At 42.5% G+C, this 48758-nt stretch carries 43 protein-coding genes; 13 read left to right on the top strand and 30 right to left on the bottom strand.

What is annotated here, in order from left to right; all coding sequences use genetic code 11:
- Positions 1-628: 628 nt before the first annotated feature.
- The 3 genes from ACO1R6_RS12010 to ACO1R6_RS12000 form a co-directional block, all read right to left on the bottom strand.
- Complete coding sequence (locus ACO1R6_RS12010) at positions 629-1960, bottom strand: PQQ-dependent sugar dehydrogenase (protein WP_486265044.1); 1332 nt, start codon at positions 1958-1960, stop codon at positions 629-631.
- Positions 1961-2099: 139 nt separating this feature from the next.
- On the bottom strand, positions 2100-2978 hold the full coding sequence (gene cysM / locus ACO1R6_RS12005) for a cysteine synthase CysM (protein ID WP_486265042.1): 879 nt from the start codon (positions 2976-2978) through the stop codon (positions 2100-2102).
- A 332-nt stretch (positions 2979-3310) separates the two neighbouring features.
- Complete coding sequence (locus ACO1R6_RS12000; RefSeq protein ID WP_486265040.1) at positions 3311-4285, bottom strand: YheT family hydrolase; 975 nt, start codon at positions 4283-4285, stop codon at positions 3311-3313.
- 421 nt (positions 4286-4706) lie between these two features.
- Here ACO1R6_RS12000 and rpsT point away from each other — a divergent pair, with 421 nt between their 5' ends.
- Positions 4707-4973, top strand: coding sequence for a 30S ribosomal protein S20 (gene rpsT / locus ACO1R6_RS11995; protein ID WP_486265038.1), 267 nt, complete (start codon positions 4707-4709; stop codon positions 4971-4973).
- 489 nt (positions 4974-5462) lie between these two features.
- Here the strand turns inward: rpsT and pyk are convergent, their stop codons facing one another.
- Both pyk and ACO1R6_RS11985 read right to left on the bottom strand, forming a co-directional pair.
- Positions 5463-6893: a pyruvate kinase gene (gene pyk / locus ACO1R6_RS11990; RefSeq protein ID WP_486265037.1), complete on the bottom strand. Its 1431-nt coding sequence runs from the start codon at positions 6891-6893 to the stop codon at positions 5463-5465.
- Between the two features lie 6 nt (positions 6894-6899).
- Positions 6900-7328 carry an IPExxxVDY family protein gene (locus tag ACO1R6_RS11985; RefSeq protein ID WP_486265036.1) on the bottom strand — a complete coding sequence of 143 codons (429 nt, stop codon included), beginning with the start codon at positions 7326-7328 and terminating at the stop codon, positions 6900-6902.
- A gap of 186 nt (positions 7329-7514) precedes the next feature.
- Here ACO1R6_RS11985 and ACO1R6_RS11980 point away from each other — a divergent pair, with 186 nt between their 5' ends.
- The 6 genes from ACO1R6_RS11980 to ACO1R6_RS11955 all read left to right on the top strand — a co-directional run bounded on the left by ACO1R6_RS11980 (position 7515) and on the right by ACO1R6_RS11955 (position 14045).
- The gene (locus ACO1R6_RS11980; protein WP_026462992.1) at positions 7515-7751 is read left to right on the top strand and encodes an acyl carrier protein; all 237 of its coding nucleotides are present in this window, start codon (positions 7515-7517) and stop codon (positions 7749-7751) included.
- 63 nt (positions 7752-7814) lie between these two features.
- Positions 7815-9068, top strand: coding sequence for a beta-ketoacyl-ACP synthase II (gene fabF, locus ACO1R6_RS11975; RefSeq protein ID WP_486265035.1), 1254 nt, complete (start codon positions 7815-7817; stop codon positions 9066-9068).
- Between the two features lie 18 nt (positions 9069-9086).
- On the top strand, positions 9087-9806 hold the full coding sequence (gene rnc, locus ACO1R6_RS11970; RefSeq protein ID WP_486265046.1) for a ribonuclease III: 720 nt from the start codon (positions 9087-9089) through the stop codon (positions 9804-9806).
- A gap of 352 nt (positions 9807-10158) precedes the next feature.
- Positions 10159-12030, top strand: a complete 1872-nt coding sequence (nadE, locus tag ACO1R6_RS11965; protein WP_486265033.1) for an NAD(+) synthase — start codon at positions 10159-10161, stop codon at positions 12028-12030.
- 202 nt (positions 12031-12232) lie between these two features.
- Entirely contained in the window at positions 12233-13147 is a 915-nt protein-coding gene (gene lgt, locus ACO1R6_RS11960) for a prolipoprotein diacylglyceryl transferase (protein WP_486265031.1), read from the top strand.
- Between the two features lie 94 nt (positions 13148-13241).
- Positions 13242-14045, top strand: a complete 804-nt coding sequence (locus tag ACO1R6_RS11955; RefSeq protein WP_486265029.1) for a membrane or secreted protein — start codon at positions 13242-13244, stop codon at positions 14043-14045.
- A 164-nt stretch (positions 14046-14209) separates the two neighbouring features.
- On the opposite strand, the gene ACO1R6_RS11950 is transcribed toward ACO1R6_RS11955, so the two are convergent.
- Together ACO1R6_RS11950 and yidD are read right to left on the bottom strand one after the other, a co-directional pair.
- Complete coding sequence (locus tag ACO1R6_RS11950) at positions 14210-15067, bottom strand: SdiA-regulated/phytase-like domain-containing protein (protein ID WP_486265027.1); 858 nt, start codon at positions 15065-15067, stop codon at positions 14210-14212.
- Between the two features lie 118 nt (positions 15068-15185).
- The gene (gene yidD / locus ACO1R6_RS11945) at positions 15186-15407 is read right to left on the bottom strand and encodes a membrane protein insertion efficiency factor YidD (protein WP_486265026.1); all 222 of its coding nucleotides are present in this window, start codon (positions 15405-15407) and stop codon (positions 15186-15188) included.
- Positions 15408-15491: 84 nt separating this feature from the next.
- Between yidD and ACO1R6_RS11940 the strand changes: the two genes are divergently transcribed.
- Entirely contained in the window at positions 15492-16301 is an 810-nt protein-coding gene (locus ACO1R6_RS11940) for a PorV/PorQ family protein (RefSeq protein WP_486265024.1), read from the top strand.
- Between the two features lie 5 nt (positions 16302-16306).
- On the top strand, positions 16307-18400 hold the full coding sequence (locus ACO1R6_RS11935) for a hypothetical protein (protein WP_486265023.1): 2094 nt from the start codon (positions 16307-16309) through the stop codon (positions 18398-18400).
- An 82-nt stretch (positions 18401-18482) separates the two neighbouring features.
- Here ACO1R6_RS11935 and ACO1R6_RS11930 read toward each other — a convergent pair whose 3' ends face one another.
- From ACO1R6_RS11930 to murI, 4 genes are all read right to left on the bottom strand, one after another.
- Complete coding sequence (locus ACO1R6_RS11930) at positions 18483-19136, bottom strand: ankyrin repeat domain-containing protein (RefSeq protein ID WP_486265021.1); 654 nt, start codon at positions 19134-19136, stop codon at positions 18483-18485.
- A gap of 132 nt (positions 19137-19268) precedes the next feature.
- Entirely contained in the window at positions 19269-20498 is a 1230-nt protein-coding gene (locus tag ACO1R6_RS11925; protein WP_486265020.1) for a glutathionylspermidine synthase family protein, read from the bottom strand.
- Positions 20499-20633: 135 nt separating this feature from the next.
- Positions 20634-21218: a Cj0371 family chemotaxis-regulating polar lipoprotein gene (locus ACO1R6_RS11920; protein ID WP_486265018.1), complete on the bottom strand. Its 585-nt coding sequence runs from the start codon at positions 21216-21218 to the stop codon at positions 20634-20636.
- Between the two features lie 179 nt (positions 21219-21397).
- Complete coding sequence (gene murI, locus ACO1R6_RS11915; protein ID WP_486265017.1) at positions 21398-22216, bottom strand: glutamate racemase; 819 nt, start codon at positions 22214-22216, stop codon at positions 21398-21400.
- 263 nt (positions 22217-22479) lie between these two features.
- On the opposite strand from murI, the gene ACO1R6_RS11910 reads away from it, so the two are divergent.
- Complete coding sequence (locus ACO1R6_RS11910; RefSeq protein WP_486265016.1) at positions 22480-22893, top strand: SPW repeat protein; 414 nt, start codon at positions 22480-22482, stop codon at positions 22891-22893.
- An 84-nt stretch (positions 22894-22977) separates the two neighbouring features.
- Here the strand turns inward: ACO1R6_RS11910 and ACO1R6_RS11905 are convergent, their stop codons facing one another.
- The 15 genes from ACO1R6_RS11905 to ACO1R6_RS11835 all read right to left on the bottom strand — a co-directional run bounded on the left by ACO1R6_RS11905 (position 22978) and on the right by ACO1R6_RS11835 (position 39076).
- A complete protein-coding gene (locus ACO1R6_RS11905) occupies positions 22978-23502 on the bottom strand; it encodes a GNAT family N-acetyltransferase (protein ID WP_486265014.1) in 525 nt (174 codons plus the stop codon).
- Between the two features lie 82 nt (positions 23503-23584).
- A complete protein-coding gene (locus tag ACO1R6_RS11900; protein WP_486265012.1) occupies positions 23585-24160 on the bottom strand; it encodes a hypothetical protein in 576 nt (191 codons plus the stop codon).
- A 452-nt stretch (positions 24161-24612) separates the two neighbouring features.
- Positions 24613-25407, bottom strand: coding sequence for a glycoside hydrolase family 16 protein (locus tag ACO1R6_RS11895; RefSeq protein WP_486265010.1), 795 nt, complete (start codon positions 25405-25407; stop codon positions 24613-24615).
- 324 nt (positions 25408-25731) lie between these two features.
- Positions 25732-26817 (bottom strand): winged helix DNA-binding domain-containing protein, encoded by a 1086-nt coding sequence (locus tag ACO1R6_RS11890; RefSeq protein WP_486265009.1) that lies wholly within the window; start codon positions 26815-26817, stop codon positions 25732-25734.
- 110 nt (positions 26818-26927) lie between these two features.
- Entirely contained in the window at positions 26928-27263 is a 336-nt protein-coding gene (locus ACO1R6_RS11885) for an L-rhamnose mutarotase (protein ID WP_486265008.1), read from the bottom strand.
- A 74-nt stretch (positions 27264-27337) separates the two neighbouring features.
- On the bottom strand, positions 27338-28249 hold the full coding sequence (locus ACO1R6_RS11880) for an ABC transporter ATP-binding protein (protein WP_486265006.1): 912 nt from the start codon (positions 28247-28249) through the stop codon (positions 27338-27340).
- 218 nt (positions 28250-28467) lie between these two features.
- Complete coding sequence (gene dnaJ / locus ACO1R6_RS11875) at positions 28468-29616, bottom strand: molecular chaperone DnaJ (RefSeq protein ID WP_486265004.1); 1149 nt, start codon at positions 29614-29616, stop codon at positions 28468-28470.
- Positions 29617-29619: 3 nt separating this feature from the next.
- The gene (locus tag ACO1R6_RS11870) at positions 29620-30186 is read right to left on the bottom strand and encodes a nucleotide exchange factor GrpE (protein WP_486265002.1); all 567 of its coding nucleotides are present in this window, start codon (positions 30184-30186) and stop codon (positions 29620-29622) included.
- Positions 30187-30420: 234 nt separating this feature from the next.
- Complete coding sequence (gene obgE / locus ACO1R6_RS11865) at positions 30421-31416, bottom strand: GTPase ObgE (protein WP_486265000.1); 996 nt, start codon at positions 31414-31416, stop codon at positions 30421-30423.
- Between the two features lie 104 nt (positions 31417-31520).
- On the bottom strand, positions 31521-32114 hold the full coding sequence (locus ACO1R6_RS11860; protein ID WP_486264998.1) for an adenylate kinase: 594 nt from the start codon (positions 32112-32114) through the stop codon (positions 31521-31523).
- Between the two features lie 58 nt (positions 32115-32172).
- Positions 32173-33135, bottom strand: a complete 963-nt coding sequence (locus tag ACO1R6_RS11855; protein WP_486264996.1) for a hypothetical protein — start codon at positions 33133-33135, stop codon at positions 32173-32175.
- A gap of 1 nt (position 33136) precedes the next feature.
- The gene (locus tag ACO1R6_RS11850; RefSeq protein WP_486264994.1) at positions 33137-34363 is read right to left on the bottom strand and encodes an MBOAT family O-acyltransferase; all 1227 of its coding nucleotides are present in this window, start codon (positions 34361-34363) and stop codon (positions 33137-33139) included.
- Between the two features lie 285 nt (positions 34364-34648).
- Entirely contained in the window at positions 34649-35197 is a 549-nt protein-coding gene (hpt, locus tag ACO1R6_RS11845) for a hypoxanthine phosphoribosyltransferase (protein WP_486264993.1), read from the bottom strand.
- A gap of 570 nt (positions 35198-35767) precedes the next feature.
- A complete protein-coding gene (locus ACO1R6_RS11840) occupies positions 35768-37975 on the bottom strand; it encodes a sodium-translocating pyrophosphatase (RefSeq protein ID WP_486264991.1) in 2208 nt (735 codons plus the stop codon).
- 186 nt (positions 37976-38161) lie between these two features.
- Positions 38162-39076, bottom strand: coding sequence for a M20/M25/M40 family metallo-hydrolase (locus ACO1R6_RS11835; RefSeq protein ID WP_486264989.1), 915 nt, complete (start codon positions 39074-39076; stop codon positions 38162-38164).
- Between the two features lie 690 nt (positions 39077-39766).
- On the opposite strand from ACO1R6_RS11835, the gene ACO1R6_RS11830 reads away from it, so the two are divergent.
- A complete protein-coding gene (locus tag ACO1R6_RS11830; RefSeq protein ID WP_486264987.1) occupies positions 39767-41023 on the top strand; it encodes a tetratricopeptide repeat protein in 1257 nt (418 codons plus the stop codon).
- A gap of 537 nt (positions 41024-41560) precedes the next feature.
- A complete protein-coding gene (locus ACO1R6_RS11825) occupies positions 41561-42454 on the top strand; it encodes a hypothetical protein (protein WP_486264985.1) in 894 nt (297 codons plus the stop codon).
- A gap of 3 nt (positions 42455-42457) precedes the next feature.
- Here ACO1R6_RS11825 and ACO1R6_RS11820 read toward each other — a convergent pair whose 3' ends face one another.
- From ACO1R6_RS11820 to prmC, 4 genes are all read right to left on the bottom strand, one after another.
- Entirely contained in the window at positions 42458-43432 is a 975-nt protein-coding gene (locus tag ACO1R6_RS11820; protein WP_486264983.1) for a GDP-mannose 4,6-dehydratase, read from the bottom strand.
- Positions 43433-44253: 821 nt separating this feature from the next.
- Positions 44254-45318, bottom strand: coding sequence for a glycosyltransferase (locus ACO1R6_RS11815; RefSeq protein WP_486264981.1), 1065 nt, complete (start codon positions 45316-45318; stop codon positions 44254-44256).
- 499 nt (positions 45319-45817) lie between these two features.
- Positions 45818-47107 carry a nucleotide sugar dehydrogenase gene (locus tag ACO1R6_RS11810; protein WP_486264980.1) on the bottom strand — a complete coding sequence of 430 codons (1290 nt, stop codon included), beginning with the start codon at positions 47105-47107 and terminating at the stop codon, positions 45818-45820.
- Positions 47108-47377: 270 nt separating this feature from the next.
- Entirely contained in the window at positions 47378-48136 is a 759-nt protein-coding gene (gene prmC / locus ACO1R6_RS11805) for a peptide chain release factor N(5)-glutamine methyltransferase (protein WP_486264978.1), read from the bottom strand.
- 185 nt (positions 48137-48321) lie between these two features.
- Here prmC and ribD point away from each other — a divergent pair.
- Positions 48322-48758 (top strand): bifunctional diaminohydroxyphosphoribosylaminopyrimidine deaminase/5-amino-6-(5-phosphoribosylamino)uracil reductase RibD (ribD, locus tag ACO1R6_RS11800; RefSeq protein ID WP_486265045.1); only part of this gene is annotated, 437 nt, incomplete at its 3' end.

Raw genomic sequence — 48758 nt, 5'->3', positions numbered from 1 at the left:
GCCGGTATGGCGGTTGTTCACCAACTCGAAGTCGGAGATATTATCCAGTCGGTTAAACTAATTAATTAAGAAAAATAAAGTTAGATAAACCTGGCTAAATAATGTGTACACTTCTAATAAGAAGGCAAAAATTTGCGCAATTAGCTTATGCTTTGCTGCCTTACCATTAGCAACCAGACACCCAAGCTGATTATTTTTACCAAATCGTATAAACGTCCTTTCATAGGAATAAAATAAGTCATTCTGGAAGGAACTATTGAGTAGAAAAGAAAGTAGGTAACTCCCACTTTACTGGTTGCTACCTGTAAGACAGGCTAAACAATAGTTCTTTTCAATAGGACCGATAGGGCGTGATAGGTATGGTATTTATTTGTTACTAGTTGGTATAGGGCGAACCAATTCAAAATATTAACCGCCGCTATTAACGAATATTCCGGCACGCTCTGGTAGTATCGCACGACGAATATTTTTTTAGAAAGTATTGATGTGGAGCGTGCGATTTATGTTAGCTAGTCATCGCTATCAACAAAATCACCCCACCCGTTAAAACGAGTGGAGTGTTTAGCCTGATTTTTTAAAATATTGGAGGTGGCAATTGTTTTCACTTTTACAATCGCATAACTTTAAATTATCTGGTACTTATCCGCCAAATGGTATTACTGGCATCATCGGCTACCAGCATAGCACCGTCGGGCAAAACCGTTACGCCAACCGGACGGCCATATACTTCGTTTTTACCATTATCCGCAACAAATCCGGTTAAAAAATCTTCGTAAGAACCGGCGGGTTTGCCGTTCCGGAAAGGCACAAACACAACTTTGTAACCCACCAACTCCGAGCGGTTCCAGGAGCCGTGCTGCCCAATAAAAGCCCCGTTCCGGTATTTTTCGGGGAAGGCTTGCTTATCGTAAAAAGCTAAACCCAAAGAGGCCGTGTGGGCACCCAACGACACATCGGGCACAATGGTCTTTTTAACTAAATCGGGTTGTTGCCCTTGCATCCGGGGATCTTCGTTAGGGCCGAAGTAAGCATAAGGCCAACCGTAAAAACCGCCGGGCTGCACACTGGTTACATAATCCGGTACCAGGTCGTCGCCGAGTTTATCGCGCTCGTTTACGGCTGTCCAGAGGGTTTTAGTGCCGGGAGCCCACCCCATACCTACCGGATTGCGCAAGCCACTGGCATAAATGCGTTCCCCGGAACCATCGGGGTTAATTTCTAAAATATTGGCCCTTCTTTTTTCGTGTTCCATGCCGTTCTCGCCCACGTTACTGCCGGAGCCCACCGAAATGTAAATTTTAGACCCATCGGCGCTGGAGATTAAATTGCGGGTCCAGTGGTTGTTGTAGCCGCCAGCCGGCAATTCTAATATTTTTTCGCCGGCGGCGGTTATCTTGGTTTGGCCGGCTTTATAGGGGTAGCGCCACAAGCCATCGGTGTTGGCTACGTAAAACATATCGTTTAACACCAGCATACCAAAAGGCTGATGGAGATTGCTTAAAAACACCTCCTGCATTTCGGGTTGGCCATCTTTGTTTGCATCGCGGAACAAAGTAATGCGGTTCGCGCTGTTGCCCAGATTTTGCGAACCGGCTTTACCAGTTACCTGGGCAGCCACTTTTTCTTTTATTTTTGGTTCGGTACTCGATTCGGCTACCAGTATATCGCCGTTGGGCGCTACGTAAATCCAGCGCGGATTCCGCAAATTATCGGCAAATTTGGTCACTTTAAAACCGGCAGGAGCTACCGGTGTTTTTCCGTCGGGCCAACCAATTACCTTGCTAAATACCTGGGCATCGTGGGTTGTATCGGGCGGTGGTAAAGAGCGGGTGTTATTTCCGGAGGTAGCCTCGGTAGTAGTGGCGGTAGTATTAGTTTGTTTTTTGCTTTCGGAATTACAGCCCATGATCAGGCTGGCGCCCAGTACGCCGGCTATAAACGTAGCATTCAGTTTGTTCATAATTAGTTAGGTAAATAAGCTTGTGCAATAAGTTATTTAACCTATTCTGGCTTTAATTGTTTCACCAGCCTATTTACCTAACTTTTACAAAATTATTCGGTTTACGCCCAATTAGCGTACCCATGCGGGTAATATTTTACTAAAATAAGTTAGACGACAAATACCGGTCGCCGCGGTCGCAAATAATACAAACCACAACCCCCGAGTCAATTTTCTGGCTCAATTTTAAAGCTGCGGCTACGGCGCCTCCGCTGCTCATACCGGCAAATACGCCTTCTTCGCTGGCCAGGCGGCGGGTCATGGCGGTAGCTTCCTGCTGCGTAACATCAATTATTTGGTCTACCCGCTCCCGCTCAAATATTTTAGGCAAATACGCTTCGGGCCACCGCCGGATGCCTGGTATCTGCGATCCTTCTACGGGTTGCACACCTACAATTTGCACCGCCGGATTTTGTTCTTTTAAATACCGCGAAACGCCCATAATGGTACCGGTAGTTCCCATAGATGATACAAAGTGCGTTACTTGGCCAGAAGTATCGCGCCAAATTTCGGGACCGGTGCTGGTATAATGGGCCTGGTGGTTATCGGGGTTGCCAAACTGGTTCAGCATCAGGTAGCCGCCGTTGGCCACTTGCGCCAGGGTGTAATCAATGGCTTCTTCCATCGAACCTTTTTCTGAGGTTAATATTACCTTGGCACCAAACGCTTCCATGGTTTTTACCCGTTCTATCGTAGAATTCTCGGGCATAACCAGTTCAATCTCTACGTTAAACAAGCGGGCAATCATGGCCAAAGCAATACCGGTGTTGCCGCTGGTTGCTTCAATTAATTTCATACCCGGTTTTAGTTCGCCGCGGTCCAAGGCACCCTTTATCATACCGTAGGCAGCGCGGTCTTTTACACTGCCGCCGGGATTATTTCCTTCTAACTTGGCGAGTAATTTTACGCCTGGTTTTGTTGCTATGTGGTTTAGCTCCACCAACGGGGTGTTGCCGATAAAATCTAATAATGTTGCCACGTTTATTTCTATTTACAATCTATTTAATGGTACTTACCTTATCAACGAAACACTTTTAAACTATTAAAGGTTAAATAATTAACCAATAGGCAAATTAAGTTTCCGTTGGAGCTCCTTTTCTTTATACCTACTTCATAACAAAAAACATATAAAGCTTTTAATCTAAACCGTTTTCTGTCTCCTTTGATTGGCAGACCTGAGCATTTACGTTTATTGGCAAAATACCGCGCAAATGAACAAACTTTTATTTTATTTAAAAAGATTTGTTACGGTAGTTCTTCGTTCGCTGCGCTACACGCCGTAAATTATACAGTTCCGTTTTTACAAGTGATTTATTTTGGGAGGAAATCCGAGATGAATTCGGTTGCTCTTTTTTCGGAATAATACGTGTTTTGCCAGAAATTTTCGGTGAAGCCAACGTGGCCACCCTTGCGCGGCATTTCTAAATATAAGTTAGGATTTTGTCGGGCCTCGGGTACCGGAAAACACTCCGGCGATAAAAAAGGATCGTTTAGGGCATTTACAAGTAAAGTAGGAATTTGTATGGCTGTTAAATATTGCCGCGAACTGCAGCGCTCGTAATACTCGTCGGCATCTTTAAACCCATGAATAGGCGCTGTAAACCGGTTGTCGAACTGCGGAAACGTACGCAGCTTTTCGTAGCCAGTAAGCGTTATGCCTTCAGGGAAAAGTGGCAGCTTATCGGTCATTTTCTGACGCAGAGTCTTTAAAAACCGGCGCATGTACACGCGGTTTTCTAATTTTGCCATTTGCCGCGAAGCCGTTTTAATGTGGCATGGCACCGAAAATACAGCCGCTGCTTTTACAGCGCTGGGTACCTGCTCAGGTTGCTGACCCAAATAATTAAGAGTAATATTGCCGCCCATGCTAAAACCCACCAAATAAATGGCCGCATAATGGTATTTAGCTAAAGCATAATTTACCACGGTATGTAAATCGTCGGTAGCCCCCATGTGGTAAGAACGTAACAACTTATTCGGTTCGCCGCTGCAACTCCGGAAGTTCCAGGCCAGGGCATCTAAACCAATCTGGTGCATCGCTTTTACCATGCCGCGTACATAAGGGCGGTCGGCACTACCTTCTAACCCATGCGATATAATAACTAAACCATTGCGGCCCTGGCGTGCCCAATCCAAATCTAAAAAGTCCTGATCGGGGGTGGTAATCCGTTCTCGGGTATAGGTTACTTCTTTCAGCTCCCGGAATAAACTGGGCACAATGGTTTGGATGTGGCGATTAAAAAAATAAAAAGGTCCGCCCCGGTAAGCAGAAGAAACAACAGGCATAAAGCAAGTAAGATTGTGAGCAGATTTACAACTGTTTACAAATTTACTATTTAAACTCCCGTTTTACCACTATATTTTATTTGCGTACAGCAACTCTAAAAAATTACACAGAGCCAAATAAATAAATTTATTTAACAGTAAACAGCTAAACCAGCAAGTAAGCAGCTACTTATACAATGGCTTTAAATAAATTTTTATTAATACATCCGGAATAAAATGTTAGTTTTACGGCTGATATTCTGAACCAAATAATTTTAAATAATTGTTGCAGAGAAAATTAGCATTTAACACCTTTTAACCATTAGTTTAGGAATAAATAAAATATACTATTTAAATTCAGAAATTTTATTTGGAACAGAAAACAAAAAGGTATAAATTTGCACTCTCATTCAGAAAAAAAGTATTTAGATAATAAAAATTTATGGCTAATCATAAATCGGCATTAAAAAGAATTAGAGCCAACGATAAGAAGCGGGAATTAAACAGATACCAAGCTAAAACCACCCGTACATTTATCAAGAGATTAAAAGGTACTACCGATAAAGCGGAAGCACAAGAACTGTTTAAAACAGTATCTTCTATGTTGGATCGTTTAGCCAAGCGCAATATTATTCATAAAAACAAAGCGGCTAATAACAAATCTAAATTAGCAAAGCATATTAATACGCTGGCTGCTGCTGCCGCTTAATTGCCGGTAAAAGTTTAGCTTTGGTTTTTATTCCTTAAAAGAATTATCCTGTTTTTTTTAATATTACTAGCCTTACCTCGGTAAGGCTTTTTTATGTTTTACGGGCAAGAAATTCTTTATACCTGCTGCGGACCGGTATAACTTAGTACGAAGAAAAAAGTTAAACTGCGGCCCTTATCCTTTCTTTCAGTTTTTAATACACTATCTGCTTCCCGTTTAAGCGTAACGGAAGCTTGGTGCTTTAATGAGCCAGGTTTAGATTACCCGGATTGTTTTTATAGCTTCCAGAATATTCCTTACCATTAATAATGCTTCCAGTTACAAGCATGTAAATAGTGGGCGGAGATAACACCAGCTATGGCCCTTTAGCTGCTTTTTAACTATAGCTCCTAAACATATTTGGTGTTAATCTTATACCAATACCAAAGAGAAAGCCTGTAAAATTTACAGGCTTTCTCTTTGTACAAAATAAATATCTGTTTTGCCAGCTTATTTGCGGCTTAATTTAATGGTATTGGCACTGGTGCGGTCGGTGGCCGGCATACTGGTAATATTTACCACCACATTTCCTTCCAGTAAATGGCCATCCTGGGTTAATATCGACCGGAATTCGGCCAGTAAATTATCAGTAGAGCTTACTTCCCCGTCGTAAAGGTAGGTGCGTACGCCCCAAACCATGTTTAGTTGGTTTACCAGTCGTTGGTTATCCGTAAAAACAAAGATATGGGCTTTAGGCCGGTTTTTTGCTATGTGCATGGCCGTATAACCAGAACGGGTCATACACACTACAGCGGTTGCCTCAGTATCGCGGGCCAGCATACAAGCGTTCGCAATTATTGTTTTACTAAAAAATGAATCGGCGCCCGGAGTAGGTTTAACTATTTTGTTAAATACTTCACCATTAGCCTCAACCGAGGCAATGGTCCGGCTCATGCTCCGGATGGTTTCTAAAGGATAAGCGCCGGCGGCTGTTTCGGCACTCAGCATTACCGCATCGGCACCGTCGAAAACGGCATTGGCTACATCATTGGTTTCAGCACGGGTAGGCCGGGCGTTGGTAATCATACTCTCCATCATTTGGGTAGCAATAATTACGGGTTTACCGGCTCGGTTGCATTTTTCAACCATCATTTTTTGCAACATCGGCACATCTTCGGCTTTAATTTCTACGCCTAAATCGCCGCGGGCAACCATTATAGCATCGGTAGCAGCAATTATTTCGTCTATGTTCCGGATGGCTTCTGGTTTTTCTATTTTGGCAACTACTAATGTATTTTTGCCGCAATCTTTAATTATACGCTTAATATCGGCAATATCCTGGGCCCGCCGCACAAACGAAAGCGCTACCCACTCCACATCGTTATCTAAGCCAAAATGCAGGTCTTCTATGTCTTTTGCGGTAAGCGATGGCGCCGACACATCGGTGTCGGGTAGGTTTATGCCTTTCCGGGGTTTTACGGGACCGCCGTAAATAACCACTACTTCTACTTCTTTGTCTTTATCGGTTGCAATAACCCGCAGTTCTATTTTACCATCGTCTAGTAAAATGGCATCGCCTACGTTTACGTCTTTGGCTAATTCTGTGTAAATGGTAGACAGACGCGTGGCGGTACTTACCGAATTATCACAAACCAGTTTTAATTTATCGCCGGCTTTAATTTCAACCTGACCGTTCTCCACATCGCCCAGTCTTATTTTAGGACCTTGCAAATCCTGCATCAGGCATATTTTGGTGCCCAGTTCCTGGTTAAGCTGGCGTACGGTATTTATAACGTGCAGGTGATCCTGGTGCTTACCGTGCGAAAAATTAAGTCTGAATACATCTACGCCTTCTTTTATTAAAGCCGATAGCATTTCTGCATTATTACTGGCCGGCCCAACGGTGGCGATAATTTTAGTTTTATTAAATGTTACTTCCATAAATTATTAGAACATCAGGTTTTCCTTAAACCGTAAGGAATTGGGGTCAAATTTTTTTACGTACTGGACTAGGGGTATTAGTTTAAAACGGTTCAGGAGCTCTTGTTGATAAAAATCGCTGAAAGCACCGGTAATCTGAATTATATAATCATATTCCTTTATGTCCGGAATAAGAAAAGGTTTTTTCAGGGTGCTTAGGTCTACGGATTTATTCCGGAATAGTCGAAAAGAATTATGTTCGGTGGTATGCAGGTAATTAGATATCACGAGGCGTCCTTTTTGCAAAAAATCGTATTTCAGGTCTTGCTGTTTTACCAGCCGAAGGTTAAAGTACTTATTTAATGCCCATGCAAGTTTATACTCTTTACTGGAAGAAACCAAACCAAAGAGATCAAAATCATAATCGTAATCTACTTCCAGCTTAAATGTTTTCATAAATCGAACGAAAAGAAGGGTAAAAAGATACGGCATCTGGATGCGGAGCTAAAATTAACAAGCTTTATCTTATTGCCGGCCTTCCGGGGCAAAAACATTTATCCACAACTTATCTGAATAATTTTTTTTGACATTGTGTATTTAAATCTCTTAATTTGCACAGTATTTCAAAAAAATCTTAAGAAAATGTCAGAAATCGCAGAAAAAGTTAAAGCTATTATCATCGATAAATTAGGTGTTGAAGAATCAGAAGTTACCCCCGAGGCTAGCTTTACCAACGATTTAGGAGCCGATTCTTTGGATACCGTTGAGCTTATAATGGAATTCGAAAAAGAATTTAACGTCTCTATTCCGGATGATCAGGCTGAAAACATTGGCACTGTAGGGCAAGCCATCAGCTACCTGGAAGAGCACGCAAAGTAATTATTCCTATTAAATTTTTCTGTTCACGAGTTTTTCTCATTTATCCACCCTCTGTGCTAGCTTATGGAGCTTAAGAGAGTTGTAGTAACTGGCCTTGGCGCACTCACCCCGATTGGTAATACTGTTTCTGAATACTGGAATGGATTGATTAACGGTGTGAGTGGTGCCGCGCCTATTACCCGTTTTGATGCTAGTAAATTTAAGACCCAGTTCGCCTGCGAGGTCAAAGGATATAATGCCGAAGACTTTTTCGACCGGAAAGAGGCCCGCAAAATGGACCTTTTTTCGCAGTTTGCCATGATAACCGCCGATCAGGCCGTACAGGATGCCGGACTGCTGCAGGACGGATTAAATCCGGATCGGATTGGCGTTATCTGGGGTTCTGGTATCGGGGGGTTACGCACGTTTCAGGAAGAATGCGTGGCTTTTGCCAACGGCGGCGGCAATCCCCGCTTTAATCCCTTCTTCATTCCTAAAATGATTGCCGATATTAGTGCCGGCCATATTTCTATTAAATACGGTTTCCGTGGTCCTAATTTTGTTACCGTATCGGCCTGTGCTTCGGCAACTAATGCTTTAATTGATTCTTTTAACTATATCCGGTTGGATATGGCCGATGTAATTGTGTCGGGTGGTTCTGAAGCAGCCGTAACCGAAGCCGGTATTGGCGGTTTTAATGCCTTAAAAGCTTTATCGGAACGCAACGATTCGCCGGAAACAGCCTCACGCCCCTTCGATAAAGACCGCGATGGCTTTGTGTTGGGAGAAGGTTCAGCAGCCATAATTCTGGAAGAATACGAACACGCCAAAGCCAGAGGAGCAAAAATTTACGCTGAAATTATTGGTGGCGGCATGAGTGCCGATGCTTACCACATTACTGCACCGCACCCCGAAGGTTTAGGAGCATTGAATGTAATGAAAAATGTACTCCGCGATGCCCGGATTAACCCCGAAGCAGTAGATTACATAAATGTACACGGCACATCTACCCCACTCGGCGATTTAAGCGAAGCCAAAGCGATACAAGAAGTTTTTGGCGAGCACGCTTATAAGCTTAACATTAGTTCTACCAAATCCATGACCGGCCACTTACTGGGTGCCGCTGGTGCTATTGAGTCGGTGGCGGCTATTCTGGCCATTCAAAACAACATGGCCCCTCCTACCATTAACCACTTTACCGACGACGATAGCTTTGACCCGAAACTTAACTTTACGTTTAATAAAGCCCAGGCTCGTGAAATAAATGTAGCTTTAAGCAATACTTTTGGGTTTGGCGGGCATAACACATCGGTCATCTTCCGGCGGGTGCAGGAGTAGCCGGGCTAATTTATCTTGGTGTTTACCCTATTTAATAAATATCTCCATAAAGACCGGGCCTTTGTTAAGGCTATCACCAACGTAACCGACATTACTCCCGATAATGTTTACCTGTATACGCTTGCCCTTACCCATACCTCTTTTGTAAAAAACAACAACACGGGCAAACAAGAAACCAACGAACGCCTTGAGTTTTTAGGCGATTCTATTTTGGGTGCGGTAGTGGCAGAGTTTTTATTTAAAAAATTCCCTTACAAAGACGAAGGTTTCCTGACCGAAATCCGCTCCCGGATAGTTAACCGCGAGTCATTAAACAATATTGCCGTTCGGATTGGGCTAAACACGCTGGTTAAAATTGACCAGAATAACCAAAATACCCGGTATAAATCTATCAACGGCAATGCCTTGGAAGCCTTGGTAGGCGCTATTTATTTAGATAAAGGGTATAAAACAACCAAAAAGTTTATTCTGGATAAGCTCATTAAACCCCATTTTGATATACATACGTTGGTAAATACTACCGTTAATTTTAAAAGTAAGTTAATTGAGTGGGCCCAAAGTCATAATAAAAGTATCCGGTTCGAGATTGTTCAGCAAAAACAATCGGGCAGTACCACCGAATTTACCGCCGAAGTCACCCTCGATGAAAATCCCTTAGCCACTGGGGTAGGTTATTCTAAAAAGAAAGCGGAGCAAATGGCCGCCGAGAAAAGCCTGGCTATCTTAAAAATAGACTAGTCAATTCTTTTAAGCTTACTTAGCGGTTAAAATTCGGCTTAGACCTAATAGGTTCTAGAAATTATCAGGCAGCTTGAATTGGTATATTTAAGCAGTTTATGCTTATACTATTTCTGACCCGATGTATTTCTTTCCTGTTGCTTTTAACCGTACTTATTGCGCAAAAAGCAACCGCCCCAAATACCGTTTATCAGCAAACCCGCTTTTTAGATTCATTTAGTATTCAGCATGATTTAACTGTTGCGTATTACCGAATAAAATAATGGCTATGAAAGAAAATATATAGCCCTATTGTAATTATATTTAGTAAATCGTCTATAACTCCCGGGCTTGGTTCCCGTTATAATACGCTATGCGAAACTCGTTAAAATTGGGGGGCGCTGCCCTTAACCAAACTCCTCTCGACTGGGGAAATAACCTCCGGAACATTAAAACCGCCGTTACCGAAGCCCAAGCCCAAAAAGTTGATATTCTGTGCTTACCCGAACTATGCTTAACCGGCTACGGCTGCGAAGATTTATTTCTGAGCCCATGGTTGCCCGAAGTAGCTTTTGAAAAACTGTTGCAGGTGAAAGAATGGTGCAGCAATATAACCGTTTGCGTGGGCTTGCCCGTGCGGGTTTTTGGCCAGGTATTTAATACGGCCTGCGTTATCCGGAACAAAGAAATAATTGGTTTTACCGCCAAGCAATTTTTAGCCAACGATGGCGTCCATTATGAGCCCCGCTGGTTTTCGTCGTGGCCCGCAAACGAAATCCGGGAGTTTGAAAAATTTGGCCAAACCTACCAGATTGGCGATATTATTTACGAAGAGCAGGGTGTAAAATTTGCTTTTGAAATTTGCGAAGATGCCTGGCGACCCGACCCCGACCGGCCCGCTGGCCGGCACATGCAAAAAGGAGTGCAATTAATTATTAACCCCAGCGCCAGCCACTTTGCCATGAGCAAAACCGATGTGCGCTACCAATTGGTATTAAATGCCTCTAAACGGTTTAATTGCACTTATTTGTACGTAAACCTGCTGGGCAACGAAGCGGGCCGCATGATTTACGACGGCGAAATATTGATTGCCCAGAACGGCAACCTGGTTTTGCGCAATAATTTATTAAGCTTTAAAGCCGTTGATTTTGAAAATGCCGAAGTAAACTTTGCCGAACCCTTAGTTCCCGCCGAAAAACTAGTTTTATTGGGCCCTATCGACGAAAGCAAAGAATTAATTGCCGCCTTAAGCCTAGCTTTGTTCGATTATTTGCGCAAAAGTAAAAGCAAGGGTTTTGTTCTGTCTTTAAGCGGTGGCGCCGATTCATCGATGTGCGCGGTAGCCGTGGCCGAAATGATCCGCCGGGCTATCTGTGAAATTGGTCTAACAGAATTTACCTCCCGATTAGGTATTTTTTCGCCGGAAGAAATTAATACGCTGCAAAACTTATCTGAAGCCGAGCAGCAAAAACAGCTCTGCGGCCGCTTATTAATTTGTGCCTACCAGGCTTCGCGCAATTCATCCGAAGATACTTTTAACTCCGCCAAAGGCTTAGCCGATTCTTTAGGTGCCACTTTTTATAACTGGTTTATCGACGACGAAGTAGCTGGTTATACCGCTAAAATAGAAAACGCCATTGGCCGGAAATTAACCTGGGCTACCGACGATATAACTTTACAAAATATTCAGGCGCGGGTACGGGCTCCGGTTATCTGGATGCTGGCCAACCTCACAGGCTCTTTGCTTATTTCTACCTCTAACCGCAGTGAGGCAGCTGTGGGTTACGCTACCATGGACGGCGACACTGCCGGTAGTATTTCGCCGCTGGCCGGGGTAGACAAAGCTTTTTTACGGCAATGGCTGGTGTGGGCCCAAAAAGAATTAGGGTACGAAGGCTTACAATACGTGAATAACCTGCAGCCTACCGCCGAACTTCGCCCCGCCGAACAAGCACAAACCGACGAAAAAGATTTAATGCCTTACCCGTTGTTAAACCAAATTGAGCGATTGGCCTTTTACGAGCGGTTATCGCCGAAACAGGTTTTTGAGAAGCTACAAGGCACCGAACCCGATGACTTACTGAAGCTGCACATCCGGCGCTTTTATAGCCTCTGGACGCGCAACCAATGGAAACGCGAACGTTACGCCCCGTCTTTCCACCTCGACGATTACAACCTGGACCCCCGCAGTTGGTTACGGTTCCCAATCCTGAGCGGTGGCTTTGCCGAAGAACTCGACTTTTAGATTCTAACACGAAATAAATATTACGTTTAATAATCTTACCTAAATATCATTTTTAGCTTAAACGTTAAGCCCACATTAAGTTAAATTAACTTATATCAGAAGCCATAGCCCCTGCGTTAAAACTGCGGCTATGGCTTTATCTTTTCGGGTTTATTGCTTACTCCACACAAAATAGTATTTTTGAAGCTTATAAATATTACCTATGTCCATACTGAATTACATTACCTGGAATGTTTCCGATGAAATATTCCGTGTTACCTTACCCATTTTTGGCGAAGTTGCGCTGCGCTGGTACGGTTTGCTTTTTGCTTCGGGCTTTGTGTTGGGACAAATTATTTTAACCCGTATTTATAAAGCCGAAGGCATTAAAGAAAAATGGGTAGATGTAATTACGCTTTACATGATTGTGGGTACGGTGTTGGGCGCGCGGTTGGGCCACTGTTTATTTTACGAACCCGAGGTTTACCTCCGCGATCCCATCCGGATATTAAAAATATGGGAAGGTGGCTTGGCGAGTCATGGGGCAACAGTAGGTATTTTACTAGCCTTGTATTTATATAGCCGTAAGTTTAAGTTCGATTATTTGTGGGTATTAGACCGCATTGTAATTGTGGTAGCATTGGGCGGGGCCTTAATCCGGTTGGGCAACCTCATGAACTCCGAAATAATTGGCAAACCCACCAACTTGCCCTGGGCTTTTAAATTTGAACGCAACCACGAAATAATAAATGGGGTAGCCGCTTCGGTAATGCCCCGGCACCCGGCCCAGTTATACGAGGCTATTTCCAGTTTCCTGTTGTTTTTAGCATTGTATTTTCTGTGGCGGCGGCTTAAACGGGCTACGCCGCGGGGGCGCATTTTTGGTTTGTTTGTGGTTATTTTATTTACATTAAGGGTTTTGTACGAATTCCTGAAAGAAAACCAGGTAGATAAAGAAGATTATTTATTGGCTACAATTGGTTTAAATATTGGTCAGTTATTGAGTATACCGTTAATCATTATTGGCCTGATTGTGCTTATTCGCTCGTATACGCACCCGGTTATTCCGGTTATTGACCCGTACGATCCCGACGAAGTTCAGCAACCGCAAACCAAAGCCAAAACAAAAACCAGGTAATACGGCAGAACATTGTTTTAATGGATTTCTTTGGCTTATATAATCAATAACACTCATTGAGTAAATATTAAAGATAATCAAAAGGAGAACCACCATGAAAACAACTTTTTCTTACCTTAATCATCCGTACGGTTTAATTACGGTTATTCTTTTTCTTTCGCTGGCAGGTTTTACTTTAAAAAGCCCGCACCAGAATACGCATCAGCAAAAGCCAGCTATTACTAACCAAAACCTGAATGGCGCCTGGCGCTTAACCAAAACCACCGAAACCGGACGTACCGCACCTAATGTAGTTAAGATTGTGGCCGATGGTTATTTTACGGTAGCCGATTACAGCCGGGCCGATAAAAAGTTTATCAGTGCCCACGGTGGTACTTTTACCGTGGATAAAAACCGGTATACCGAAAAACTGGAATATAATACCGCCGACTCCAGCCAGGTGGGCAGTAGCCTGACGTACAACTTAAGCGCCAAAGGCAATAATTTAATTTTAACGGCCACCAAAAACGGCAAAGCCATTACCGAAACCTGGGAGCGCATTGATAATGGCACCGGCGAATTGGCCGGCGCCTGGCGCATTCGGGAACGCGAAACCCAACCTGGTCAGATGAGTGTGATGCAACGTGGGCCGCGTAAAACCATTAAGTGGCTATCCGGTACCCGGTTCCAGTGGGCCGCCATCAACACCGATACGAAACAATTTTTTGGTACCGGCGGCGGCACCATTACCTTAAAAGACGGCAAATACACCGAACACATTGAGTTTTTCTCGCGCGATGCCAGCCGGGTAGGCATGGACGTTACTTTTGATTACGAAGTTAAAAACGGCGATTGGCATCACCGCGGCCTTAGCACCGCCGGCGCTAAAATCTATGAGATCTGGGCCAGAGAAAAATAATTAAGAACTGCATTAAATTTAAAAAGTAAGTAAAACAGGGTTATTTTTAATTCCTGCTTTACTTACTTTTTTATTTACATCGTTAAGATATTCTGCTCTTGCGGTAATAATATTTATACAGGTAAGAACATCTGGTCAAAAATATTCCTGAACAAAACCATTATTTACAACGGATAACGGTACATAGTGCCCTGCTCATTTGTAAGTATTACCGTTTTATTATCGGTAAAAACAGCCGCTTCAGTTTGACCTACCTTGCCTAAATCCAATGTTTGCATTTTAGAACCGAAGAAGCTTTTCTCGCCTTCCGGCCGGAATAAATGGAGCTTGCCGGTGCTCAGTAAAAGTAAGGTTTTGCCGTCGGGGCTAATATCAGCCGCAGTTACCGGTGCATTTACCTCGTACGTGTCTATTATTTCAGCTTCGTACTCGCCGGGTTGGTCGGGCAGTTGGTACAGCTTGGCCTGCACCCCATCGCTGCGGTCCTTGGTAATTAAATATAAATGCGAACGAAACCAGAAAACAGCTTCGCAATCAAATTCAAAATGCTTTTTATCGGCGGTTCCGGCTTTCCGGTCGGCGTATTCAAACCTGATTTCTTCTACCTGATCGGGGAGCTCTGGTTTAAGCTTGTAAATTTTTAGCTTTTTACGTTTGTTGCTGTTGTTCCCGGTATCGGCAATGTAAATACAACCTTTATCATCCCGTGCCAAATCTTCCCAATCTACATTTTCAATCTGGTCGAAGGCAATCGTAGCCAGAAGCTTGCCTTCCTGATTTATTTTAAACAATTCAGGCGGATTATTGGCGTCATTGTGGGTGTAAAACGTACCGGGTTGGTCAGCGGCTTCAATGCCGGAACTCTCTTTGATTCCTTTGGGCAGCTCGGCAATTTTAGTGGCCGTGGCTGCCACAACCGGTGGCACAGAAACAGTATTTACCGGCAGATTATCCGCTACATACCCATAAAGGAGCAACGAAAAAAACAGTAGAATAACGGCTATTTTAAAAGATAAACGCATAAACCCCACGTCACGAAATCTTAACGTAACAAATATTTATTTTTTTGAATTAAGGTTTTAAAACGAAAATTAAAGCCAAGAAGTTAGCCCTCTGTTCCAGAAAAAGCTTTATGCCCGTTTACGGCACCGGATCGTAGCCACTGCCACCCCACGGATGGCACCGCCCAATGCGTTTTAAAGCTAACCAACCGCCTTTAAAAGGGCCAAACTTGGTTACAGCCTCAGCGGCATATTGCGAGCACGTAGGCACAAACCGACAACTAGCCGGCGTTAACGGCGAAATCAGGCGCTGGTAAATCCAGATAAAACCCAGTAATAAATATTTAATAATCTGGCGCATAGCTGTATCGGTTACCGTTTTAAAACGTAAATAGTTCCGGTAAATTGGCGAATTTAGACTTATTCCGGCAAAAAGAGCAACGACATGAAATATATCTTATGGACCTGTCTTTTTTCTGGAATTTACCTACTCCCGCTAACCTTACGTGCCCAATCGGTGGGAGCTCGCTCGGCTGGCTTAGGTGGCCTTGCTGCCACTTTGAGCGATGTTTGGGCCATCTCGAACAATGTAGCCGGAATAACCGCTTTAGAGAAACCCGCCTTAGGGGTGTTTGCCGAAAACCGGTTTAATTTAAAAGCTTTAAGTACCGTTACATTCCAAGGCGTTTACCCTTGGGCAAATAAAGGTTGGGCCGGCATAGAATTAAGCCGTTTTGGCGATAAATTATACAACGAACAAAAACTTGGTTTAGGCTACGCGCATAAAATCGGTCCGGTAAGCCTGGGCCTCAAAGCAACCGTACTGCAACTACACCTCGATGAGCTGGGGAGCAAACGCGTCATTGCTCTTTCTTTTGGGGGGCAGTCTGAAATAATTCCTTCTTTAATTTTTGGCGCCCACATTTACAATTTTAACCAAGCCCGTTTAGCAACCTTTGAAAATGAATATTTCCCTACTATTATGACCGCCGGGCTGGCATATAAACCAAGCAATAAGTTATTCCTGAGCCTGGAAACAGAAAAAGATTTAGAGCGGCCGGTCAATTTTAAAGGCGGGGTAGAATACAAAATTATTCCGCAACTAAGGTTGCGTACAGGTTTTTCCTCATTACGGCAAGCAGCTACGGCCGGCGTGGGTTTCGTTACAAAGCAATTCCAAATAGATTATGCTTTGGGTGGGCACTCGGTATTGGGTATCAGTAATTATTTGTCGGTGGGGTATACCTTAGAATAACGCCGATGGGTAAAAAGCTGCTGCTACTCCTCTTGTACAGTTCCGTAAGCCTGGTTACGCTGGCGCAGGAAGTACCCCGCCCGGTTTTAAATCTGGAAATATTTGTACAGGAACTGGTAGCCCAGCAGGAAGACGAATTAAACTACGAAGATATTTACGAAAATCTTTTGTTGTTCTACCAAAACCCTATTGACCTGAACAATACCAATCCCGAAGAGTTAACTTCGCTTTTATTGTTAACCCCTAGCCAAATCCAAAGTTTACTCCAGCACATTCGCGAAAATGGCAAACTAGTAAGCCTCTATGAACTGCAAAGTATTCCGGGTTTTGATTTAATAACCATCCATAAAATATTGCCCTTTGTAAACGTACCGGAAGCCGGCCTTTTAACTGACCGGCAAGCTTTGGGGCAACGCATCCGCAACAGTACCAATCATTATTTACTAACCCGTTACGAGCGGGTACTGCAAACCCGGCGGGGCTTTACCGCCCCCGACACCATTGGCAACCGGCTTACCTCGCGGTACATAGGCTCGCCGGATAAATTTTTACTGCGCTACCGCAACAGCCACTCCCGCGATTTTAGTTTTGGTTTAACCGTAGAGAAAGATGCGGGCGAAGCATTGGTTTGGCAACCTTCCTCCCACCGGTACGGCGCAGATTTTTATTCGGTGCATGCCTTAATTTATAACAAAGGGCGATTTAAAGCCTTGGCTTTGGGCGATTATCAACTTCAGTTTGGGCAAGGATTATTGCTTTCTTCCGGCTTTTCGGTAGGTAAAGGCAGCGAAACCATTACAACGGTGCGGCGCAGCAATGTAGGCATCCGGCCTTATTCGTCGGCGCTGGAAAGTGGCTTTTTTAGAGGCGCAGCGGCCACGTATGCGGTACATCCTAACCTAAACTTTACCGGATTTTTCTCCCGCAAAAAAGTAGATGCGGCTTTACAACCCGAAACCGATAGCTTATCGGACGTTGATTTTACTTTTTCCGGCATCCAGGTTTCCGGTTTGCACCGCACCCCTACCGAAATCCAGCATAAACACCAACTCACCGAATGGATTTACGGAACCAACTTAACTTTTACGAATAATTCCCGCAACTTTACCACGGGTTTTACTTTGCTCCAAACTCAGTACAACCAATTGCTGCAACCCCGCGACTTAAGCTATACAGCCTTTGATTTTAGGGGCCGGCAGAACCTGGCCTTTAGCCTTAATTATTCTTATAACTGGCAAAACTTAACCTTCTTTGGAGAATCAGCCCGCTCCTCGGGCGGTGGAATGGGCACGATAAATGGTTTGATTGCCAGTTTGTCTAAAGGAGTAGATTTGGCCATGGTTTACCGCAACTACGGCAAGCGTTTTAACAGTATGTACGGCAATGCTTTCGGCGAAAATACCCGTAACCGCAATGAGCAAGGCTGGTATACCGGTATTAAAATTAAGCCCAGTAACAAATGGGAAATTACGGCTTACTACGATTATTTCCGGTTTCCCTGGCTTAAATTCCGGGTAGATGCTCCTTCGCAAGGTCACGAATATTTAATTAGGGCCCTGTACAAACCCACTAAAACGGCTTTACTTTACACTCAGTTCCGGCAAGAAACAAAAGGACTAAACTACCGCGATGCCAACGCTGCTTTAAATTATGTTTTACCGGCAAACCGTCGCCAATATTTACTTTACCTCGATTTTTCGCCGGTTACAACTTTAAATTTGCGCTCACGGGTGCAGTTTAGTCAATATTTACACGCCCAAACCCAAAGCCATGGCTTTTACATTGGTCAGGAAATAATTACCACGCTAAAGAAAACAACCATTAGTGCCCGCTACGCCCTTTTTGATACCGATGATTTTAATACCCGGCAATATGTTACTGAACGCGATGTTTTATCGGCATTTTCGGTACCGGCTTTATACGGCATGGGTACGCGGGTATATTTGCTCTTACAAAGAAGCTTAAGTTCTAAGATAGATGCCTGGCTAAAGTTAGCTCATACCCAATACCGGCACCAGGAAACCATTGGCTCTGGTCTGGACGAAATAACGGGCTCGGCCCGTTCTGATATTCGATGCCAGGTGCGGTATAAATTTTAAAGAAGGTGTTGCCAGCGGCGGCTTAGTTAAATAAACGCCAAATTATATTTTATCAATTTTAAGTTTGTAGAAACTTAAAGTATTATAATGAAAACCATTTGGCAGCATCGTGTCCGGCCTTAATAGCTAACTCCATCGGCGTTAAGCCATCGGCAGTAGCGGCATTAATATCGGCCATGCGCTCCAGCAACAGCTTTATCAAATCTTCGTCGCCTTGATGGGCTGCCCCGTGCAGGGCTGTAAACCCGCCGGCCTGAACGGCATTTATATCAGCACCCTGATCTAACAGATAGGCGGCTAAGTCGGCGTTATGGGCTGCTACCGCGCTATGTAAAGGGCTAACCTGTAAAGCGTTTTGCGAAGAAATATTCACATCGGCCCCTTCTTGAATTAAGTAGCGTGCCACTTCCGGATAATTAAAAAAACAGGCTAACCCCAATGGCGTAAACCCATCTGATGCTACGGCATTCACCGCCGTTTGGTCTTCCTGCACCAGTTGTATTACCCTTTCCAGGTTACCGGTAGCCGCAGCTTCGTGCACGGTTAATTCCTGGTTTTTGGCTAGTAATATTTGTGTAATATCGGGTTTGTGGTGGTAAACCGATAAAAGCAGCAACGACTCACCACTGGCTCCTTTGGCTTCGTGCAACAGGTTGGGTTGGGCCTCCAGCATGGCTTTTACCTGGGCAATATCACCGGCTTTTATGGCATCAACTAAAATCGGGGCGTCTGACATAGTATAGAGCTTTTTATTTTAAAACTTCATACGCAACTACCCCGCTTTAGATATACCACTAGCCTTCCTTCCGCACAACTTATAAATATTTTCCGGAAAATTATTCAGCTAAAAACGTAGCAGGACCGGGTTCTACTCCAGTAAATGGGCTACAAACTGCGAAGTATTGGTAATAATACCGGGAGCCCGGCGATAGCCAATGGCGCAGCCTTCGCCGGCCCAGAAAACCCCGGTTTGGTATAAATTTCCGGCTTCGTCGCGGGGAAAATCGCACCATCGCTGGTAAACTTTAGGCTGACTGTTGTACTCCCCTTCGGTACGGTTTACAGCTTCGCCGGCGTTCATTTCTTCTACGTTTTGCCCTTCGCGGCCAAAAAAGGGTTTGCTAATATAATGCCCGGTTAACTTATTAAAAGAGGTTTCGAGCAACAACGGGTGATACGGATAATTCTGCCATAACAAAGCCAGCATACCTTTGCTCTGGAAAATTAAGGTGTACGCCGGATTGGCCACCACCAGGCTGCGGGTGCGCAATAAATTATCGAGGTCGTTTATTAGTTCCGGCTCTTCCCAGGCCAGTTGCTCCCACGGCAATAATTTGTATACAAACCAAAACCGTTGCCATTCCTCAGGGCCGGTTTGTGCCCAAACACCCCGGTCCGGACCAACTGCTGTAAAAGTAACCTCTTCTATGGAGCAAAGGTGGGTTTCAAAACCTGCTTCAGTGGCGGCTTGGGCCAATACTTCGCAATTGGTGTAGTCTTCGGCGCTTGCCCCAATATATGTTATTAATAAAGAAGGTTCCAGATCTTCGTTTAAGGTGCGCCACTGCGTAAATTGCCCCACCAACGCCTCGTATAAACCCGAAGCCTGGGCCGCATTGTTTTTACCCGCAGCGGCTAAACTGGCCCATTGTACTACTGCTGTCTCGGGAATACCGGTAGCAGTATCGGCGTTAAATTCAATTAATTTAGGTCCGTCTTTTGTCTGGGCCAGGTCGAAACGCCCGTACAGGTGCCAGTGCCGGTCGTCGTTCCAGGAGTGCCGTACCAAAGGCCACAAAACTTCAGGTATAGCCAACTTCCGTAAAAAATCATCGGCTAAATTGTCGGGCACAACTCCCATCATCATTTCATAAAGTTCGTCGGTAGCATTTAATAAACTATCGGCCTGGGCTTGCGGTAATACTACAGCTTCGCCGGGTAAATAATTTACGCATTCGTCTTCGAGTACCCAATTCCACCCTAAGCCATGTAAGGCCTGGGTAATATTACCGTTGTGCGGAATAAGTTTAACGGTATCTTTCCACCGGATAGACCACGGTTCTTTATCAGCAGAATTATCAGCAGAGTATATAGCCACTTTTGTAGAGATTCGTTTTTTGCTACGGAAGTTTATTAAGTTTTAAAAGGATTGCCTGCCGGCCAGAAATACGCGAAAACATTTAATCTATTAGATTAATAACAGGCCGGCACGAACGTTTGGGTTACTACTAACTTAAGCATTAAAACCACTGCTACGACCCGAAAAAACACCGGATCGGCCAGCGGGGGCCGTAGTGCGGCGCGTGGCACCGTTGTTGTATGTAGCACCCCGGCTCCGCTGCTGCGAAACATCGTTGCGCCAGGCACTGGTACGCTGCATAACGTTGGGATTGGCATAATACCGTGGGTTCGGCGACATCATCCGGCCAGCCATATAACCTATGCTACTCCACATTAATACATCCATCATACCAAAACCATTGGTATTGTTTGGGTGTACCGAGGCATACTGCTGCATTTGGCGTTCCAGCGCTTCGCCCCGCAAGGTATCTATTTTACCATCGTGGTGCCGCAATATGGCGGCTACTTCGCCGGCGCCAGCCGGGCGCTCGTCGGTAATTTGCCAATAATCGGGCTTGGTTTCAGTTAATTCGGTAATTACCCCGCGGCTGTTAGACTCACCACCCGTAGACCAATCGGTGGCGGTTTGCTCGTTGGCGGGACTGTTGTTACAAGCCGTTAAGCCCAGGCAAGAGGCGGTGGCTACGAGTAAAACATTGCGTTTCCAATCGCCCACCAGTAAATATTTTCTTTTCATAGATAGCTTAATAAGTTTTAACGGCAAAGCAATACGCTTAAATCCGGATAAAAGAGCGATAAAGTATTAGTGCTCTGGATTTAAATAAAATAGCTCTGCGCTTTTGTCTAACTTAAATTTTTAAACTTAATACTTTGCCCCCGTCAGGACATTTAATTGCCCGACCAGGTACTATAAAATTATTCCCAAAGGGGGTAATGCTCCAGGTGCACCTCTCGTTTAAAAAAAATACGCGTAGAGGCTTCGAAAGACCGGGTAAAATCTGATACGTAAAAAGTATGGTCTTGCGTTAAAGCAACAGCAGCTAAATTTTGCTCTTCTAAAAAGGTTTTTACGTATTTAGCTACAATTTGCGAGGCATCTACTATATCTACTTTGCCCTGGTAGTAATCGTGGATTTGGTTTTTAATTAACGGATAATGGGTGCAACCCAGTATTAAAGCTTCAATATTTCTTAAAGACGGGTCGGATAAGTACGCATTAATAATACTCTCGCTGATATTATCTTTAAAAAAGCCTTCTTCAATCATGGGGGCCAGCAAAGGGGTAGCCACCGCATTTAAAGTAATATTTAAATTAAGGTCGTCAATTTTTTTGCGGTAAACATTAGAGTTTACGGTTTGCTTTGTACCAATTAAACCAATGGTTTTATCTGGATAATTATGGCCGATATACGAAATAACGGGATCTATCACATTTAAGGCTTTGGCTTTACTACCCACATACTCGCGCACCAAATCATAAGCTGCCGCCGATGCCGAGTTGCAGGCGATCAGAATAAGCTTGCAATTTTTTTTTACAAGTAAATCGCAAATTTTAACGGCATATGCCTGAATTGCAGCCGTAGATTTATCGCCGTAAGGCAAATGGGCGGTATCGCCAAAGTAAAGAATTTGCTCGTGCGGTAATAAACGGTTAATGGCATGGGCTACGGTAAGGCCGCCAATGCCACTATCAAAAATACCAATAGGCCGCTGCTGCGGAGAGTTTGGAATCATGTATTATATTATAAAAATACGAAGGTAGCAGAGAATATTTTTTTAAACCTACTTTAAACGCAAATATTGCATTTTAATCCGCAACCCGCCCTTTTATAATTTATTAGAATATATAACTTAATTAATCTAAAACTCTGTAATCAGATTAATTAACAAATTAAATTTGTATATATTTTATAAAACCCACTAACCTAATTTTATTACCCAGCGTATAAGCTCTTAAACAAAAATTAAATTTTACACAAATTACAGGAGATTATATTATGAGATTTATTTCAACCAGAGTTCATGGGATATTAGATTATCTGATGGGCGCTTTATTAATAGCTGCACCCTGGATATTGGGTTTCAATAATGGGGGTGCTGAAACCTGGGTACCGGTAATATTGGGTGTGGTAATGTTACTACAAGCCTTAATGACCGACTTTGAGATGGGTATATTTAAATCAATCTCTATGCCCACCCACTTACGCATGGATTTTATCGCCGGTATTTTTCTGGCTGCATCGCCTTGGATTTTTAATTTCGATGAAACCGTATGGGCGCCTCACGTAATTTTTGGTTTAATGGAGGTAGCGGCTTCGCTCATGACCCGTACAGTACCAACTTATGCCAGTACTGCTAACCCCGTACGTACCGCCGTGGACGATTTTACCCACGATCGGAACCGCATGTAAGCGGATTTAATCTATAGACAAACAAGCAAACAAAAGTAAAAAGCCGGACTAACTAGTTAGTCCGGCTTTTTACTTTGTGGCTAATTAACTTAGCTGTGTAATTTCAAACCAACCGGCAGGCTGACCTAAATAGTTGAAGTGTTGCCGGCACGTAAAGCCTAATTTGCTTAATACCTGGCAAGAACCATTATTTTTAAGATCGGCAATAGCGTACACCACGGGTAGTTGTAGTTCCTGGAAAGCGTAGTTTAAGGCTGCCCGACCAGCTTCGGTAGCATAGCCTTTGCCCCAATATTCCCGGATAAACCGGTAACCTAAATCATAAAAATGCTGGTGCCCGTTTACTTCTTCTTTAATCAATTTTAATCCTGCCCAACCAATAAATTGGTTCGTTTCTTTTTCTACTACCGCCCAGCGGCCAATACCATTGTAGATATATTGCGCGCGAATAAAAGCTATGGTTTCCTGGGCTTGTGCTTTGGTGTGAATCGGTTGGTTACCTAAATAGGCATGCACTTCCGGGTCAGCATCCAGCCGAAAAATTCCTTCTTCATCAGCAGGTAATATTTCTCTTAAAAGCAGGCGATCCGTTTCGGCAAATATTTTCATGTAGTTTCGGTTTGGGCAACATTGGTTTAGCTTGCCAGTATATAAAAATTTTGGCGAAGCACCGTAAATTATAGTTTAAAGGTTAAACTTTATTTTTCTTTTTAAGCAGAGCGTAGGCCAAACTAAAATTTAAATAAAAAACCTGGAAGCCGGCTTCGGATAGGTTATACTGTAGTCTAAAAGCAGCGTCTAAGCGATTATGCTGGTAACCCAAACCAGGGGCAACACTTATTCCTCCTAAAGTTCTTTTAAGATCCGGGGCCTGCTGGTAATCTAAGAGGTAAGTAGTAGCCATAATGCCGGCTTGGGCCGCGGCGTACAAACCCGTAGTTGATTTATCATTTCTCAAAGGGTAATATTTTAACCCAATCTGCACCGGAATAGCCCTCCATTTAGAAGTATAAGGCTGGAAAAAACCAGTATGGGTCTGCTGGGCAAAACTTAAATAACTCACCGTTGCCGTACCCGCAACATGCTTACTCCACGGTGACTGCAAACTTATAGCACCGCCCCAGCCAGTTCCAGCCTGACTTTTTAAATGGCTAGTCTTAGGCAAAGCTACATCGGGACCGAGAAAAATTCCTGTTTCTGGGCTGCAAGCCGCTACTACACTTACTAAGCAGATAGTGCATAAAAACTTATGTAGCGGCATTTTCATGGAAGTAGAATTTACATGAGTTATGGCTTGGTTTTAATCAAAATAAGCGTGTTTATCCCGCATTTTTTACGCCGAGAAACTTAAGTTAGATATTAGACAAGTCTCACTGATGCAAGAATTACCCGGAATTGTTCAATGCTTATTATAATATTGAATATAAGTATAATTGCTTAATAATCAACAATTAAAACCAACATAAAACTAATTAGGCGCTTTAATCTTACTTTTGGCTAAAGTGCCGCCGATTATTAATTTCTGCTAGCCAGAATATTTTATAAAAAATGCGCCCATAGGTGATAACAAATTAAAATTCTATTAGCTAGTTTATAACGGCCAGTGGTCGGAAGAAAGCAGACATGGTCGGACGCCCGCGCCATATACCACTTAATCTCGGCAAGCGCAGAACTGACTAATTATGTATATAAAATGGTAAGCCGGTTATATTGAGTCATTTATTGGTAAACCCGAACGTAATCAATATAAAATTTTTGCGGCAACTTCGTTACATCTACTCCTTTTTGGCCGCCCCAACCGCCGCCAAAAGCCAAGTTCAGAATTAAATAAAACGGCTGATCATAAGGCCAGGCATCGGTACCGGTACCTTCGTTTTTAAAAGTAAAAACTACTTTGTTGTCCAGCAGGAAATCAATTTTCTCTTTCGTCCAATCCATAGTGTACACGTGGTAATCGGCGTAAGGCTGCGGGTAGGGCACGGTAGCACCTTTATTTGTTTTCTTAACGTGGTTGTACGCTTTGGTATGAATATTAAAATGCAGGTTATCGGGGTCGTAGCCCACATGCTCCATTAAATCGAGTTCGCCGCAGGCCGGCCAGCCCACTTGTTTCTTGTTTTTGCCCAGCATCCAGATGGCAGGCCAGGTACCCAACGACGACGGAATTTTGGCCCGCACTTCTACCCGGCCGTATTGCCATTCGCCTTTGCCTTCGGTGGTAATGCTGGCCGAAGTAATAGGCACTTTTTTGCCGCTAACGTTTAAAGAATCGAGCTGGGCCTCAATTATCAGATTTCCATTTTCAATCCGGGCATTTTCAGGCCGGTTACGGGTATAATATTGCAGTTCTTTGTTCCGGATATAACCTTCTTCATAGGTCCATTTACTTGCATCGGGCAAGCCGCTTTTATTAAATTCATCCGACCAAACCAGCTTTAGCTTTTTAGGTTTAGGCGGAAAAAAGAATGCAGAAATTGCTATAAAACAGGCTAATATTATTTGTGCTGCTACCATAAAAAGGGCTATAATTGCTTTATCTCAATTTTATAAAAATTCCTGAATAAACTGCTCCCCTAAATAAAAGAACCATAAATATTTACAGACTAAACTTACTTTTATATTCAGCTTTAAACTTTTAAAGAAGCTGTTTAGTATTTTGTTTTCATCAAACGCTGGTGCTTTCGCCAACAATTTTGAAACTTCTGCCAGACTACTCAGAGATAATAATACCTTACTCATAAGGCTGAGCAAACTAGAGCTGGCACGAGCAAGCGGGCGTTATTCTAAAATAATTATTAGTTTATTGTTTACAGCTAAAATACCCCGCCAGGAAAGTGGTTAAATAATTGAATAACTTATTGTAACGGCATTTAAGTACGATTTATACTTTTTAATTACCCCTGCGAGTTTCTGCTCATCCAGTTCCAAGGCAGGATTAAATAAACGTAAATATAAATGTACGCCTGCTTTCTGCTTACTAACTTGCCAATGCCCCACTACTTGCCCACCAACTAAGATAATGGGTTTAAAGATACCGTTATTGGTAATAATATCGCTGGTGGTGGCGGGCGCAAGCGATGCCGATCTATCTTTGTAGCTTACCAAAAACTCGTCGAAAGCGGGTAGCAAATGAATAGCTACCGGGTTGGCGTTAGCTGTGGAAAAAGTATCTTTAAACCAGTACGTTTCGGCGGCTATTTTCTCATAAATGAATTCGGTTTTAATTAAATCAATTGCTTTTTTAGCATCGGTTAACGTTAAACCGCTCCACCAGGCAAAATCCGCAACGGTTGCGGGTCCATGACTGGTAAAATACCGGGTGGCTAACTTTGCCAGTGCCTCTGTTCTATCTATTGCCGGGTTGCTAGTGGGCACCCGTTCCCGGAGCAAAGCATAAGTTTGTTTATTGCCTTGGCGGGCACCATTACACAATATTCCTTCTAACTCGGCATTTAATATAATATGAGCCGCCCGCATATTGTCGGTTTGAATACCACCTGCCTGTAGCGCCGCAACTAACTCTTGCCGGGTAAGTTGCTGCCCACCCATTAGGGCTTGTTCTAAAAGGTAGTTAGCTCCGGAGAAAACCGGCTCGTTTAGCTCTAGTTTCCGGTTCATGAACGCACAAGCTTTTTTAATCTGCGGGGCGGTTAAGTGTAGTAGCCAGTAAATATCCTGGGCTGCTACCAAATGCCAGGTAGGCCGCAAAATATGTGTCCGGATAATTTCGCCTTGGTTTATAGCGGCCTCTACGGCAGTTTCTGTAAATTGGGTAAGACGCGCAGCTACGGCCCATTTAGCCATACCATAATCCTGGGCCTGTACTGCCCCAAGCCAACTTACCAGTTCGGCCGGCTTGGTTAGCTTAGGCAGGGCTACGTGCTGGTTATAAAGCCGTATGAGTGCTATTTCTGATTTATTCATTTACCAGCTTAGATAAATAAACATTTTATTATTTAAGGTAAGTTTTAAGGCATTTAATTAACTAAACCGATACGACCGGTTCCTAAATATTGCCGGTTCGGGAATAAACTTTATAAAGAAAATATTCTTTCCATGAACACCCATTTTTCGCCGGGTTTGGCCCAGACCAATGGCTGCTGAAACTGTAAAACAAAGTTTTCCCATTGCTGCACCTGAGGGTTGGCCACATCCAAGGCTGCTTTATTTTCAAAAGTAAACGTATCGTCGGTTTCCATAAGCATGAACAAACGATTACCGGTCCGATAAATCTCCATGTTGGTGATACCACTGGCCCGGATACTTTCCCGGATGCCGGGCCAGCCATTTTCTTGCTGGTGCCAGTATTCGTACTCCGCAATCAGTGCCGGGTCATCTTTTAAATCGAGGGCTAAACCGTATCTTTTCATGCTTTAATGGTTTAAGCTACTATTCTTTATTAAGATTGAAAAGCTGCAATATTTATTACAAACCTGCTATCCATTTAGGCGGTAATGCTTTCGTTTACTTTCTGAATAAAAATATCATTTATGCTGGGAATTTTCTCCCGGAAGGATTGTATTTCTACCTGGCTCAGCAGGTAACGCAACAAATCGTTGGGTTTGGTATTATTTTGTAACCGGATGGAAGCTTTAAAATGGCCATTGCTTTCGGTATGCTCCAACACTTCAAAATCGGGCGACAGAATAAACATCCGACCGGAGCCTTCTACCAGGTAAGTAGCGGTTTTATAAATATTTTTAATGTGCGCTACTGGGCCGTCCAGCACCTTCTGCGAACGGTTTATCAGGGCAATACTGTCGCAGAGTTCTTCTACCGATTCCATGCGGTGCGTAGAAAAAATAATGGTACTGCCTTTTTCCCGCAGGGCCAGAATTTCGTCTTTTATTACGTTAGCATTTATGGGATCGAAACCAGAAAAAGGCTCGTCCAAGATAATTAATTCGGGCTCATGCAACACGGTAGCAATAAACTGCACTTTTTGCTGCATGCCTTTCGAGAGGTCTTCCACGTTTTTCCCCATCCAGGAGCTAATGTCAAATTTAGCTATCCAGTTTTTAATTTTTTGCGTGGCTTCGGCTTTGCTTAAGCCCTTAAGCTGGGCTAAGTACAAAAGCTGCTCGCCTACTTTCATTTTTTTATAAAGTCCCCGCTCTTCGGGCAAATAGCCCATATTCTTAATGTGCTCGGGACGGAGCGGCTCATTTTTAAAATAAATTTTGCCGGTATCGGCGCCAGTTATTTGGGTTATAATCCGGATGAGGGAAGTTTTACCCGCGCCATTGGGGCCCAGCAAACCAAAAATGCTGCCGGCCGGAATCTCAAAAGAAATATCCTGCAGGGCCTGGTGGTTGGCATAATTTTTAGATACGCCGTCGATTTTAAGAATACTCAAGGATTATAACCGTTAATAATTGGTAAGGATCTTAACTTGGTTGTTAAAAAAGCACCGGCTAACACAATGCTTCTTCTTTCAAAAATACGGGATTAACCAGCAACTACAAGTACTGCCCGCAATAAAATAACGGATAGCGCCTATAAAACAAAAGCCACCAAAATATTGGTGGCTTTTAACCTAAAACAGGTGATGTATATTTTAAGGCTTAATGCCTATTATTGAAAATATTCTTTCATTTTCTCAAAAAAGCCTTTTTCGTGCTTACCGGGGTGCGGCGTAAAGTTTTCGGAATTACGCAGTTTCTCCAGCAAAGCCCGCTCCTCATTCGATACATTTTTCGGCGTCCAGACGTTGATGTGAATCAGTTGATCGCCTTTGCCGTAGCCATTTATATCTTTAATGCCTTTGCCCCGTAGCCGCAATATTTTGCCACCCTGGGTACCCGGATCTATTTTTATCTTTACTTTTCCTTCAATGGTAGGTACTTCCAGGTTAGCGCCCAGCGATGCATCTACAAAACTAATGTATTGGTCAAAGACAACGTTGTTGCCGTCACGCTTTAATAACGGATGCGGCTCTTCTTCAATCTGAATAAGTAAATCACCAGCAACTCCTCCACGTTCGGGCACATTGCCTTTGCCACCCATCGATAATTGCATGCCATCGGCTACACCCGCCGGAACATTAATAGCAATTACTTCTTCTTTCAGTTCGCGGCCTTCGCCGTGGCAATGGTCGCATTTTTGGGTTACTTTCTGTCCTTCGCCATCGCAGGTAGGGCAGGTATTCGTAGAAACCATCTGACCCAGCATGGTATTTACTACTTTACGCACCTGGCCGGTACCCTGACAGGTATTACAGGTTTGCAGCGAAGCCCCATTTTTAGAACCGTTGCCACTGCACACATTACAAGCTACGTAACGTTTTACCTTTATTTTCTTTTCTACACCGTTGGCAACTTCTTCTAAATCTAATTTAAGCTTGATCCGCAGGTTGGTGCCTTTGCGTACGCGCCGGCCACCTGAGCGGCCACCGCCAAAAAAGTCGCCAAACGGACTACCCTGGCCACCACCAAATATATCGCCGAACTGGGAGAAAATATCTTCCATGTTCATGCTGCCGCCACCAAAGCCACCACCGTTTACGCCCTGGTGGCCGTAACGGTCGTAACGGGCGCGTTTATCCTGGTCGCTGAGCACTTCGTAAGCTTCAGCGGCTTCTTTAAACTTATCCTCAGCGGTAGGGTCGTCGGGGTTTTTATCCGGGTGAAATTTAATGGCTATCTTGCGATAAGCTTTTTTTATTTCGTCGGCACCGGCTCCTTTGGCAACTCCTAAAATCTCGTAATAATCTCTTTTTGCCATGGCCTATGCTCCTATTACAACTTTCGCGAACCGGATAACTTTGTCGTGCAAATAATATCCTTTCTCCACTTCATCAATCACTTTGCCCTTTAAGCTTTCATCCGGGGCCGGAATCTGGGTAATGGCTTCATGCACATCAGCATCAAAAGCAGCACCTTTGGCATCCATTGGTTTCAGGCCTTTGCCCTGCAAAATGCTAAATAATTTATTATAAATAAGTTCTACACCTTCTTTTACCGAGGCTACATCCTGGGCATTCTGCATCGATTGCCGGGCCCGATCAAAATCGTCGACAACGGGTAACAAAGCCACTACCATTTCCTGGTTAGCGGTTTTGAGCAAGTCCAGGCGTTCTTTAGAGGTACGACGCTTGTAATTATCAAACTCAGAGTAAAGCCGCAGGTATTTATCCTTCATCTCGGTTAACTCTTCTTCCAGCTTGCTGGCCGGTTCCTGGCCTGGTTCACCGTTTTCCGGTAAAGCCTGTTCTTCCAACGTAGATGTTTCGCCTTCGCCGGCAGTTGGCTGCTGCTGTTCTTCTTCGGGTAAATTATAGTTATCTGCTGACATAGCTTAATTTATTCTCTCGGTTATTCTTGCCTAAGATGTTTATCAATTAATTTGCCAAACCCAGTATTGTGACAAACTGACACGGTTTTAAGATGCTAATGTTTTAATGTGCTGATGTGATAATTATTTAATGTGGTAATTTACCAATGTAAAAAATGGGGATTTGGATAAATTAGAACATTATCAAATTTGCCCATTACCAAATCAGCACACTACTTAATTAGTACATTAAACCTACTCTGCGTTCAGGGTTTTCCAGATTAAGTCTTTTAAGGGTGTAATTCCTTTTTGGGTAATGCTGGAAATAAATACCGTAGGCAAATCTTTGGGTAAGCCCCGGCGTATTTCCTGTTCCAGTTCGTCGTCAATCAGGTCGGTTTTTGTGATGGCTAACAATCTTTGCTTGTCCAGTAGTTCCGGATTAAAAGTTTTCAGCTCATTTAATAATATCTGGTACTCGGCGGCAATATCCGGGCTTTCCACCGAAATCATAAACAATAAAATAGAATTGCGTTCGATGTGCTTCAAAAACCGGATACCTAAGCCTTTGCCTTCCGAAGCGCCTTCAATAATCCCCGGAATATCGGCCATTACAAACGATTTGTAATCGCGGTAACTGACCACCCCCAGGTTGGGCACCAGGGTAGTAAAAGGGTAATTAGCAATTTTGGGTTTAGCCGCCGACACCACCGACAACAGCGTGGATTTGCCAGCATTCGGGAAACCAACCAAACCTACATCGGCCAGGAGTTTCAGTTCCAGAATCATCCACTCTTCGCGGCCGGGCTCGCCGGGCTGGGCATAACGGGGAGTTTGGTTTGTAGGTGATTTAAAATGCGCGTTGCCCAAGCCACCCCGGCCACCAGGCGTTAATATGGCTATTTGGCCGTCTTCTATAATTTCAACTACCTTTTCGCCGGTTTCGGCATCGCGCGCAATGGTGCCAACTGGTACTTCCAGAATTATATCTTCGCCGTCGGCCCCGGTAGAATGGCTGGCCCCACCCGATTCGCCGGGTTTGGCAATAACGTGTTTCATGTACTGCAGGTGCAGCAAGGTCCAGAGCTGTTTATTGCCTTTTAAAATAATATGCCCGCCCCTACCGCCGTCGCCACCGTCCGGGCCACCTTTGGCATTTTTTTTATCGCGGTGCAAATGCGCCGAACCGGCTCCACCGTGTCCGGAGCGGCAACAGATTTTAACGTAATCTATAAAATTGGATGTAGCCATGGGTGCGCTAAAGAATAGTAAATAGAAAATAACTTTATGCTGTTTACTTCTTTTACCATTCTGGGGTTAAAAGATAAAATAGTCTCCGTAAAGGCAGGCTATTTTCAGATAGCTTTGGATTGCGTAATATATGTATCGATAATGGCGCAGGTTTGACCAAATATTTCTTCAATTTCGCCAATGCCGTTAACGGCGTGAAACTTACCCTGGCTGGCGTAAAAATCGGCTACAGGAGCCGTTTTGGTGTTATATTCTTGTACCCGTTTGCGTACCAGGCTTTCGTTCTGGTCGTCGGGGCGACCCGATGTTTGTCCGCGCAGCAACAAGCGTTTGGTTAATTCTTCTTCGTTTACCTCCAGGGCAATCATGCAGGTAATAGCCGTATTATTTTCGGCCATCAGTTTGTCTAATCCTTCGGCTTGGGGTACGGTCCTGGGGAAACCATCGAATATAAAGCCGGCGGCCGATTGATTTTCTTTTAGTTTGCTATCAATCATGCCAATTACTACTTCATCGGGCACCAATACCCCTTGGTCCATTAACGTTTTGGCCCGCAAGCCTAACTCGGTACCAGCTGCAATCTGCGACCGCAACAAATCGCCGGTTGATAAGTGAATCAGGTGATAGTTATCAATTAACTTCTGACTTTGGGTGCCCTTGCCCGCACCCGGAGGACCAAACAAAACAATATTTAACATATTTAATTAATAGGATATAGCACAAAAATATATAATCAAGTTGTTTAATTCAGAAGCTTTATCTTTTTTTTGCTTTTATTATAGCAGCTAAGTCATTGCCTATTCTTTCTGAAAAAATAGAAGCTCCCTCCGAATTCAAATGCAGCACATCGTAGTAATATTGCTTTTGCTCCGAAAACTCAAAATTGTTAAAATAATTTAATATAATAACACCCTTCTTTTCAAAACTATAAAAAATATTTTCATATTCTTTTAAATTTTGATATTTTCTAGTTTTATAAACTGGACAAAAAACAATAATTGGAATACGATTTTGCTTTTTTATCTCATCAATAAGGCGGAGATAGTGGGCTACCAAATTAGATTGGATTGAAATTATTTCGGTTAAATTATTAAAATTTTTTTCGGGTGTTGGCCTATGTTGGTACTGGTGAGAGAACCCGATTCCAGGGGGTATAGTTGTTTTTGGCGATTCAAAATAGGTTTGTAATCCTTTATTTAAATATTTATAAGTATCGTTGTCAAAACCAACAAAAGAGTAAAAAGGAATATGTTGTAATTTCCATGTTAATTCTGGTTCACTTTCTAATAAAGACGTCCTTATTTCCGGGTTATTCAGAAAAGGTAAATAAGCATTTAACCCGGAAGGATATTTTTTGGGTTCAAATTCATTTATTGTAATGCCAATTATTACGTACTGGCAGTTTTGAGAATATTTATTAAACTCTTTTAAAATACCCCGATAATTGATTAAAATCTGACCATTGGCACCTAAATTAAACGTAGTTAAATTAGTTATTTTAGAAATTACGTCTGGATTAAAATTAGTAACAACTACCGAAGAACCAAAAATAGCTATGTCCGGATCAATTAAATGATTCATTATACCATTAACAATGGTGCGTGTATTAGAGGCATTGTACGTATTTCTGATTCCTCTCACCAAAAGGCTCTCTAGTATAGAAAGAAGCATAAATAGCAGGAGCAGGAAAAGAGCAGTCCGAACAAAAAACGCTTTCATATTAGAATTGGAAATAAATAAAGGTTTCTTGCTGATAGCTACCAAATAAAAGAATGCCCAAAATAAGTAAATAGTACAAACTCCAGCGAGCCCAAACCGGGCTGTTCTGAGACTTTAAAAACCACAAAATTGATTCTTTATAATGCTGAGCTACTAATATTAAAAATATAAAAAATACACGCCAGAAAAATACAATAAACGGTGAGCCATGGTATAATATTTTTTCGCGGCCCAAATTATTATTGGTTATAATATCGCTGGTTTGGGCAAATACATTCGTAAATAAATTAGTGGAAATATAAAATCCATTGGTTAAATTATCTGCTCTAAAAAAGATCCAGGCAAAACACACTAGCAAAAAAGTAAATATCAAATCGGTTGCCTGCAACGCTTTCTTTAAAATACTGGATTTTAAATTCAAGTAAACTTTCTCCCGTAGCGGTTTAATTCCCTGCCCCACGATCAAATACATGCCGTGTAAAGCTCCCCAAACTACAAAAGTCCAGTTAGCGCCATGCCAAATTCCACATAATAAAAAAACTATCAGCAAATTGCTATATTTTCTAAAATGGCCTCGGCGGTTTCCGCCCAATGGAATATAAACATAGTCGCGAAACCAGCTGGATAAAGAGATATGCCACCTGCGCCAAAACTCCGAAACAGTTTTGGCATTGTAAGGTTGGTTAAAATTTTCCATTAACCTAAAGCCCATTACGCGGGCACACCCTAAAGCAATATCGGTATAACCTGAAAAATCGCAGTAAATTTGAAAAGCAAAAAATATAGTAGCCATTATAAGCGGAATACCGGTATATTCCTGCGGCTGGGTGTATATATCATTTACCACTATAGCCAAACGGTCGGCAATTACAATCTTTTTAAATAAGCCCCATCCTATTCTTTGTAACCCACAGGTAATCTGCTGAATATCAAATGCGTGCTTTTCATAAAACTGATATAGAATATGTTGCGGCCTTTCAATTGGTCCGGCTACTAACTGCGGATAAAACATTACATACAAAGCAAAAATACCTAAATTCTTTTCTGCTACTTGATGCCCACGATATACCTCAATGGTGTAACTCATGGCCTGAAAAGTATGAAAAGATAGACCAATAGGTAATAACAGATTTAGATAAGGAATTTTATTAGTATAACCCAGATAGGTGGCAATGCCCGAAATATTACCATTAATAAAGTTAAAATATTTAAAAAAAACCAGTACCAAAACATTGGCCAGAATACTTATAATTAATATTTTTTTCTTTGTAACAGGTATAGCGGTTTTTTGTATATAAAGAGCAGAATAATAATCTATTAAGATAGTAAATAATAAAATAAAAATATATACTGCTTTAAAGAACATATAAAAACCGCAGCTTGCGCCAAGCAACAGCAACCACCGATACCGATGGGGCAGTAAAAAGTATAAAATGGTTACAACCGGAAAAAATATTAAAAATTCAAAAGAGTTGAAAAGCATTTGTCGGCAAGTAAACTTCTAAAATACTTATCAACCCTCAAGCACTTTATAAATATCGCGTAAGTTACGCCCCAGACCATTATAATCTAAGCCGTAGCCTACTACAAAATCGTTTGGGATAGATTTGCCAATATATTTTACTTCTAAATTGTGTTGCACACAATCGGGTTTTAAGAGCAAAGTAGCAATCTCGATAGAGGCGGGTTCGGCTGCTTTCAGGTTTTGCAGCAAAGCATTTACGGTGTGGCCGGTATCAACAATATCTTCCAGAATAATAATATGGCGGTTCCGGATATCCTCTTTCAGGCCAATAATTTCGCTAACTTGTCCGGTACTGCTCATGTTCTGGTACGACGATACCCGGAGAAAAGAAATTTCGCAGGGAATGCTTATTTCTTTCAGTAAATCGGCTGCAAACATAAAGGCCCCGTTGAGTATGGCTAGAAATAAGGGCGTTTTGCCTTGGTAATCGGCGCTAATGCGAGCGCCTAATATTTGGTTGGCTTGTAATATTTGCTTCTCCGGAATATTAATTTCGAAAGATTTATCGTGGAGGGTAACGCGGCCTGGAAGATTCATGAATAGTGGAGCATGGTGGCGGTGCAAAAATGGGAAATATTATGGTGAAAACCAGCGGAAAGTAAAAGCACGCATAAAATTTGAGATATTTGGTATGGGAGAGGTGATAAGATGAATTTATATGTTGCTCTTTTAATAGCTTAGGCGCTTATCTTTTTAAAGATTTCATCTTTCAAGGCTGAGTTGCTAACTGATTTGCTATTGCCTAAGTTTGCTCAAGGCCGAGAGGCCCCGTTTGGTCATTCGGGCTGTTAAGCCTTCCTTTGCTCGTACCTTGCAATGCTGCGCACCGGAATCCTTAAAGGCTCTTATCGCCCAAACTGCTGTAGTTTTCACTTAGCTGCTGCTTTTCTGTTTTCTTAAAAAGCCAGGTAAAAGACTTTCTATTTGTTTTAGGCTCGATGCTTATTCTTGGGTTAAATTTACTCCTGTTATTCTCCGTTTAGGGTTTTAGTTAAAACATTCTTAAATGTTTGGCCTATCTTGGTAGGTGGGACTGCCTCCAGCTTTAGCTGGAGGAAAAAAGCCCTTCCGGTAAAGAAGGGCTTTTTTGTAATTATATTTTAGCTTTTATAAAACGGCTTTCACCGGCACAACCACCGTATGGGCGGGAAATTCGTTCGGCTGTTGGGCTGGCGCTTCCAGCTTAATTTGAGGCGCTGGTTGCTGCGTAGTTTCAATTACATCGGTAACGGCAATATGCGGGGCAATTACCAAAGACACAATCGACATTAATTTAATTAAAATATTCATAGATGGGCCCGATGTATCTTTGAAGGGGTCACCTACGGTATCGCCGGTTACCGAAGCTTTGTGGGCATCAGAACCTTTGTACTCCATTTTACCATTTATCATAATGCCTTTTTCAAAAGACTTTTTCGCATTGTCCCAGGCACCACCGGCATTAGACTGAAACATAGCCATGAGTACGCCCGATACGGTAACGCCAGCTAATAAACCACCCAATACTTCTGGCCCGAAGGTATAACCTACTATTACCGGTACAATTAAGGCAATAGCTCCCGGTAACATCATTTCGCGAATGGCGGCCCGGGTAGAAATAGCCACGCATTTATCGTATTCGGGTTTACCAGTGCCTTCCATAATACCAGGAATTTCGCGGAACTGCCGGCGCACTTCTTCTACCATAGCCATGGCCGCCCGGCCTACCGCCGAAATGGCCAATGCCGAGAAAATAAACGGAATCATGCCGCCGACAAATAATCCGGCTAATACGCGGGCATTGCTGATATCAATAACGGTAATATTGGCCGTACCCATAAAAGCCGCAAATAATGCCAATGAGGTAAGCGCCGCCGACGCAATGGCAAAGCCTTTACCGGTAGCAGCCGTGGTATTGCCTACGGCATCCAAAATATCGGTTCTTTCCCGCACTTCTTTGGGCAACTCACTCATCTCGGCAATACCACCGGCATTATCAGCAATTGGGCCAAAGGCATCAATGGCCAATTGCATCGCGGTAGTAGCCATCATACCAGCCGCTGCAATGGCTACCCCGTATAAACCAGCTACTTCGTACGATAAAATAATGCCCGCAGCCAGTACCAAAATAGGCATAACCGTCGATTCCATACCTACTGCCAAGCCGCCAATAACGGTAGTAGCGTGACCGGTGCTGCTTTGGCGCACAATACTATTTACCGGCCGACGCCCCATGGCAGTATAATATTCGGTAATGATACTCATGAGCGTACCTACAATTAAACCTATTATTACGGCCCAGAAAACGCCCATTCGGCTAAATTCAAAGCCCCGTAAGCTTAATGTATCGGGCAGCATCCAGTTAATTAAAAAGTAAGAAGCAATAGCCGTTAAAACCACCGAAGACCAGTTGCCCAGGTTTAAAGCACTTTGCACATTGCCGCCTTCTTTCACCCGTACAAACCAGGTACCCACAATCGAAAACAATATTCCCATACCCGCAATAACCATGGGCAGCAAAATGGGGGCAATACCGCCAAAATTATCCATCGAGGTTATTTCGCGACCCAACACCATGGTTGCCAGAATAGTAGCCACGTAAGACCCAAATAAATCGGCACCCATTCCGGCTACGTCACCCACGTTATCGCCCACGTTATCGGCAATAGTGGCCGGGTTACGCGGATCATCTTCCGGAATGCCCGCTTCTACTTTACCTACCAGGTCGGCACCTACGTCGGCGGCTTTGGTATAAATACCGCCACCTACCCGGGCAAACAAGGCAATACTTTCGGCACCCAACGAGAAACCGGTTAAAACCTCTAAGGCAATTTCCATTTCTTCGGGATTATTGCTATCGCCAACAAATATTGCTTTAAAAAGGATGAACAGTCCGCCTAAACCCAATACGGCAAGTCCGGCTACGCCCATACCCATTACCGAGCCGCCGCCAAAAGATACATCCAGGGCTTTGGCTAAACTGGTTTTAGCGGCTTGTGCGGTCCGGACGTTGGCTTTGGTAGCGATGCGCATCCCGATAAATCCAGCTAAAGCTGAGAAGACGGCTCCTATCAAAAAGGCCAGTACAATTAGCGGGTGTGAATTTTCGCCAACGTAGCCTAAATATCCGAGAAACAAAGAAGCTATAATGGCAAAATATGTAAGTACTTTATATTCGGCTTGCAGAAAGGCCATGGCTCCTTCGGCGATGTAACGCGCAATTGTCGACATTTTTTCATTTCCGGCATCCTGCCGGGTAACCCAGGCAGACTTTACAGCCGTGTACAGCAAAGCAACGATTCCGAAAGCAGGAATTAAGTAGATAATGTTTTCCATTTAGTGGTTTCTATAGTTAAAGCTTTATACCTTAAATTGCCGTAACATACAAATTAAAAATTTAAAAACAATAGCCTCAAATTGCCGGAATCACCTTTTTTCTGTTCCAGTTGTACCGGTTCTTATGTCGTTAAAAACCAACCGGCCAGCTTACCCTAACAGTTATTCAATGCAGGCCGAAAAATATTAGAGTTCTTTCATTAACACCCGGTACAGCGCTACCATATTTTCAATATCTTTCTTATGCACAATTTCGTCCGGCGAATGCACATTATCTTCGGGCGCACCTACAAAACACCAATCCCAGGGAATGCTGCTGTGCTGTAATTCCTTGGCATCACTGCCGCCGGAACTTTCTACCTCCACCTGAAACGGAATACCGGCTTTCCGGGCTATATCAATTATTTTATAAACAAAACTCCGTCGCGGAATCAGGCTGTCGCGCAACGAAATGGCCGGCCCCTGCCCCGCGTAAACACCCTCGGTTACCCAGGTTATGTCTGAAATTAAAGCTTGGTTTACGCCCCAGTTTTCGTAAATATATTTGGCCAGGTACGCTACCGAACCACCACCGTGTTCTTCCCAGCAGCTAAAAGCAATAATGCCATCTTCAAGGGTCTCGGCTATTTGTAAGGCATTCCACACACCCAAACGATTATCGAGGTAACACGATTGTATCGTTTCGTCGGTTTCCCGGAAATCGCAGGCAAAAATCAATTCGGTACCCCGCTCTATTTCACGGTTAAAATTATAGCTCAAGCTGCGCCCGTTCTCGGCCACTTCTAAGGTACATTTTATTTCGCCTTCAGAGTCCCGGCCGGTTAATTCATAACCGGTTTCTACCGCCGGTCCACCAATTTTAATTAATTGCTTGCCGTACCGTACCATAAACCCAATCGAATCGAGGTGGGCAAAAATAGCTGTGCGAGGCTGACCAAATACCAATAAAATACAATCCTGAAACGCTCGTCCGGTTAAAATTTGGGGCTGTACTTTCCATTTCGCCTGGTTTTTCTGGATATATTGGAGCAAAAAATTAGTCATGTTTATTTCATTACCCGACGGGGCATGAATGCGACACAATTGTTCGAGCAGTTTCATTGAGGCACGTTAAGGTTAGTAGATCAGAAAATATTAGACTTTAAACCAATATTCCGGGCCAAAGTTATAAGAAACACCAAAGAACATACTTGCCGGTTAGTTTTTCTGGAGGAATAATTTTTTAATTTTAATAGAAAGTAGGTTTAAGCTAAAACATCACGCCCAGCAATAAGCCAGTTTTAAGCACGATTAAACAATAAAATATAGAAATTTAATATTCGTTTAAAAGGTATAATTAAAAATTATTCGGGTTGTACTTACTTCCGTGCGTAGATTGCCAGAACACCGTACTTACCTGTAATAATTTAACGTTCAAACACGACAGCAAAACTACTCTTAAGATGTTGACCTTTTACCTAAATACTTAAACAGAAATATAGGTAAGGCATTAGCTCCTTCTTTTTTTTATTTAACATAATTATTAAACTAAACCCTTTCTTAATACTAAGTAGTAATATTAGATTCACCAGGAGCCAATAGATGTAAAATATTTGCCTAAACCCGAAATAATGAACTTTTGAAAACAGGAATCACGTTTTATTCCCAAAACACCATTATCTTTAACTAAATTATACAGCAAAACTTTTATCGCAACAATTAGTTTTAGCCAGTATTGTTTTTAGCTAAATAAAGTATTAAAATGGCGATTGTACATGATAAATTGTAATTTTATTCCGGTAAAAAATTAGAATGAAGCAACGTTTTTTAATTTTTCTGGTTTCTTTTTTCCTGGTTTCTACTGCTTGGGCGCAAACCACTGACCCCAAGCAACAAGCAGCCATCGACTCGGTAATTCGCCACATGGTTATCGATTCAATTGATGTAACGCCGGAGGCCATTAACACCGATGGTTGGCTGCTGCTCGACGAAAGCATTAAAAATGAATTATCGGGGGCCGTAGATAACCTCTACAATTTTAAATACGATCGGGCCGAGCGGCAATTTCGTTCTTTGCGGCGGCGTTACCCCGAGCATCCCATGCCTTATTTCTTGCTGGGGCTGAGCCAATGGTGGAAAATTGTGCCAACCAATATTTTAACCAAGAAATACGACGATGCTTTTTTCGCTTACATGGATACTACCATTACGTACGGCGAAAAATTACTAATCAGTAAAAAAAATAATTATGAAGCAGCCTTTTTTCTAGCCGCTGCTCACGGTTTTGCAGCGCGCCTGCACTCTGAACGCAAAAACTGGCGCAAAGCCACAGTACACAGCCGGCAATCATTAAATTTCATGAACAAAGCCAAAGAAGCAAACGGCTTGAGTCCGGAGTTTCTGTTTGGCGAAGGGCTTTATAATTATTATGCCGTTTGGATTGGCCAAAATTATCCTTTATTGCGTCCGGTGCTACTTTTCTTCCCTGATGGCAATAAACCACTCGGCTTGAAACAATTACAGCAAGTAGCCGACAATGGTTTTTATACCGGCCTGGAAGCTAAATTTTTCCTGATGAAAATTTTAGCGAACGAAGAAAATAACCAGATGGGCGCCTACCCTATTTCGCGTTACCTGGCCAACACCTACCCCGATAATGCTTATTTTCAGCGTTTTTATGCCCGGTTATCGTTTGTAATTGGCAATTTATCGGAAACCGAACGCGTATCTATAGAAATTTTAGATAAAATTAACCGCAAACTACCCGGTTACGAAGCTATCAGCGGACGTTACGCAACTTACTTTTTAGGCTATATCGCCCAGAACCGACGCGATTTTGCCAAAGCCAAAAATTATTACCAGCAAACCATTGCCTTTGCCGACCAAACCAATGAAGGCAGTTCGGGTTATGCCGTACATGCGTACGTGAACCTGGCCCGTATTAGCCACCAGGAAAATAATATTAAACAAGCCAAAGTGTATTATAACCTGGTAAAAGACCTGGCCGAAGACGACAAAGCCGCCATTAAAGAAGCGAAAGCTTATCTAAAAAAATACCGGAAGGTTTAAAAGGTATTTACGGCTTAACAAGAGAAAGTTTTAACTTTGCTGCCTTTCTATTGGGGTTAACCCACAACTAAATTAACATCGCTTTACCTAAACTTCTTTGTTGTGGAATTAAAAGACCTGTTTTTAACCCCCATTTATCTGCTAATAATTTATGGCTTAGCCTATTGGTTACGCCCTAAATTAACGAATAAATTTACCCGCAAGTACTTTATACCCGCTCTAACGGTTAAACTAATCGGGGCAATTGGTTTAGGTTTAATTTACCAGTTTTACTACGGCGGTGGCGATACCTTCAATTATTTCCATCATGTTAAAATCATGTACGAGGCCTTACTGAATTCGCCTGCTGCCTGGTTTAAAATGATGTTATCGTCTGGCCAGTTCGATCCTGACACGTATCGATATGCCTCCCGGATGGAATGGTATCGTTCTCCTACCGAATTTATTGTAATAAAGTTTGGATCTTTTTTTTCCCTTTTCTGTTTTAATACTTATACCGTTATTGGGTTGTTTTTTGCCTTTTTAAGCTTTACGGGCATGTGGCAAATGTACCAGACCTTTTTAAAACTATATCCCAGCCTTTATAAAGAATTAGCGATAGCCGTATTTTTTTTACCTTCTGTTTTTTTCTGGGGTTCCGGTTTTATGAAAGACTCTTTAACCATTGGCTTTTTGGGTTGGCTATTTTTTGGATTTTACCAGGGCTTAATCAAGAAAAAGAGGATCTTTAAATCAGTAATAATTATCCTGGTATCTGCTTACCTCATTTATTCTATTAAAGTATATATTTTACTTTCTTTTTTACCCCCGGCATTATTTTGGGTTTTTATGGAGAACAGCAAACTTATTCAGAACCAAGCTTTAAGAATGCTGTCTAAACCCTTATTTATTATGTTTGGTATAGTTGCTGCTTATTTTGGAGCGACCAGGTTAACCGAAGGAGATGCCCGTTATGATATCGAAAATATTGGAGAACGCTCTAGAATCAATGCGGTGTATCTTACCAAGCAGGTAGTGACAGGTTCGGCTTACGATATTGGCATCTTTGATGGGAGTTTAAGTAGCATGATTACAGTTGGCCCCAAAGCAATTATTGTATCACTTTACCGGCCATTCTTATGGGAAGTGCGGAACCCCATTATGCTTTTATCGGCTATTGAAGCAAGTATTTTTATATTCTTAACTTTGCGAATATTTTATCGAACTGGTTTTTTCAATACTCTTAAATTTATTAGCTCTAAACCTATTTTGGTATTCTGTATGGTATTTTCACTGGTACTGGCATTTGGTGTGGGTACAAACAGCGGTAACTTTGGTACACTAGTGCGGTATAAAATTCCCTTAATGCCTTTTTACTTAGCTGGTTTATATATAATGCAAGCTCACGTAAAAAGGCCAAAAAAGATAGCACGAGTGGCTACAACAGCATAACGTCTAAATTCGGTTAGGTTTAACATACGTAGTTTCTTCAAACCAGTGCCGAAAATACATTAAGCCGTTCTTCAGGGTTGTTTGGGGATTATACCCTAGTAATTTTTCTGCTTTTGAGATATTAGCGTAAGTAATGTCAACATCGCCTGGCTGCAAAGGCAAATATGTAACAGCAGGTTCTTTTTCCAACACTTCAAATATTGTGGTTACCAGCTCAGTTAATGTAACGGGCCTGTTATTTCCTAAGTTAATGATATCATAAATGTCGTTATTATGTTGAATATAATGTAAAGCTCGGACAATCCCCTCTACCGTATCATGCACATACGTGTAATCCCGGGCGGTACTACCATCACCGTAAATAGAAATTGATTGCCCATTTCTTATTAATTTAAAAAACTTGTGAATAGCTAAATCTGGCCGTTGTCTGGGACCATAAACCGTAAAAAATCTTAGGTTCAAGCAATCAATGTTGTATAAATGATGATAGGTGTAATTAATTAATTCACATGCCTTTTTTGTTGAAGCGTAAGGAGAAATAGGAAAATCTACGCCATCAGCTTCTGAGAAAGGAATCTGCTTGTTATTACCATATACAGAGGAAGATGATGCAAAAATATATTTTTTTATCTCCCTTTCCTTCATCAGATCAAGGAGGTTCTGAGTACCATGAATATTAGTTAATAAATAACTTGCCGGGTCCTTAATCGACGGTAATACCCCCGCCTTAGCAGCTAAATGAATTATAACATCAATCTTTTCGGGTAGATTATATAAATTAGTTCTATCCGTAATATCTAATTCATGAAAGCTAAAACCAGGATGAAGATGTGATTGCGCAAGATTACTCTCTTTTATTTCACGCTGATAAAAAGAATCAAAATTATCAATACCAATAACTTTATACGACAGATCTAACAATTTTTCACACAAGTGCGATCCAATAAAGCCAGCACAACCCGTAACCAAAATATTCATTATAACAACGGAAATGAATGGAAAATAAAATTAAAATAAAAATTAGCTTTACTTGTACTGCAATTGGTTGCGTGTTACCTATTTGAATTTAAGCAGATATCAATATAAAATATTACTTGTCGGCTACCCTAAATTACTGAGAGCTAAACCTTTTATCCTAATTAAATTTAATCTGCAAAACCAATGTCTGAACTTTTCATTTTGAGTAAGTATCGATTTTCTAAATTCTATTAGAAAACTTCCTATTTAACACCCATTGGCTTTGATTTACTTTATTTCTAATTTATTTCTTCTAAAATACAGAGCAAATCATTTATGGTATTAAATATAATAAATATTTAATATTAATACACTAAATCATTTTAATTAATTTTGAAATAATCCTAAAGATTTAAATCTAAGCTTATAGACGCTTAAAGATTTTTAAGATGAGCTTAAATAGGAGAAAGTGTTTTGTACGCCGTTATTAATTTAGATAAGAGCTGAATAATTAGGGTGTAGGCTTGAGAAAGTGATTCAAGTACCCATTGCTACCAAACTCTTTAGACAAGCTTTTTTAGTAGGTAAAAATTGAAAACTTTACCAGCAAAATTATAAACCAAATATTGCTTTTTAACACAGTTCGTTCTGAAGAAATCTTATTTGCAGTTAGCCGATAAAATTCTTTCAGAATAATAGAAGTGGAAGGAAGAACCTGAAAATTAAAGCTTAATGCGTCATCTACTTAATATACTTTATAAAACTTGCAAATTTAATCTTGAACTAAAATCGTATTTAATTGTGAGTCCACTTTAGTTAATGGATTTACACTACCAGTTGCATTAGGAAAATAAATTGAAGAAATTTTTCCGGTTAGAATTTACCGAATAGTTATTTTCTATTTTTTGCCGGGCAGCCTGTCCTAACTTTATTCTGGCCTCACAATCCTGCAACAATAGCTCCATAGCGCTATACCATTCTTCCTGGGAGTTACAGATAAACCCGTCAACACTTGATTCTACTACTTCGGTATTCATGCCCACCGGCGAAACCAATGCCGGTATACCTAAAGCCATATATTGCAAAGCCTTAAATGCACATTTACCTTTGGCCCATAAGTCATCTTCTAACGGCATTAAACCTATATTAAACGTGATTAGGTTCTCAATTTCAGTTTCTTTTTGCCAAGGTTTATATAACAAAGACCGAATTGGTAACACTGGAGCCTGGTTAGAAATAACCCAAAACTCAAAAGAATACTTTTCTTCTAACTGCTGTAAAACTGGTACTATCTGAGCCAGGTATTTCATGGTAGAATGAGTGCCGGTCCAGCCAATGATAACTTTATCCGTCCGTTGATCTTTTACAATATTATGTAAGTTAACTGTATCAATGGTAGTGGGATTTACCACCGCATTAAGATTAAATTTACCGGCATAATCCCGCAAATAGCCATTGCCACAACTTACTTTATAGGCCCACCGACAAATAGACGCAACCTTTTGGTGCCATTTTATGCCAGCAACTATTTTGTTATTTTCAGAAGTATTGGGTATCCAGATTGCATCATCAAAATCGTAAATAATCTTTTTACGAAAAATTTTAGCAGCTATCCATTCAAACCAGGGCGGACCTATGGGAGTAGCTTCGCGGTGAATGAAAATATAATTATAACCCGGTAACGAAAACAAGAGCAGAAACCGCCGAAAAAAACCTTTAAGTATTCCCAAAGCTTTTGTAAGAGCCTGGCCCGGTTTGTAAAGAATCCGCCAAGTTCTATCGTCCAGGAATGGCACCAACCGATACCGCCAACCCAACTCATCGAAAAAATGCAGATACTGTTCAAACCGAAAACGTTGAGAAGGTGCCTGTCCCGGCGGATATGGTACAACAAAAAGAATCTTCATAAAAACATAAGGATGCAATTATTCACAACTAAACTGCTTTTGCAAATAACAAATGTAGAATTCTTTTAGGCATTATGGTGTTTCTGCTTGCCAAGTATTCTAACAGAATTTGCACGAAAAGCTTCAATAGCTCTCGAAATGTTTAGTATATAATTAGTTATCAGCTCAGCAGCTATTATCGACATATACAAAACTGTTTAAATTAAATGCTGAAACGGGTAAATCTAACCTTTGCCTGATTGTTCCCTATGAGCTATAATTATAATAAACCAGCTAAGTATTATCTTTTCGATAATTATATGGAGAAGGCTGAAGAAATTCAACTAAATGAAGTAATGAACATTACTAATTTATATTAAATAAAGCAGCAACGAAATTGATTTAAGTCTTTTTCGTTACTGCTTTTACTTCAGAATGAACTTGGCTGCTTATGGGTGGCTATCCAAGACTATTGTTTAAATTAGAATCTTGGCTTATAAAACATGTTGCAATACATATTTTACAAACTCCAGTAAGTAAGCTTTTGTATTTTGCCTCGGTAAATACCTTTTACATCTATGAGCACCGCTTTCTGGTTGGTGATAGACGTGAAATATGCCTCGGTTAAGGCCAGGTACGGCCGGTGGTTTACCGCCACAATCACCGCATCATAGTCTTGCCCCGGCTCGGCTACCAGGTCAAAGCCGTACTCATGTTGTAACTCTTTGGAATCGGCATACGGGTCTACTACTTCTACCTGCACCGAAAAGCCTTTCAGCTCCTGTATTACATCGGCTACCTTGGAGTTGCGAATGTCTTCTACGTTTTCCTTGAACGTTGCGCCCATTACCAGCACCTTGGCTTTAGAAATATCTTTGCCTTCTTTTACCATCAGCTGCACCGTCTTCTTGGCAAGGTAAGCGCCCATGTTGTCGTTGGTGGTGCGCCCGCTTAAGATTACCCGCGCATCGTAGCCCAGTTCTTTGGCTTTGTAGGTCAGGTAGTACGGGTCTACGCCAATGCAGTGCCCACCTACCAGCCCCGGCGAAAACTTTAAAAAGTTCCACTTGGTGCCGGCTGCTTCCAGCACTTCAAAGGTGTTTATCTTCATGCGGTCAAATATCAGCGAGAGCTCGTTCATTAAAGCAATGTTTACGTCGCGCTGCGTATTCTCGATAATCTTGGCGGCTTCGGCTACTTTGATGGAAGAGGCCCGGTGAATACCGGCTTCGATGACTAACTCGTACGTTTGAGCGATGTTCTCCAAAGCTTCGGCATCGCTGCCCGACACTACTTTCACGATTTTGGCTAAGGTGTGTTCTTTGTCGCCGGGATTGATGCGCTCGGGGGAGTAGCCTACTTTAAAGTCGCGGCCAAACTGCAAACCCGATAGTTGTTCCAGCACCGGAATACAGTCTTCTTCGGTGCAGCCGGGGTACACGGTAGATTCGTACACCACGTAGTCGCCGGGTTTAAGCACTTTGCCCACGGTGGTAGAAGCGCTCAACAACGGCTTCAGGTCCGGCATGGCGTGCTGGTCGATGGGCGTGGGTACGGCTACAATATAAAACTGTGCTTGCCGCAGTACTTCTATATCGTGGGTAAAGGTAATGTTGCAGCCGGCAAAATCTGTCGCTGCTAACTCGCCGCTCGGGTCTATCTGCTGCTGCATCAAGGCTACCCGGGCCGGGTTAATGTCGAAACCGATTACTTTGAGCTGCCGGGCAAAGGCTAAGGCGATGGGTAATCCCACGTACCCTAATCCGATTACCGCTAAACTCGCTTCCTGATTAATTAATTTGGTATACACTAAAAAATTTAATCTTTTAATTACTGATTATTATTAGCTAGATAACGCTTTTGCTTTTGCCCCAGGTTCCTGCTAATATTTGTATTTATCTCTTTACCCCACTGCGCATTCTTTATGTACAGCCATATTAATTAAGTAAAATAGGTTAAATTTAATATTTACCTTAACCTTAATTAAATAATATTTACAGAACTGTTCTTGGTTTAATAATCTGACAATCTGTTTGGGCACACAAATTTATAGCTTTATCCGGAAATGTAAGCGCCTAAATTAAATACTATTAAGGGTGGCCCGCAAAAAACGGTCTTTACCAAACATATCTTGCCGGATTTCGGCGGTGCCGTAACCTATTTGCTTTAATAGTTGCACCAACTGATTACCTTGCCCCTCGTTTATTTCAAAATACAAAATACCCTGAGGCCGCAGATAATTAAAACCCAACTCAGCAATTTTCTTGTAAAACCGGAGCGGGTCTTCGTCCGGCACAAATAAAGCCAGGTGCGGCTCATAATTTAAAACGTTGGGCCGCATCTGTACTTTTTCTTTTTGCATAACATAAGGCGGATTGCTCACCAATATATCAATGCTATTAGTTTCCAGGCCCGGTTCTTCGGTCAAGATATCGGCTTGCAGCCAGTTTATGCGTTTTTTATATTTAAGCGCGTTGCGGCGGGCAATGGCTAGGGCCGGTGCCGAAACATCTAACCCGTAAACGTCAGTAGCCGAGAGGTGCGCCGCCAGAGCAATGGGAATACAACCACTACCCGTACAAACATCCAGTATCCGTAAATTTAAATTTTGCTTATTTTCCCGCACAATAAAATCCACAAGTTCTTCGGTTTCGGGCCGCGGAATAAGTACTGCCGGGGTAACTTCCAGCTCTAAGCCGTAAAAATGCGTACAACCCAGCACGTACTGCAAAGGTTCGTGTTGCTGCAGCCGGTTTATAATAGCGGTAACAGTAGCCCAGGTTTGTTCGGTAACTAAACTTTGTCGCTCTACACTTAACTGCAGTCTGGATAAATGCAAAACGTGCTCGGCCACCTACATGGCCATGGCATCGGCCTCTGGTTTGGCGTAAATATTACTAATGGCAGTGCGAATGTACGTTATCAGGTCCTGAATATTTTTCACGCGGGCGGTAAGGTAATGCAATTACTTTTATAATTTTGTAAAAATAAGAAAGTCCCGTGACAACGTCCGACGAAATATTTATGCGCCGTGCCCTGGAACTGGCCCGGCTAGGCCAAGGCCACGTGGCGCCTAACCCCATGGTGGGCTGTGTAATTGTGCACGAAAATAAAATCATTGGCGAGGGTTGGCACCAACAGTACGGTGGTCCGCACGCCGAAGTTAACGCCATTGCCGCCGTAGGCGATAAAAGCCTGCTCCCCGCCAGCCGGTTATACGTAACGTTAGAACCCTGTTCCCATTACGGCAAAACCCCGCCTTGCGCCGATCTTTTAATTAAATACGGCCTAAAAGATGTTGTTATCTGCAACACTGACCCTAACCCGCTGGTGCAGGGCTCCGGTACCCGTAAATTATTAGAAGCTGGTTGCCGGGTGCATACCGGTTTGTTAGAAACCGAAGGGCTATTGCTGAACCGCGCTTTTTTTACTTTTCATCAGCAACACCGGCCGTATGTTGT

The sequence above is a fragment of the Adhaeribacter sp. genome, assembly GCF_057359045.1.
This window is presented reverse-complemented; position numbering and strand designations above follow the sequence as displayed.

What these genes read in the sequence shown, in the direction of transcription:
- yidD (WP_486265026.1), bottom strand. Translation starts at nt 15,407, where the DNA reads ATGCGCCAGATTATTAAATATTTATTACTGGGTTTTATCTGGATTTAC.
- ACO1R6_RS11820 (WP_486264983.1), bottom strand. Translation starts at nt 43,432, where the DNA reads ATGAATATTTTGGTTACGGGTTGTGCTGGCTTTATTGGATCGCACTTG.
- dnaJ (WP_486265004.1), bottom strand. Translation starts at nt 29,616, where the DNA reads ATGGCAAAAAGAGATTATTACGAGATTTTAGGAGTTGCCAAAGGAGCC.
- ACO1R6_RS11830 (WP_486264987.1), top strand. Translation starts at nt 39,767, where the DNA reads ATGAAGCAACGTTTTTTAATTTTTCTGGTTTCTTTTTTCCTGGTTTCT.
- ACO1R6_RS11955 (WP_486265029.1), top strand. Translation starts at nt 13,242, where the DNA reads ATGAAAACAACTTTTTCTTACCTTAATCATCCGTACGGTTTAATTACG.
- ACO1R6_RS11870 (WP_486265002.1), bottom strand. Translation starts at nt 30,186, where the DNA reads ATGTCAGCAGATAACTATAATTTACCCGAAGAAGAACAGCAGCAGCCA.
- ACO1R6_RS11950 (WP_486265027.1), bottom strand. Translation starts at nt 15,067, where the DNA reads ATGCGTTTATCTTTTAAAATAGCCGTTATTCTACTGTTTTTTTCGTTG.
- pyk (WP_486265037.1), bottom strand. Translation starts at nt 6,893, where the DNA reads ATGGAAGTAACATTTAATAAAACTAAAATTATCGCCACCGTTGGGCCG.
- ACO1R6_RS12000 (WP_486265040.1), bottom strand. Translation starts at nt 4,285, where the DNA reads ATGCCTGTTGTTTCTTCTGCTTACCGGGGCGGACCTTTTTATTTTTTT.
- ACO1R6_RS11885 (WP_486265008.1), bottom strand. Translation starts at nt 27,263, where the DNA reads ATGAAAAGATACGGTTTAGCCCTCGATTTAAAAGATGACCCGGCACTG.
- ACO1R6_RS11825 (WP_486264985.1), top strand. Translation starts at nt 41,561, where the DNA reads ATGTGGCAAATGTACCAGACCTTTTTAAAACTATATCCCAGCCTTTAT.
- lgt (WP_486265031.1), top strand. Translation starts at nt 12,233, where the DNA reads ATGTCCATACTGAATTACATTACCTGGAATGTTTCCGATGAAATATTC.
- ACO1R6_RS11900 (WP_486265012.1), bottom strand. Translation starts at nt 24,160, where the DNA reads ATGAAAATGCCGCTACATAAGTTTTTATGCACTATCTGCTTAGTAAGT.
- ACO1R6_RS11920 (WP_486265018.1), bottom strand. Translation starts at nt 21,218, where the DNA reads ATGAAAAGAAAATATTTACTGGTGGGCGATTGGAAACGCAATGTTTTA.
- ACO1R6_RS11910 (WP_486265016.1), top strand. Translation starts at nt 22,480, where the DNA reads ATGAGATTTATTTCAACCAGAGTTCATGGGATATTAGATTATCTGATG.
- obgE (WP_486265000.1), bottom strand. Translation starts at nt 31,416, where the DNA reads ATGGCTACATCCAATTTTATAGATTACGTTAAAATCTGTTGCCGCTCC.
- ACO1R6_RS11835 (WP_486264989.1), bottom strand. Translation starts at nt 39,076, where the DNA reads ATGAAACTGCTCGAACAATTGTGTCGCATTCATGCCCCGTCGGGTAAT.
- murI (WP_486265017.1), bottom strand. Translation starts at nt 22,216, where the DNA reads ATGATTCCAAACTCTCCGCAGCAGCGGCCTATTGGTATTTTTGATAGT.
- ACO1R6_RS11905 (WP_486265014.1), bottom strand. Translation starts at nt 23,502, where the DNA reads ATGAAAATATTTGCCGAAACGGATCGCCTGCTTTTAAGAGAAATATTA.
- ACO1R6_RS11980 (WP_026462992.1), top strand. Translation starts at nt 7,515, where the DNA reads ATGTCAGAAATCGCAGAAAAAGTTAAAGCTATTATCATCGATAAATTA.
- rpsT (WP_486265038.1), top strand. Translation starts at nt 4,707, where the DNA reads ATGGCTAATCATAAATCGGCATTAAAAAGAATTAGAGCCAACGATAAG.
- nadE (WP_486265033.1), top strand. Translation starts at nt 10,159, where the DNA reads ATGCGAAACTCGTTAAAATTGGGGGGCGCTGCCCTTAACCAAACTCCT.
- ACO1R6_RS11840 (WP_486264991.1), bottom strand. Translation starts at nt 37,975, where the DNA reads ATGGAAAACATTATCTACTTAATTCCTGCTTTCGGAATCGTTGCTTTG.
- ACO1R6_RS11985 (WP_486265036.1), bottom strand. Translation starts at nt 7,328, where the DNA reads ATGAAAACATTTAAGCTGGAAGTAGATTACGATTATGATTTTGATCTC.
- ACO1R6_RS11895 (WP_486265010.1), bottom strand. Translation starts at nt 25,407, where the DNA reads ATGGTAGCAGCACAAATAATATTAGCCTGTTTTATAGCAATTTCTGCA.
- ACO1R6_RS11860 (WP_486264998.1), bottom strand. Translation starts at nt 32,114, where the DNA reads ATGTTAAATATTGTTTTGTTTGGTCCTCCGGGTGCGGGCAAGGGCACC.
- ACO1R6_RS11935 (WP_486265023.1), top strand. Translation starts at nt 16,307, where the DNA reads ATGGGTAAAAAGCTGCTGCTACTCCTCTTGTACAGTTCCGTAAGCCTG.
- hpt (WP_486264993.1), bottom strand. Translation starts at nt 35,197, where the DNA reads ATGAATCTTCCAGGCCGCGTTACCCTCCACGATAAATCTTTCGAAATT.
- ACO1R6_RS11815 (WP_486264981.1), bottom strand. Translation starts at nt 45,318, where the DNA reads ATGAAGATTCTTTTTGTTGTACCATATCCGCCGGGACAGGCACCTTCT.
- ACO1R6_RS11930 (WP_486265021.1), bottom strand. Translation starts at nt 19,136, where the DNA reads ATGTCAGACGCCCCGATTTTAGTTGATGCCATAAAAGCCGGTGATATT.
- ACO1R6_RS11855 (WP_486264996.1), bottom strand. Translation starts at nt 33,135, where the DNA reads ATGAAAGCGTTTTTTGTTCGGACTGCTCTTTTCCTGCTCCTGCTATTT.
- ACO1R6_RS11890 (WP_486265009.1), bottom strand. Translation starts at nt 26,817, where the DNA reads ATGAATAAATCAGAAATAGCACTCATACGGCTTTATAACCAGCACGTA.
- ACO1R6_RS11940 (WP_486265024.1), top strand. Translation starts at nt 15,492, where the DNA reads ATGAAATATATCTTATGGACCTGTCTTTTTTCTGGAATTTACCTACTC.
- ACO1R6_RS12010 (WP_486265044.1), bottom strand. Translation starts at nt 1,960, where the DNA reads ATGAACAAACTGAATGCTACGTTTATAGCCGGCGTACTGGGCGCCAGC.
- fabF (WP_486265035.1), top strand. Translation starts at nt 7,815, where the DNA reads ATGGAGCTTAAGAGAGTTGTAGTAACTGGCCTTGGCGCACTCACCCCG.